This is a genomic window from Synechococcus sp. CCY9202 (genome assembly GCF_034931685.1).
Classification (GTDB): Bacteria; Cyanobacteriota; Cyanobacteriia; order PCC-6307; family Cyanobiaceae; genus CBW1002.
Map to the genome: position 1 here is coordinate 1 of NZ_JAYGID010000052.1, position 56,038 is coordinate 56,038.

The window sequence follows — 56,038 nt, forward strand, 5'->3', positions numbered from 1 at the left end:
ATGCCAGCAGGAGGAGCGCCCATCTCAAGCAGTCTCTGCCTGAGATGCAAACGGGAATCAGGGCGCCGTCAAGGGTTCAGCTGAGACGAAGTTCGCCGCGTGCTGTCCCGACCCCTGAACGGATACGATGGAAGTTATGAACCCATTGACGCCCTGCAGACCGCTCTCGATGCTCTGCACCAGCGCAGCGGTCTTGACATTCCGATCCATGTGGATGCGGCGTCCGGTGGTTTCGTGGCTCCGTTCAATTCGCCGGATTGGGCGTGGGACTTCCGCCTCTCGCGGGTGGTTTCGATCAGCTCCAGTGGCCACAAGTATGGGGGGGTGTTGCCCGGGGTGGGCTGGGTGCTGTGGCGCAGTGGTGACCATCTGCCGGAAGAGCTGCGCTTCAATGTGAATTACCTCGGCGGCGAGATGCCCACGATCGGGCTCAACTTCTCGCGCTCAGGCGCCCAGGTGGTGGGTCAATACTTCAACTTCCTGCATCTGGGGCGACAGGGGTACAGCCAGCGGATGGCCTCTCTCGAAGCGATTGCCTGTCACCTGGCCGATGGCCTGGCAGCGATGGAACCCCTGAGGCTGGTGAGCCATCCCCGCGGCCAGCTGCCCGTGTTCGCGGTGGAGTGTGATCCGAGCATCAAGAACTGGACGGTCTTTCACCTTTCAAAAATGATGCGCTCTCGTGGATGGCAGGTACCTGCTTATACACTTCCGGCCAACCTGCAAGACCGTGCCGTGCTGCGTTTCGTGATTCGAGCCGGCTTCAATCAAGACATGGCCGACCAGTTACTGGCAGACGTGCAACGGAACCTTGCCTGGCTGGCCACGGCTCAAACACCGCTGCCATCTTCCAGCGACGAACTTGGTTTCCGGCATTGATCAGGAGTGAGTCCCGATGAAGTTCAAGGATTATTACGAGATTCTCGGCGTCGAGCGTGGGGCCAGCGAGGACGAGATCAAACAGGCCTATCGCCGACTGGCCCGCAAATTTCACCCGGACATTTCCAAGGAAAAGGGAGCCGAAGAGCGGTTCAAGGAGATCAGTGAGGCCAACCAGACCCTCTCCGACCCGGAAAAGCGCCGGGCCTACGACGAACTGGGTCGCCATCGCCCCGGTGAAGACTTCCGACCATCACCAGACTGGGATACCCGCTTCTGGCAGGGCCAGGCCGGCGAGGAGGTGGATCTGGCCGATCTGTTCGAGCAGATGGGCTTCCGTTCGGCGCAGCGGCGACACCAGGGGGGGCCTGGCTTTCCGATCCGCGGTCAGGATGTGGAGGCTGTGGCCAACCTCAGCCTTGAAGAGGTGTGCCATGGCACCCAGGTGACCCTGGAGCGGAAGGAGCCTCGCCTGCGCCCCGACGGGACCATGGAGCGTGCCTCGACCACGGTGCGCATTCGGGTGCCGAAGGGAGTGATCGATGGAGAGCGGTTGCGGATTCCCGGGCGGGGCCTGGCAGGCAGTGGCGGCGGGCCGGCGGGAGACGTCTATCTCGACATCCACCTCCAGCCCCATCCACTTTTTCGCGCCGTGGGGCATGACCTCTACCTCGAGCTGCCGGTGACCCCATGGGAAGCGGCCCTGGGTGGAGAGATCGAGGTCCCAACCCTTGATGGCCAGGTGCGTGTCACGGTGAAGGAGGGCGCTCAGGCCGGCCAGAAGCTTCGCCTGACCGGCAAGGGGCTGCCAAAGCGCAAGGAGGGGGCGGGCGATCTCTATTGCGTGCTGCAGATCGTGATGCCGAAGCAGATCGACGACCGCGAACGGGAGCTCTATCGTGAGCTGGCTGCTGCCACCTCCTTCAACCCGCGCACCTCATTCCCTGGAGCTACGACCCATGGCTGATGACCTGTTGATTCCGGTGGAGAGCGAAAGCCGAGTCGAGCTGGAGGAGTTACTGGCGGCCTCAGGCCTGGAGCATGGGGAAGTGGTGGAGTTGGTGCAGTTCGGTGTGTTCGAAACCAGAGTGAGTGCGTCGGGCTGGAGCTTTCATTCCTGCACGATTCACAAGGCGCGTCGTGCCGCAGACCTGCGCAATACGTTTGGCCTCAACCCCCCCGGCATGGCCCTTGCCCTCACCTACCTGGAAAAGATCGAGGCCTTGGAACACCGCCTTCGGGAGCTGGAGTGTCTGCTTCCTCGCTGAGTCTGCTGAATGCGGCCTTCACGCGACTGAAAGGCTTGGCATTGGTTGCGAGAGCTGATCTAAATTAGGAAATCCTTCATGATGGCCATGAATTCGTCAGACCTCTCCCCGGTTCAATCCAGCTCGCGGCAGTTTGTTGGTAGCCACCTCAGCGTGCGGAATGTCAGTGATCTTTCGCTTTATGAGGATCACTCTGTCATCATTCAGAAGCTCTGCAAAGAGCTTGGTTTTGAGAAACCTGCCACGGCAATGGCCTGGGTGTTTGACCAGCTGGAGCAGTCGAAGGATCTGCAGAAAGCCATCTTTGACCTGCTGAATGATTAAGAATCTACCAGGCAAGCAGACGGCAAATTCAAGACTTTCGTTGGCAGGCCAGCGGTCTCAGAATCGTGATGTGACCGTACAGGAACCGCAAACAACTCTTTTCAGATCCTGGCGACCAAGCAGAACCTGCCGGCCCATCAGCGCATTTCAATGGCGTTGAGCCGATCACGGAAGGACTGCCCGGCATCTGAGGAGGTCAGGCTTGCGCCACCACTGTCCATACGGGCCTGGGGGCGACGGATTCGGCCCTGGCTCTGACCGCCCCGACGGACGGCCACCGTGCGGATCACGGCTTTGCCCCGTCCGGCTCCAGCGGCGGGATCGGTCTCCACCTGCCGCTCCAGGGGATGGGCCTGCAGTTCGCTGCGCAGCTGGTTCAGCAGCCGGAAATGACCGGTGGTGCTGAATTTACGGAGGATCAGGGGATCCCAGCCCATGGGGTCATCGCGTCTTGTAGCACCAGCCTATGGCGGCGCCGCTAGGCCCTGCTTCGCCGAGGCACGCGAGATCCGTGATAAATTGTTGAAGTCCAACTGGAAGCCGATACGACTTCGCATTGGGACAGGCCCGAGGTCGGGATTTTGGGACCGCGCTTCGAGTCTGTTCGCTTCTGCCAGCTGGACTTTCAATCCTTCTGATTCCCACTTCGCTTCCGCCATGTCCCGGCTCGTCGGTCTGCCCGCTCCTGATTTCACAGCCACCGCCGTGATCGACCAGGAGTTCCAGGAGGTCACCTTGTCCCAGTACCGCGGCAAGTACGTGGTGCTCTTCTTCTACCCGCTCGACTTCACCTTCGTGTGCCCCACGGAGATCACCGCCTTCTCTGACAGTTACGGCGAATTCTCCAGCCGCAACTGCGAAGTTCTGGGTGTTTCGGTCGACAGTCAGTTCAGCCACCTGGCCTGGATTCAGACCGAGCGCAAGAGCGGCGGCATCGGCGATATCGCCTACCCCCTGGTGGCCGACCTCAAAAAGGACATCGCCCGCGCCTACGAGGTGCTGGATGAAGAGGCCGGCGTGGCCCTGCGGGGTCTGTTCATCATCGATCCCGATGGTGTGATCATGCAAAGCACGATCAACAACCTGCCCGTGGGCCGCAGCGTCGATGAAACCCTGCGCCTGCTGCAGGCCTTCCAGCACATCCGCAACAATCCGGATGAAGTATGCCCCGCTAACTGGACCCCTGGCGATAAGACCATGAATCCGGATCCCGTCAAGAGCAAGGACTTCTTTGCGGCAGTGAACTGATCGCAACTCAGCCGATCAGATTGAAACGTTCAGGTTGGGCTGATCCCAACAGAGCAGGCAGCTTCTGTCCTGGAGGCAGCTGAACTTTTTCCCATTGCTGATTGCATCAGCTACTCGTCGTTTGTTTTCAAGGTTTTGGGCCCGAAAGGGCCCTTTTTCATGTCTGGCGTCCAGACCTGGCGCCGCAGCGCTGCTTCACAGCAGCGCCAGGGTTCCGGCGCCGCCGTCCAGTCGGGCCCGATGGCCCAGTGGCAGGGCCAGATTCGGCCTGCCATGCCCCACGGGCAATCGACCCACCAGGGGGATGCCCAGATCACCGAGGCGCTCCCGCAGCACCTCCTCCATCGAGAGATCGCCAGGCATCACGTCGTCTGGCGTCCACTGGAAGCGGCCCAGTCCGATGCCGGCCACCCCTGCCAGCAGCCCGGCGCTCCTCCATTGGGTGAGCATCCGATCCACCCGGTAGGGGGCCTCACCCACATCCTCAAAGACCACAATCCGCCCCCGCAGATCCGGCAACCAAGCGGTGCCGATCAGATGCGTCGCCACCGTGAGGTTGGTCACCACCAGGGGCCCTTCCGTGATGCCGCTGCGCCAGCCCTGTCCCTGGAGGGGGTCGACCGGCTGGCGCCGCAGCAGGTGCACCAGCCGCTGCCATTGGCCGGCGTCGCCGTGCAGGCCCCCATGGATTGCGCCGCCCAGACCAGCCGCGCACTGGGCCAGCAGCAAGGCGCTGGCATCGGAGAAGCCCATCAGCCAGATCGGCCGAGGCGGCGGTTGCCAGCCACTCTCGAGCAGCCGGGCACTGCCCCAGCCGGCTGTGACGGCCAGTACGCCCTCCGCCCGTTGGTCACCGATCGCCTGCTCCCAGGCCAGGCAGCGTTGGCGGTCTGTACCAGAGAACCAGTGCCAGCGCAGACGGGTCGCTGGCGGCACCAGCAGCTCCCAGCCGGCGCTCGCGATTCGCGCTTCCAGGCTGGTCTGTTCCGATTCGGGATCCTCCCACCAGGTGCCGGGTGCGATCGCCACCAGCCGGCTGCCGGCCGTCAGGGGCGGAGGCATGGGCAGGGCCGGAGCCTGCCCGGCGGGTCCTTGGGAAAGGGCATCTGCTGGGCCAACCCCTGCCGCTCGGACCGCCGCCGCCATCCCCACACCACCAGCTCCCGCCAGCGCAGCCAGAAAGGAACGGCGGTGCAACGTCATCTGCAGACGGGCTGGCTCAGGAGCCCACCGCCTCCAGCAGGCGCCGTCCATCCATGCCGCCGGTGACGGGATCGCAGGCCCGTTCCGGGTGGGGCATCAGACCAAGCACATTGCCACCGGCATTCGTAAGGCCGGCCACGTTGCCCACGGAGCCGTTGGGGTTGTCGGCATAGCGCAACACCACGCAGCCCTGATCCTCCAGCTGCTTCAACCGCTCGGGTTCCACCTGATAACGACCTTCACCGTGGGCAATCGGCAGGGTGATGCTCTCACCGGCTCCATAGCCGCCGAGCCAGCGGCAGTGACCCGGTTGCACCTCCAGGCGGCTGGGTTCACAGAGGAAGTGCAGCTTCTCGTTGCGGGTGAGCGCCCCAGGCAGCAGGCCCAGTTCCGTCAACACCTGAAAGCCATTGCAGATGCCCAGCACCGGTCCGCCCCGCTCCGCGAAGGCGAGCACCTCCTGCAGCACCGGCGCGAACCGGGCGATGGCGCCGCAGCGCAGGTAGTCGCCATAGCTGAAGCCTCCGGGCAGCACCACCGCCTCCAGCCCGGCGAGATCGCGCTCCTCATGCCAGAGGAAACGGGTGGAGCGACCCAGGCAGCCCTCCATGGCCCAGCGCACATCCCGGTCGCAGTTGGAACCGGGGAACACCACGATGCCGATGGTCATGAGGGGGAAGTGGGGTGCGGGTACTGCGAGGGGGTGAAGCCGAGCCTGGTCCGAAGCGCTTTGGAGCCGCCTGGATCAACCGAGCTCCTGCAGGTCGAGGGTCCAGTTCTCGATCACCGGGTTGGCCAGCAGCCGATCGCTGAGCAGTTCAGCCTGGGCCTGCGCCGTGGCGCGGTCCGGCGCCTCCAGCTCCAGTTCGATCGCCTTGCCGATCCGCAACCGCGTCACTCCATCGACCCCCAGGCGGGCAGCGGCGGCCCGGGTGGCTTCGCCGGCCGGATCGAGCACCGAGGGGCGCAGGGACACCTGAACGCGAGCGCTGTAGAGGGGCACCGGGGCTGTCGGAGATTTGTTAAATCTTGGCAGCCCATCGCCCCCTTGACAGCCGCGGTAGTCAGCTTGAAGGGGTACCAGCTGCCCCGCCGTGCTGCCCGTGTCTCCATCGCTGGATCTGTGGCAACCGGTGGTGATGCTGGCGCTGTTGCTTGGACCGATCGCTGCACTGCCGGCCCAGGCGGATCCTGGCGGCTCCGATCCGGAATCAAGCTCCAGCTCTCCGATCGTGAGTCTTGATTGCCGCCTGGCCGATGGGCCCTGGCAACCCTGCGCGATGACGGTGATGAGCATCGGTGAGCGCTGGCAGCTGCAGGTGGGTGAGCGCCGCTACGACTTCCAGCACGACGGATCCGGCAGCGTGCGCATGCGCCAGGACCAGGCCGCTGGAGGCTGGCGCGAGGTGGAGAGCACCTGGAGCGCGGATGCTTCCCTCTGCTGGGATGGACTCTGCGCCCGAGGTGATATCCCCCTCGACTGAATCACCGTCAAGGTGCAGGGGCAGAGTCGAGTGCATCGAGCAGGCAGACCTTGCAGGCCTCCGCGTCGAGACCCAGCCCCAGGGCCACCAGTTCAAGCCCAGGCTCGCCGGCCAGCTGGCTGGAGGGGGCGGTTTCGTACCAGCACTCCAGACGCGGACCCACGGCCTGAATCTGCAGGGGGCGTGGACGGCCCTGCTGCCACAACCAACCCTTGAGCCGGATCAGCCCCTGGCGCTGGATCAGCTCAGCGATGCCTGGCTCCACCTGCTGACGCGACCAGTCGCCGGCCAGGCGCAACACCGCCGAACCCATCGCCACGTGGGCGTGGTGTTGATCGTGGTCGTCGGGATGGTGGTCGTGGTCGTCGTCGAGGTGCTCGCCGTGCTGATGAGCGTCAGCCTCGTCTGGCCGGCGGAGCTGCAGCACCAGCTCCGGGCTGATGTCACCCCGCTGCATCGGCAGAACGGCCGTGGCGCTGCGCAGGCGTGGATGGAGCTGCTGGCGCAGGCGATCGAGATCGTCTGGGCTGATGCGATCGGCTCGGCTGATCAGCACCAGATCCGCCGCCTCGAGCTGGTCTTCGAACAGGTCCTCGATCGCCGTGGCGTGATCCAGGCTCGGATCCGCCAGGCGTTGCGCCTCCAGCACAGCCGGATCCGCCACCACATGGCCAGCCGCCAGCGCTTCACCATCCACCACGGTGACCACGGCATGGACCCGCGTGCGGGTGCGGATCTCAGGCCAGCGGAAGGCATCCACCAACGGAGCCGGCAGGGCGAGGCCACTGGTTTCGACGACGATGCCGTCGAGCTGGTCCGAGCGCTCCAGCAGCCGCGTCATGGTGGGCAGGAAGTCGTCCTGCACGGTGCAGCAGAGGCAGCCGTTGGTCAGTTCCACCAACCGGCCTTCGGCTTCCTCTTCCGGGCAGAAGCCGCAATCGCGCAGCAGCGATCCATCGATGCCCACATCACCGAATTCGTTAACGAGAACGGCGAGACGCTGACCGCTGTTCAGAAGCAGATGGCGCAGCAGGGTGGTCTTGCCGGCGCCAAGAAAGCCGGTCACCACCGTGACTGGAAGGCGGGAATTCAAGGGGGCCATGGTTGGGTTCAGCCCACCAGGCTCGACCAGGCCCAGGCGCCACCGCAGCCGATCAGCCCGGCCGCCATCAGGCGCTGGCGGGTCGGGGTGAGGCTGGCAGCGGCCCGGCGCATCGCCCAGAGCGACACCAGCAGCAGAGCCAACTGACTGAGCATCAGGCCGATCAGATAGCTGCCGGTCGGACCGGCCGTCCAACCCAGAACGGCATCACTCAGCACGTAGCCATGCAAGGCAAAGGCAGGCACCAGAACCCATCGGGGCAGCCTGTCGAGCAGAACCAGGCCCACCAGGGTGAGGGTGAACGCCACGGCTGCTTCGGCTCCGGGCAGGTTGGGCAAAGCCAGCCCCAGAGCACTGCCGCCCAGACCGGTGGCCAGCAGGGCCACCATCCAGGTGGCACGCTGCTGCAGCCCCACCAGCGACAGGGCCAGCAGGAAGAGCAGATGGTCGGGACCCAGAAGCGGATGGGCCAGGCCGCTGATCAGTCCATGGATCGGCGTGGGCTTCAGCCCCATCAGCTCCATGGCATGGTGCGCCTGTGCCGGCCCCGACAGCAACAGACCAGCCAGCAGAAGGATCGGCAGGCCACAGAGCGGCAGGAGACTGGAGTGAAGACGTCGGACTGGGGCAACAGATTCCGGGGACTGTGGCGTGCGAAGCCAGAGGGGGCCGGAGCCCTCCTGGGAGCCAGGGAAAGACATGCAGGGGTCCGGTCCGCGCCGGGATCGAGAGAGCAACCGGTGGGCGTTCTGGCTGGGCTCCAGGACTGGAGCCATCACAGCTGCGGGACAGCGCCGGATTTTCACCGGACTTTCCCCGTTACCTCCGGAGGCTGTTCCCCTCCGGAACCGGAGCTCGAATCTATGCGGTCAGACAAGCAGCGGGCTTTGCAGCGGTCGCCATGGCAATCCAACGCATCAAGGGATTGGTCTCACCTGGGCTTGGTCGGCTTCGGTCTGGTTGGCCATAGCTCGACTGGCCTCGGCTTGGTTTGCTCAGCGGCAACCCAGGCTTTCGGCTGTGCTGACGCCTGTGACTGGATTGGAGCCGCTGGCTCGCTTGCAGAGGGCCTTCTGTTCGGTCAGATCGAGCACCGCATCGCTGAAATCGGCGCCGCTGATCTCGGCATCGCGGAAGCGGCTCTGCATCAGCATGGCGTTGCGCAGCCGGGCGTCCCGCAGATCGGCACCATCAAATCGACTGGCGTAGGCCACCACATCGCCCAGGTCGGCCCCCTGCAGATTGGCGCCGCGCAGGTTGCTGGAATTGAACACGGCACCCCGCAGATCGGTGTCGCTGAGGTCGTAGCCCTGCAGCTCGGCCTTGAGAAATTCCTGCTGCTTCAGGTCGCGGCCGTGCATGTCCGGTTGCAGGTCCTGGACGGACCGTTGGCCGCGCAGCTCCGGCGCCGTGATCGCCCCAGCTGGAAGGGCTCCGCCGAGCCAGGCGGGCCCGGCGAGCAGCACGGACGTGCTCAGCAGCAGAGCGAGTGGGGCCTTCCTGCTGAGCATCCAGCCGCCACAACGGGCCAGGAACCGCAGACAACGGCGGAGCATCACGGCGCGGGTACGGTGGCCCTTCAAGTTATGCCAAGGGGTTCGCCAGCGCGAGCACCCCTGGCAACGGCCTCCTGTTCATGAGCATGTCCCTGCGGGTGGTGGTGCCACCCCATCCCCTGATCGGCCACTGGCTCACGTTGCTGCGCGATGCCCAGACCCCGCCCGCCCTCTTTGCCACCGGCATGGCCGAGCTGGGACGCTGGCTCACCTACGAAGCCCTGCGCGACTGGTTGCCCCATCAGCGGGTGACCGTCCAGACCGACCTGGCCTCGACCGAAGGCACGGTGGTGGATGCCTCGGTGCCGGTGCTGGTGGTGCCGATGCTGCGGGGCGGGCTGGGGCTCTGGCAGGGAGGCCAGACCGTGCTGCCCGTCGCCACGGTGGCCCATGTGGCGGTGCAACCCACCGGCTCCGGCGATCTGTTCTGGGCACTCGACGCCCTGCCCGCGGTGATCGCTTCCCGGGTGGGGGTGCTGGTCTACGCCCCGGAAATCGGCGATGGGCGCGACCTGATCGCCGTGCTGCAGCGCCTGCAGCAGCGGGGCGTGGAGGGCCAGCGGCTGCGGGTGATCTCAACCCTGGCGGCCCGTCCCGGTCTGAGTGCCATCGCTGAAGCTTTCCCGGATCTCACCGTCTATTGCGCCTGCATCGACGCTGAGCTGGATCCGGCCGGCAGGCTCTCACCGGGAATCGGCGACGTTGTCCTTCGCTTGTTCGGCAGTCTCGGGGCTGCTGCCTAGGCTCAGGTTCGTCGCTCCCGTACCGGAAGAGCCCATGTCCACCTCTCGCCGTTCCTCGGGTCCGGATGCAGGCGGCAACCCTGGCTATGGCAGAAGCAGTCTGGTGCTCAGCGCCTTCGCCGGTGCGGCACTGGGGGCGGCAGGACTGGGCTGGTGGCTGCTCAATCAAGCGGATCGCCGCCGCCAGCGACTGCGGCAGGAGCGACTGCTGCGCCTCTCACGCCTGCAGGGCGCTGGAGCCGGGGACAGCGGATCTTCGGATGAGGGCCTGACCTCCAGACCAGCCGATGGCAGCCCCAGCGAGGCCCAGTTGCACGACAAGGTGCAGCAGCTCAACCAGGCCATTGAAGATGTGCGGCGACAGCTCGAAAGCCTCACCACCAACGGTAATCGTGCTGTGAATCGGGCTTCCAACGGAGACAGCTGAGCCGGATCGGTAGGTTGCTCTCACAGCCAGTTCCGCTCGCCCGCCATGCTCCGCTCCGCTGCCATCACCCAGGGCATCCAGCGTTCACCCAACCGGGCCATGTTGCGGGCCGTTGGTTTTGGAGACGGCGACTTCAACAAACCGATCATCGGCATCGCCAACGGCTACAGCACGATCACGCCCTGCAATCTGGGGCTGAACGATCTCACCCGTTGCGCCGAGCAGGCTGCCCATGCCGCCGGGGCCATGCCCCAGACCTTCGGCACGATCACGGTGAGCGATGGCATCTCGATGGGTACCGAGGGGATGAAATATTCCCTGGTCAGCCGGGAGGTGATCGCCGATTCGATCGAAACCGCCTGCAACGCCCAGAGCATGGACGGGCTGCTGGCGATCGGTGGCTGCGACAAGAACATGCCAGGCGCCATGCTGGCCATGGCCCGCATGAACATTCCGGCCATCTTTGTGTATGGCGGCACCATCAAGCCCGGCAAGCTCGGCCCCTGCGATCTCACCGTGGTGAGTGCGTTTGAGGCGGTGGGTCAGTTCTCCGGCGGACGCATCGCCGAGGAGGAACTGGTGGCGATCGAGAAGAACGCCTGCCCGGGTGCTGGAAGCTGCGGCGGCATGTTCACCGCAAACACGATGAGCTCCGCCTTTGAGGCGATGGGGCTGAGCCTTCCCTACAGCTCCACCATGGCGGCCGAAGATCCGGAGAAAGCCGAGAGTGCGGCCCGATCAGCCGAGGTGCTGGTGGAGGCGATCGCCAACAACATCCGCCCGCGCGACCTGCTCACCCGCGAGGCCTTTGAGAATGCGATCAGTGTGATCATGGCGGTGGGCGGTTCCACCAATTCAGTGCTGCACCTGCTGGCGATCGCCCGCACAGCCGGCGTGGAACTCTCGATCGATGATTTCGAGCAGATCCGCCAGCGGGTGCCGGTGATCTGCGATCTCAAACCCAGCGGCCGCTACGTCACGGTGAATCTGCACCAGGCCGGAGGCATTCCCCAGGTGATGAAGCTGCTGCTGGATGCCGGCCTGCTGCATGGCGATTGCCGCACGATCGAAGGCAAGACCCTGCGGGAGGTGCTGGCCGACGTCCCCAGCCAGCCCCCCGCCGATCAGGACGTGATCCGTCCCCTCTCCAACCCTCTCTATGCGAAGGGACACCTGGCCATCCTCAAGGGAAACCTGGCTCAGGAGGGTGCGGTGGCCAAGATCTCAGGAGTGAAGACCCCGGTGATCACTGGCCCGGCCCGGGTCTACGAAAGTGAGGAAGCCGCCTTGGCCGCCATCCTCGATGGCCAGATTCAACCCGGCGATGTGGTGGTGGTCCGTTACGAGGGCCCCGTTGGCGGTCCCGGCATGCGCGAGATGCTCAGCCCCACCGCCGCGATCATCGGTCAGGGTCTGGGCGAATCGGTGGCCCTGATCACGGACGGCCGCTTCTCCGGTGGCTCCTACGGCCTCGTGGTGGGTCACGTCGCCCCAGAGGCCGCCGTGGGAGGCACGATCGCTCTGGTGGAGGAGGGCGACAGCATCACCGTGGATGCCAGGCAGCTGCTGCTGCAGCTCAACGTGGATGAGGCCGAACTGCAGCGGCGCCGTGCCGCCTGGGTCAGGCCTGAACCTCGTTACCGCACGGGTGTGCTGGGCAAGTACGCCCGGCTGGTCAGCAGCAGCAGCCTCGGGGCTGTGACCGATCCGGTCTGACCCTTGCGCTCAGCTCCGAGAGTTCAAGCCTGAGGGTCTGCCTTTGAGCCCAGCAGGGCTCGCAACCGCCGGGCCAGGGCCTCAAGCCCTGCGCCGTCGGCGGGCCTCTCACAACGCAGACCGGTGACCCCATCCATCCAGACCGGATGGTTGCCATGCCAGAGCATCGGTCGATCCGGGTCGTGGCGCCAGGCCAGAGTGAGGTTCAGGGTTCCACCACTGCGGTAGAGCTCCAGATCCAGGTCATCGTCTGGCCGACGTTCCCCATCGATCGCCCGTGCCTCCAGGCGCAGGCAGCAGTCGCCCAGGTCGTCGTGCGGCGGACCAGCTACCTGATCAGCCTCGCGATCGAGCAGCACGGCATGGCGCAGGGGCTTGCGGCAGAGGTCGGCGGCGGCAGCCACCAGTTGGGACAGATCGGTGGCCATCGCCTCAGGCCACGGCCCGGATCGCTTCAATCACCAGGTGGATCGGCCCGGCACGGAAGCCACTGTTGGAGCCGCCATCATCGGCGAATCGGGAATGGAGCAGCTGCAGGCGCGTGATCCGGCTGGGATCGAAGCGCAGGGGCAGCCCCAGGGGTCTGGCCCGTACCGATGGCCGCAGATCAGCAAAGGCAATCCTGATCCGGCTGAGCTCACCGGCGGGTTGGGTGGCGAACTCCGCGACCCAGCGCAGACCACCGGGGATCAGCTCCGTCATGCCACCCAGGCCATCGGCGCAGGCAACCGCCAGCTTGTAGCGGCGGCCATCGGCCCTGAGATCCAGTTCAAAGGCCGCGTAGGCCGACAGATCGAGCGGCGGGCCGAACACGGGGGAGCGGCAGCTGATGAAGCCACCGCCCGCTTCGATCACCTCGCCATCGAACACCAGCCCACCGCTGCCCGCCTGAGTGCTGCCGCGGCTCTGGCCCCCCATCACGGTGTCGTTGAGGGCATGCCAGCCGCTGAAGCCATCGCCGGCCACCAGGGTGAGCGACGCGGGCTTTTCGGTCGAGGGGCTGGAAGACGCCATGACGAAGGAACCAGAACTGGCTTCAGCCAATCCTGGCGCCTCTCAGGCAGTCGCCGTGCCGGCGGCAGCGGCATCGGCCAGGATCAGCACCTCAGTGGCCGGACTTACCAGCCGGGCTGGGGTGCGTTCCACGGATTCCTGGGGATCCAGCAAGCGCCGCAGGGCCTCCGCCTTAGTGACGCCGCTCACCAGAAAGATCACCTGCCGTGCCGCCGAGAGCACCGGGGCTGAAAGGCTGAGGCGCGGCAGCCCTTTGCCTTCGCCGATCGTGACCGGCTTGACCCGCTCCAGGCAGGCTGCCGTCCCAGGAAACAGGGAGGCGGTGTGGCCGTCATCGCCCAGGCCCAGCAGCACCACATCAAAGATGGGGATGGCACCAGGGCTGAGTTGAGCCAGCAGGGCGGTGTAGGCCTCAGCGCAGGCCTCAGCCGAGCCGACCTCGGTGGGAACCGGGTGGAAGCGGGCGCCGTGACCGGGTCCACTCTCCAACAAGGTTTCCCGCAGCATGCGCGCATTGCTGGCCGCAGCATCCGGGGGCACCATCCGCTCATCGCCGAGCAGCACATCCACCCGCTCCCAGGGCAGGTGTTCCTGTCCCAGCAGGGTGTAAGCCGCCCGAGGTGTTTCGCCACCCGCCAGGGCGATCAGGGCGCGGTCGCGTTCGGCCAGTGCCAGATCGAGGCGAGAGGCGATCGTCTCGGCAACACGACGGGCGAGGTCGTCAGCTGAGGAGGTAACGACAAGGCGGTAGGTGGTCATGGCAGGCAGCTCCAGCTCCGGTGCGTGGCGTTCCGTTGTGTTGCCGATGGCTGTGTTGCCGTCGGTTGGCTTGTCTTCAATCGAGCCACTCGGTGTGGAAACTCCCCGGGCGATCCGTGCGCTCGTAGGTATGGGAGCCGAAGCAGTCGCGCATGGCCTGCACCAGGTTCTGGGGCAGGCGGCCGGTGCGATAGCTGTCGATGTAGTCGAGGCTGCTGCTCAGGCAGGGCACCGGAATGCCCGCCAGGGCGGCGCCAGCCACCACCTGGCGCAGGCCCGGCAGGCGGCGGTTCACCTGGTCGGCGAACCAGGGATCGAGCATCAGGTTGGGCAGGTTTGGATCAGTGGCATAGGCATCCTGAATCCGCTGGAGCAGGCGGGCCCGAATAATGCAGCCTCCCTTCCAGATCTGGCCGATGGCCGAGAAATCGAGCTGGTAGTCGTGGATTGTTGAGGCCGCCTGCAGCAGAGCCATGCCCTGGCCGTAGCTCACGATGCAGGCCAGGATGCAGGCATCCCTGAGGGGCTCCATCCCCGAGGCCGGTTCGCCCAGATCAAAGCTGTGGGGTGCCGGTGCCGCCAGCACGGATTCGGCCGCCAGGCGCTCCGGCCTCAGGGAACTCAGCACACGGGCATTGAGAGCCGCGTAGATGGTGGGAACCGGCACCCCCATCTGCAGGGCGCTCTCCACCGTCCAGAGGCCGGTGCCCTTCTGGCCGGCCGCATCGACGATGAACTCCACCAGATCGGCTCCGCTCTCGGGATCCTTGGTGCGCAGGCAGACTTCGGTGATCTCGACCAGGAAGGAAGCGAGCTCCTCCATGCTGTTCCACAGGCCAAGCACGTCGGCCATGGCATCGCCATTGAGGCCGGCCACCCGCTTCATCAGGTCGTAGGCCTCGGCCAGAATCTGCTCGATCCCGTATTCAATGCCGTTGTGGACGGTCTTGACGAAGTGGCCGGCACCGCCGGGCCCGATGTAGGTCACACAGGGGCCGTCTTCAACCTTGGCGGCCATCTTGCGTACCAGGGACTCGATCGCGTCGTAGGCGGCGCGGGTGCCCCCCGGCATCATGCTGGGACCCTCAAGCGCGCCCTTGGCGCCACCGCTCACACCCATGCCGATGTAGCCGAAACTCTTGCTCTCGAGTTCCGCCACCCGGCGTTCTGTGTCGGTGTAGAGGGAATTCCCGCCATCAATCAGCAGGTCGCCTTCCTCAAGCAGCGGTGAAAGCTGGGCGATCATCGCGTCGATCGGTGCCCCCGCCTTGACCATCATCAGGATGCGGCGCGGCCGCTCCAGGGCCGCCACAAACTCTTCGAGGGTGGCGGCGCCCACGATGTCCTTGCCGGCACCGCGGCCGGCCAGAAATTCGTCGGTCTTGGCGGTGGTGCGGTTGTAGACGACGCTGGAGAAGCCATTGCGCTCGGCGTTGAGCACCAGGTTCTCTCCCATCACGCCGAGACCGATGAGGCCGAAATGCGCCTTACTCATGAATTCGAAATTGAGGATCCGGTCGAAAAACCGTAGACCTCAAGTGTGGCCAGGCTCAGGGCCAATGGTCAGGCTTGTCACAGGATTGGGCTGGGATGTCAGCGATTCCTGGCTTGGGCGACTGGTCGCCTGAGCCGCAGAGCGATACAGGCTGGACGGTGTTCAGATCACCATGCCATCGGGAATCGTGCCGTTCTTCACAACCACCACAATGCCATTGCGAATATAGAAATTGAGCTCAGGACGATCGGCTTCCTCCACTTGATCCTTATTCACGATCGCCACATTGGAGCCGATCCGCACATTCTTGTCGATGATTGCCCGCTTGATCGTGGTGCCCTTGCCGATACCGATCGGCAGCCCGCCACGTTCCCGAAGCACCAGCCGTTCTTCACTCGATTCAAAATAATCCGATCCCATCACCAGGGTGTCCTGAAGAACCACCTCGTTTTCCACCCGGGTACGAACCCCGAGGACGCAGTGGTGAATGCTGCAGGCTTTCAGCATCGACCCTTCCCCGATGATCGATTGCGTGACCTGAGCATCCCAGAGCTTGCTTGGGGGTAGATAGCGAGGGCGTGTATAGATGGGAAACTTTTCGTCGTAGAACGAAAAGGCAGGATTAGGTTGATCGGTCAGCGCAAGGTTGGCTTCGTAGAAGGCACCGATCGTTCCGATGTCTTCCCAGTAGTCATCAAATAGAAAACTCTGCAGATTGTCGCCCCGCTCCAGGGAAGCCGGAATGATCTCCTTGCCGAAATCCGTGGACTTAGGATGGGATGCCAGCAGATCAAACAGTGTGTCCCGGCTGAACACGTAGATGCCCATCGACGCCAGATGGGGCCGTTTCGCGGCTTCCTCTTCGGAGAGCCCAAGGCTGCGGGTGTCCACTCGCATCGCCTCAAGAGCCTCTCCCTTGGGCTTCTCGCGGAATTCCTGAATCTGCCCGGCTGAATTGGTGCGCATCAGGCCGAAACTTTCGGCGTCTGCCGGATTGACCGGCAGAGCCCCGACAGACAGATCGGCACCGGTATCAATGTGGTGCTGGACAAACTTGCTGTAATCCATCCGGTAGAGCTGGTCACCGGACAGAATCAGGTAGTGATCCACGTCCCATTCCTGGAACAGCCACTGGTATTTGCGCACCGCATCGGCCGTGCCCTCAAACCAGCTGGGGCTGTCTGGGGTCTGCTGAGCAGCCAACACCTCGACAAAACCCTGCCCGAAGCCAGCCGAGAGGTTGTAGCTCATCGTGAGGTGACGATTGAGCGAGGCACTGTTGAACTGGGTCAACACGTAGATCTTGTTGATCTCCGAGTTGATGCAGTTGCTGATCGGGATGTCGATCAGACGGTATTTACCAGCCAGAGGAACAGCAGGCTTGGCCCGCATCTTGGTGAGAGGGTACAGGCGAGTTCCGGCTCCTCCGCCGAGAATAATTGCCAGAACTCGCTTCATGAATCAGCGCCTCTCAATGTTCGTCGTCTTGGTCGACCGTACTTGAGTGACCTGCTGTCAGGCGAGTCTCCGCAGCACTTCGATGCCTGTCCCAGATCACCAGATCAGGTCTCGTTGCTGCCATCGACCAGCTCGAACAGATCCTGCAGCACCTTCATCGCCGTGTGGCGTTGTTGACGCGGCTGGGGGGCCCGCAGGTTGGTCACGGGAGTGTGGAGGATCTTGTTGATGATTCCCTTGCTGAGCGCCTCCACCACCTTGCGCTCCCTTGCCGAGAGATCCGGGCCCATGCGGCTCAGGGCTTTCTGAAGTTCCTGCTCGCGGATGTCCTCCAGCTGGATCCGCAGCCGGTTCACCACGGGCACGGCTTCGAGGCCATCCCACCATTCCAGAAACAGCCTTGCCTCCTCCTCCAGCAGGCCTTCGGCTTCGGCGGCGATCTCTCGACGGGCCTCCTGGTTGCGGGCCACCACTTCCTGGAGGTCGTCCACATCAAAAGCCTCGACACCAGCCAGGTCGCCGGCATCGGAGGCGATGTTGCGGGGGACACCGATGTCCACCAGCATCAGGCTGGATCGGCGGTTCAGCCGCTTCAGTCGCTCCGCATCGATGATCGGGTCATCAGCGGCGGTGCTGGTGAACACCAGTGAGCAGGTGCTGAGGCAGTGATCCAGGTCCACCAGGGGTCTGCACTGCACGGGCAGATCCGGGAAATCGGCCGCCAGGGTTTCGGCCCGACTCACGGTGCGGTTCAGCAGCACCACACCCCGACAGCCCTTGGCCGCCAAATGCTGCAGCAGCAGCCGGGACATGCGTCCAGCCCCCACCACGGCCACCTGCTCCTGGTCGAGCGGGACCAGGTCGTCCACTCCTCGGGCCTGGCCGACCTTCAGCTGAGCCAGCTCAACGGCCGCTGAGCTGATCGATACGGCCCCGGTGCCGAGATTGGTTTCGGTTCGCACCCGCTTGCCGGTACTCACCGCCTGGTTCAGCAGGCGGTTGAGAATCGGGCCGAGGGAGCGGTGCTCCTGGCCGAGCCGCACCATCTTCTTCACCTGGGAGAGGATCTGGCCCTCGCCCAGCACCAACGAGTCGAGGCCGGCAGCCACCCTCAGCAGGTGGGCAATGGCATCTTCATGATGAAAGGTGAAGAGATGCGGGCTGAGCTCATCGACGCTCAGGCCGGAATGCTGGCTGAGGAAGGAGCCCACAGCCGAGATGCCCTGGTCGGGATGCCGCAGCAGGGCATAGATCTCCAGCCGGTTGCAGGTGCTGAGGATGGAGGCCTCCAGCACCTGCTCATCGGAGCGCAGTTGCTGGAGAGAGGCCTCCATGGTCTGCTCCGGGATGCTCAGGCGCTCCCGGATCTCCACAGGAGCCGTGCGGTGGCTCAGGCCGACAACGGCAATGTGCATGGAGGCAGACCTCTTGGCGCGGACGATTTGTCGCGGACGGATTGACGCGGACAGTTGGGGTGATCAGCGCAGCGCGATGCTCTGGGCACCGGGCTTCATGTGGATGGTGTCGGTGAAGCGGGCGGTGCTGTCCAGGGTGCTGATCACCAGGGAGCTGGTGCGGGTGCAGTCCTTCTCGAATTTCACCCCGTTGAACAGCAGGCCATCGGTGATGCCACTGCCGGCGAAGACCACGTTCTCTCCGGAGGCGAGCTCCTCAGCTTCGTAGACCTTGTCCACGTCGGTGATACCCATCTCATTGAGGCGGGCGATGTTGCCCTCCTTGGTGTAATCGGCCCACTCGGAGGTCTGGGCGACGGCGGGGTCGTAGACCAGCTGCCCCTGGAAATGGCCACCCAGGGCCCGCATGGCGGCGGCGGAGATCACACCCTCGGGTGCCGCGCCGATGCCCATCAGGCAGTGGGTGCCGGTGCCGGCGAAACCACAGGCGATGGCAGCCTGCACATCCCCATCGGAGATGGGCTGTACACGGGCGCCGGTGGTGCGGATTTCGGCGATCAGGTCCTTGTGACGGGCACGGTCCATCACCACGATCACCAGCTCGCTGGTGGCGAGTCCCAGGCACTCGCTGAGGATGGCGATGTTCTCGGTGGCACTCTTGCGGATGTCCACCTTGCCCTTGGCGGCCGGGGGAGCGGCCAGCTTCTTCATGTAGAAGTCGGGGGCGTTGAACAGGCCACCGCGGTCGGAGGCAGCGAGCACGGCCATGGAGCCACGCTGGCTGTTGGCGCAGAGGTTGGTGCCTTCGCAGGGATCAACGGCAAAGTCGACGCCGGGACCGGTGCCACTGCCCACCTCTTCACCGATGTAAAGCATCGGCGCTTCATCGCGCTCGCCTTCGCCGATCACGATGCGGCCCTGCATCTGGATCTGGCCCATGCGTTTGCGCATGGCTTCAACGGCTGCTGCGTCGGCTTCGTCCTTCTTGCCCAGGCCGGTGAGCTCAGCGGAGGCGATGGCGGCCTGTTCGACGACCTCGAGAATTTCCTGGATAAGAGTGCGATCCACAGCAGTGCGGCAGGGGTGACTGCCTCAACGAGGGGACCGGCAGACCGGGCAGGCGGGAAGCGCCAGTGCTCGGATGCTGCTGTGCAAACGCTTCGGAGACCAGGGCCAGGTCCGGCGGATGGCCGGTCTCGGCGGAAGGTTCCAGCCGCTGCAGGGCCTCTCAGACTTGAAGCGGTCCAACTGTATCAGCGACCACCGCGGACCCCTCCCATTGCCCGCCGCCCAGGGTCGGGAAAGGCCGCTTCCTACAATCGGTGCACCCCTTCGTACGACAGGTCCCACCCATGAGCACCAAGCCCCTGGTGATCTCCCCATCGATCCTGTCGGCCGATTTCTCTCGCCTCGGCGATGACGTGCGCGCGGTCGACGAAGCCGGTGCCGACTGGATCCATGTGGATGTGATGGATGGGCGCTTCGTGCCGAACATCACCATCGGTCCGTTGATCGTTCAGGCCCTGCGGCCGGTCACCTCCAAGACTCTCGACGTGCACCTGATGATCGTGGAGCCGGAAAAGTATGTGGCTGACTTTGCCAAGGCCGGCGCCGATATCATCAGCGTTCAGGTCGAGGCCTGCCCCCATCTGCATCGCAATCTGGCCCAGATCAAGGATCTCGGCAAGATGGCTGGAGCCGTGTTGAACCCCAGCACACCGATCGACACCCTCGAGTACTGCCTCGAGCTCTGCGACCTGGTGCTGGTGATGAGCGTCAACCCCGGCTTTGGCGGTCAGAGCTTCATTGAGAGCCAGGTGCAGAAAATCCGGGACCTGCGACGCATGTGTGACGCGAAGGGCCTGGATCCCTGGATCGAAGTGGATGGCGGCATCAAGGCTGAGAATGCCTGGATGGTGATCGAGGCTGGAGCCAACGCCATCGTCAGTGGCTCCGGGGTGTTCAACCAGCCCAGCTATGCCGAAGCGATCACCGGAATCCGCAACAGCAAGCGGCCCCAGCCGGCCCTGGTCTGAATCGGACTGGTTGCTCAGCACCAACAGGCTGACAGTCTAAATTACGATTCAGCCCCCTGGTTCCAGGGGGCTTTCTTTTGGTTTGAGCCGTTGCGAGGACGCCTCTCTCTGATGGCATGTCAAGCCCCTAGGAACCAGCCATAGCTGTGCAGGCCGATGCCGAGAAGATTGACGCCGATATAACACACCACAATCACCACCAGTCCAGCAGAGGCCACGAGCGCAGGGCGACGACCCTGCCAGCCCCGGATCAAGCGGGTGTGGAGATAGGCCGCATAGACCAGCCAGCAGATCAAGGCCCAGGTTTCTTTGGGATCCCAGCTCCACCAGCTTCCCCAGGCCTCGTTGGCCCAGACGGCACCGCTCACCAGTCCCACTGACAGGAGCAGGAACCCCACGGTGATGGTGCGATAGCTGAGGCTGTCGAGCTGCTCACTGATCGCAAAACCTGTGCTGTGCAATTCCACAGCGTCGGGCGCTCCGGCACCGACCAGCTGGGATTTTCGGTAAGCACCCGTGCCGATCGAGCTGCTGCGCAGCACCAGATCATTGCCGCGATCCGTGAACAGCACGGCAATCGAGAGCAGTGAGCCCACAAGCAAGGCTGCATAGCTCACCATGATCACGCTCACGTGCATGATCAGCCAGCTGGAGCGAAGGGCCGGAACCAGGGGCGAAGCCTCCTGCATCGTGTCCGGCAGGGCGAAGCTGGCGAAGGCCACACAGCCGAGGGCAATCGGAGTGGATGCCGCCGGCACCAGGGGGGAGGGCCAGGAGCGTTCCACCAGCAGCTGGGTCAGCGTGCAACCCCAGGCCAGGAAACAGAGCGACTCGTAGAGGTTGCTGATCGGAAAGTGACCTGAATCCCACCAGCGCAGCACCAGCTGGGCGGTGAGGCAGAGGTTGGCGGCGGCCACCAGCACGGTCACCGCTGAACTTCTGCGGCCAGAGCTGAGGGACCAGAAGGACAGAGGCAGCACCAGCAGGAGCAGGCCGAAAGCCGTGAGCCCAAGTCCAAGAACCGGATCAATCACCAGAAACTGCAGCGACCGCGCCAGTCTGCCGCTTCAGCGGCTGGCCTGACGCAGCAGCACCAGTCCGCCGGCCAAACCGATGCCAACCGGCAGCCAGGCAGCCATCACGGGAGAGAGGGTACCGGTGATGCCCAGCGAGCTGAAGATGAACGACATCAGGTAATACACGAAGATCAACAGCACGCTGATTCCAAAGCCCTGGCTGCGGCTTGTGCGGGAATTCGGACGGACCCCCAGACTGCTGCCGATCAGGCCGAACACCAGACAGATGGCGGGGAAGGCAAATTTCTCCTGGATACGCACCCGCAACCGCCGGGCTTCCTTCTGATTGTTGGCCGCCAGCAGGAGCCTTTCAGCACGGCGAGCCTGGCCCACCGTCATCAGGTTGGCATCGGTGGGGAGCTTGGCCACCTCCTCGACATCCCGACTGAGTGGATAGAAGTAGCGGTCAAAATTGGCAGAGGTCGTGGTGTCGTTCGCCTCATCGACACTGACGATGCGGCCATTGCGGAACTCCCACATCGCTTTGGCCTCGTTCCAGCGGCCGGTATTGGCCATCAGCATCTGACGCTGGCCGGTCCGTGAGAAGTCAATCAGGGTGACATCCTTCATCTCCCCATTGCTGAACTCCTGGGCATAGAACAGCTGGGTCATGCCACGAACGCTTTCTCCATCGGGTCGTGAGATCCTTCCAAACCGCGAATAAAGAGTGTGACGTCCCCGTTCAGCCGCGATGGCCTTGCCGAGAGCCTGATCCAGCGTGATCGAGGCGGAGAGGTTGGCCCTCGGCACGATCACATCGTTGAACACGAAGGTGAGCAGACTCATGGCCACCGCAAGGGCAACGGCGGGTGCCACCATCCGCTTGGTGCTCACCCCCACGCTGCGAAGAGCGGTGAGTTCGCTGTTGCCGGACAGCCGGCTATAGGCCAGCAGGGTGGCCATCAGGGTGGCCATGGGGAAGGACAGCACCAGAAAGCCCGGCAGACGCAGGCCGAGCACCTGCATGGCCGCGGTGAGCGGCAGGCCGGCCTCCGCCACCTTGCGGACCAGCTCAAAGACAACGCCCACGGACAACGAGACGGCCGTGAAGGCGGCGATGCCGAACAGCAACGGACCAACCAGCTCAGCGATGAGCCAGCGATCCATCAGGGGCAGCCAGTGGAGGCTGAAGCGAATCGGGTGGCGTTGAAAGCGCTGCAGCATCGAGGCGGTGGTCACAGTTGGAAAGCCTCGCCGAGATAGTGGCGACGAACCAGCGGATCGTTGGCCATCGCGGTGGAGGTGCCCGAGGCGAGGATGCGCCCTTCGGTGAGGATGTAGGCCCGATCGGTGATTGAAAGGGTCTCGCGCACGTTGTGATCGGTGATCAGCACACCCATGCCGCGGCTGCGCAGATTGGCGATCAGCTCCTGCAGATCGGACACGGCCATGGGATCGACCCCGGCAAATGGCTCATCGAGCAACAGATAACGCGGGCCAGTCGCTCCTACGGCCAGGGCTCGCGCCACTTCCGTGCGGCGGCGCTCGCCTCCGGAGAGTTGAAACCCTTTGCGGTTCTGGAACGGACCCAGGTGAAACTCCTCGATCAGGGTCTCAAGCCGCTGCCGGCGCAGGCTGCGGGGTGTGCGGCTCTGCTCAAGGGCCAGCCGCAGGTTTTCGCGCACCGTGAGCGTGCGGAACACACTCGCTTCCTGGGGCAGATAGCCGATGCCGAGTCGGGCGCGGCGCGGCATCGGCAGTTTCTGAACAGGCATCCCATCCAGCAGCACCTGCCCCCGGTCTGGCCGCAGCAGGCCGGTGACGAGGTTGAAGGTGGTGGTCTTGCCGGCACCATTGGGGCCGAGCAGGCCCACCACCTCTCCAGGGGCAAGCTCAAGGCTCACGTCTTGCACCAACGGGCGGCCAGCGATGGTGAGCGCCGCCTCCTGAACCACCAGGCTCATGGATGGTTGGCGCCCGAGGTGGAGTCGGCCGGACCAGATGGCTCGGGTGCTGACACTGGGCTCCTGGCCGTGCCTTCCGCGCCCGGGGCAACAGGGGCAGGCTTCTGAAGGGCATCAACCTTCAGCTTGCTGAACACCTGCTGTTCGCCGAGGGGTTCGGCCTTGACGCGCTCGTTCTCCACCCAGTAGTACACGCGCTCGGCCTTGATCGAATGACCATCGCTCTGGATCACGTCCACATCGCCACTGAGGATCACCAGACCCTCCTGGCTGAAATATTGCGCCTGGCGGGCCGTCGCCACGACCCGTTCATCGGGATAGACGATGCGAACGTTGCCTGTGGCCGTGATCACCCCGGTGCGGTTGTCGGCCTGCTGCAGGTCGGATTCAATCGTCACCAGACCGGTGGTGGGCGTTTTGGCGGGTGGCCCAGCTGCTGCCGGGGCTGCTGCCGGGGGAGTTGCCGCAGCTGGGACTTGCGGTTCTGCCGATCCTGGTTGGGGTGTGCTGACAGGAGTCGTCAGCGCCGCTGGCGGAGCCTCGGGGACGCCAACCGCCCCCTCTTGAGCCTTGACCGGCACCCCGGTCAACGAGACATGTCCAAGCAGAAGGGCCAGCATCCAGCCCAGCTGCAGCCTTCGGTGCGTTGATGCAGGCGGTGTCGCCCTGACCCGGAACTCCGGGAATTCCCCGGTGGCAAGGTGAACCCCCGAAGCGTGGCCGTGGTCAACATCCAACCCCAAGAGAAGAGCTACGGCAGCACAGCACGACAATTTACAGAGGTCCCGGAGGGGCCTTCTGGCATGGGGGACGCAGCTGCACGAATGCCAGCTGATCCATGGCAAGGGGCAAGGGCTCGCCACCCAGCTGCAGGGTCTGCAGCTGGGCGAGAGCTGGCTGGCGCAACCGCTCGAGATCGAGGCCCAGGGCTGTGGGTCCGCAGGGCCCAAGGCGCCCCACGCCCTCTCCCAGCAGCACCATGGCCCCCCTGAGATTGCCGCGCCCCAGGTGAATCTGGGCCACGGCAATCTGCAGGATTCCCTGCAGCACCGGCCTGAGGGGGCCCTGAGTTTCATGCCAGAGCTCCTCGAAACCATCGTGGCAGTCGTACCACTCGCCGGCATTGAACAAGCGCACGGCTTGATCGAAGCGCGGATCCGCAATCAGCTGAGACTCGTGCGGATCAACATCATTCGGCTCGGCTGCGGAATCCGTCACACCGGAGTCAGCGCTTGGCGGGCTTCTTGGCGGGAAGCTTGCGCAGACGGATCGACTCGGGAGTCACTTCGAGCATCTCGTCGGGACCGATGTACTCGAGCGCACGCTCGAGGGTCATCTGGATCGGCGATTGCAGGGTATCGAGCACCTCGGCACCCGCGGAGCGGATGTTGGTGACCTGCTTGGCCTTGCAGACATTGAGCTCGAGATCCTGGGGGCGACTGTTCTCACCCACGATCATGCCCTTGTACACCTTGGTGCCTGGAGTGATGAAGAACTGGCCGCGATCTTCGGCGCCCTTGAGCGCATAGAAGGTGGCTGTACCTTCCTCAAAAGCGATCAGGACGCCACTGCGACGGGCATCCACGTCGCCCTGCATCGGGCGATAGTCGAGGAAGGAGTGGCTCATGATCCCCTCGCCACGGGTGGCGCGGATGAACTCGCCACGGAAGCCGATCAGGCCGCGGGAGGGCACCACGAACTCCAGCTGGGTGCGGCCATCACTGGTGGTTTCCATGTTCTGCATCTCGCCCTTGCGAATGCCCAGCTTTTCGATGCAGGCGCCCACCGACTCTTCAGGAACATCCATCACAAGCGCTTCGAACGGCTCATGGGGGGTGCCGTCGATGGTGCGGTAGATCACCTGGGGCTGGCTCACCTGGAATTCGTAGCCCTCCCGACGCATCGTTTCAATCAGGATGCCCAGATGGAGTTCACCCCGGCCGCTCACGGCCCAGCGGTCGGGTGAATCGGTGTCTTCGACACGCAGAGCCACGTTGGTGAGCAGTTCCTTCTGGAGGCGATCGCGGATCTGCCGGCTGGTGACGAACTTGCCTTCCTTGCCGGCGAAGGGCGAGTCGTTGACCACGAAGGTCATCTGCAGGGTGGGCTCATCCACCTTGATCAGGGGCAGAGCCTCGGGGTGATCCGGGCAGGCGATGGTTTCGCCGATGTTCACCTCATCGAAACCGGCCACCGCCACCAGATCACCGGCGCTGGCCTGCTGGATCTCCACCCGTTGCAGACCCTGGAAGCCCAGCAACTTGCTGATCCGCCCGCGCTTGATGCTGCCGTCGTCGCGGATCAGGGCAGCGGTCTGGCCCGACTGGATGGTGCCGTTGTGGATCCGGCCGATCATGATCCGGCCGAGGAAATCGCTGTAATCCAGCGTGGTGACCTGCATCTGCAGGGGCTTGGTGGCATCGCCCACCGGCGGTGGAACATGGCGCAGGATGGCATCGAAGAGCGGCTTCATGGTGTCGCTTTCGGTCGCCATGTCCGGCTTGGCGTAGCCCCCCATGCCACTGCCGAAGAGGTAGGGGAAATCGCACTGGTCGTCGTCGGCACCCAGCTCGAGGAAGAGATCGAGAACCTTGTCGACCGCCTGTTCGGGATCGACCCTGGCCCGGTCGATCTTGTTGACGAACACGATCGGCCGCAGACCCTTTTCCAGGGCCTTCTTGAGCACGAAGCGCGTCTGGGGCATGGGCCCTTCGTTGGCGTCGACGATCAGCAGACAGCCATCCACCATGCCGAGCACCCGCTCCACCTCTCCGCCGAAATCGGCGTGTCCGGGGGTGTCGACGATGTTGATGCGGATGCCGCTGTAATCCACCGCCGTGTTCTTGGAGAGGATCGTGATGCCCCGCTCCCGCTCCAGGTCGTTGGAGTCCATCACGCAGGTGGGCACCGCCTCGCCTTCGCGAAAGATGCCCGACTGGGTCAGCAGGGCATCGACCAGGGTGGTCTTGCCGTGGTCAACGTGGGCAATGATCGCAATATTGCGAATCGGGGCGCCTTTAATGTCGCCGCTCATGGGCAGATCTTCGTGATGGAGGGGTCTATGGGTTCGGTCCTATGGGTTCGGTCTTCCGAGTCGTTCAGAAATTCCGGGATGTCCGCGTTGCCGGAATGACCGGCCACACCACACATCGCAAGCGCGCAGATGCCCTGATCAGGGGGTCACACCCCTGAATCCTGAAATGCGGGCGCCTGGGCACTGAAGCATCCGTAGCTCAAGCGATGACCAATGGAGCGAACGTTCATCCTATCTCAGTCTCTGGACGGGTCTCAATCTCTGGATTGGCGTGAGACCCGATCCCGCAGGGTGCCGCGCGTCACGCCAAGACGACTGTCGAGATTCTCGTTGCGCCACAGATCACGGCCGCTGAGGCGGCCGTCCAGGGCCTGGCGATAGAGGTCGACGCGTCGCCGTGTCGCCTCGGCGTTCTCCTCCAGCAGCTCCAGGCGCAGGTGCCGCACCCCGGAATCCAGTAACGCGGGCAAGGCCTCGGCAGCGGTCTGGGCCTTGCCGTTGAAGAGCGTGTTGCGACAGCCCAGATCGGCCCGCAGTGGATGCTCCACGCCGCTGCGATCGCGCAGGCGTACCTCGTGCTGCTCACAGGGACGGCCGCAATCGGTGTGGTCGTGACCGTCGGAGAGAAAGGCACAGAAGAGGCAATGCTCCATGTGGAACAGGGGCATGTGCTGGTGGACCGTCACCTCAAGACGACCGGCCGGGCAGCCGCGGATCAGGTCCTGCAGCTTGCTCAGGGCAAGGTCGTAGCTGGCGGTGACCCGCTGCAGACCCCAGTGGTCGAGATACCAGTGCGCCGCCAGGGGGTTGGCCACGTTCAGGCTGAAATCACCGATGCAGGGAGCCAGGGGCGTCAGCCGCTCAAGTTGATCGGCGTTGCGCACCAGGAAACCATCGGGCCGGGCTCTCCACAGGGGCTCCAGGCTCCAGGCTTCATCGGGGCGGGTGATGCGGGCGCCGGCCAGCCAGATGCCTCCCGGCCAGCAGCCCCTGCCGAGGGCCACGGCCTCGCGCAGGTCGGCCGGTTGCTCCAGATCGGCGATCACCTGGGCCACAGGCAGTCCCTGTAAGGCCTGCAGCTGCTCGAGGCTGCGCACCAACACCACCAGCTCCGGCTCAGTGCTGGAGCTCTGCTGCAGCTCGGCGGCACTCCAGGCCTGAATGGCCTGGGCTGGCGTCCGTGCTGGAGCGGTGGACAAGGCTCCCAATGGCCACGGTTTCCCTGAGGTGCTCGAGCCACTGGCCAGCAGGGGGGTCAGCGCCGCGACCAGCCCCCGGCGCAGGCGATTGAGTTCGGTGACCGGCAGGAACAACCCGGCTGGCAGGTCCACATCCAAGGATCCAAGCCGCCATCCCGTCCCGCCCAGCCGACCCAGCTGTTGCTCCAGCCGCTGGCGATCCAGGCCTGGGCCCCTGGCGCTCTGCAGCGGTAAATCCGTGTACCACTGAAGTGGGGGCTCAGGCAGGGTCCCAGTGCCATCCACAGCCAGCAGTTCCAGCTGCAAGGGCTGATCGAGGGCCCCGCGCACACGCAGGTGCAGAGCACGGGCAAGCTCGGGTGTGTCCGCCGTTGCCAGGCGTCGCCAGCGCTTCTCCAGGGCGGGATCGCTGCTCAACCAGCAGGGGGAACCAGGTGGCAGCGTCTCCGCGCTGATCCTCCCCGGGCCGAGCCGCAGGGCCAGCCGGCCTTCACCGCGCGACTCCACTGCCATCACCCGGCCACCGATCTCCTCCGGTGGCACCAGGGGGGCGGAGCCCGCCAGTTCGAACACCAAGCCATCCCCAGGCTTGAGCGACGTGATGGTGTCCAACAGCCACCAGCCGCCGCGGGCCTCCTGGCCGCGATAGTGACCGATCTGGGGGCCCCGCTTCTTGCTCCAGCGACCATGCACCAGCTGGCGGTGGTCCACACCGTGCAGCCAGCCGCTGGAGAGCCCCCGCGAAAAGCTCAATTCCAGTTCATGGCGCCTGGAAGGCTCGGGGGGCTGATCGGCAGAGACCTCCGAGCGGGATTCCGAGACGAGCTGCGCAGGGCTCGTTGCCGTTGCCAGACGATCAAGGCTCTGGCGGTAGGCGGAGGTCACCGCCGCCACATAGGTGGGGTCCTTGAGGCGCCCCTCGATCTTGAGGCTGGCCACACCGGTATCGACCAGCTGGGGCAGCAACTCCCAGGCGGCCAGGTCCTGGGGCGACAGCAGATAACGCTGCGTTCCAAGATCCCGTTCCACCCCATCCACGATCAGCTGATAGGGCAGGCGGCAGGCCTGGGCGCATTCCCCCCGGTTGGCGCTGCGCTGGCCCAGGGCCTCACTGGTCAGGCACTGGCCCGAATAGGCCACGCAGAGGGCTCCATGCACGAACACTTCCAGGGGCATCGCCATACCGCGCTGGCGCTGTTGCCGATCGATCCGCCTGAGATCCCGCAGGCTGAGCTCGCGGGCCAGCACCACCCGATCGCACCCCAGCGCCTCGGCCTGGGCCACCCCTGCTGCACTGGTGATCGACATCTGGGTGGAGCCATGCAGGCTCAGCCTCGGCACGACCTGGCGCGCCAGCCGACACAGACCCACGTCCTGCACGATCACCGCATCCACACCCGCGGCGTCCGCCTCCAGCAGCAGATCGGCGGCCTGCTCGAGCTCATCGGGGAAGATCAGCACGTTGAGGGTCAGAAACCCCCGGATTCCGCGCCGGTGCAGCCAGTCCATCAGCTCCGGCAGATCCTGGCGGCTGAAGTTTTCGGCCCGCAGGCGGGCGTTGAAAGCCTCCACACCGAAGTAGACCGCGTCGGCGCCATTGGCAGCTGCAGCCTTGAGCGACGCCCAGCAGCCCGCCGGCGCAAGCAGTTCCGGCATGGTCAGCGGGACCTGGATGGCCGTGGCAGGGTTGTTGCTCATCGCGCCAGTCTCTGGGCGGGCTCAAACAGCTTCAGGGCGTCCGCTGATCCTTCGAACCGCCAGTGCCAGGGCTCATAGCTCACGCCCTGGGGATTGTTCTGCGGGAAGGAGAGCTGAAAGTGAAAGCGAGCGGCATTGGCCTGCAACCAGCGGAAGGCTTCGGTGCGATCGAAAGCCTCAGACAGATTGGTGGCGGGATCGCGCCCATCGCCCAGATCCACGGCATACCCGGTGCTGTGCTCGGAGAACCCCGGCGGCGCACTGACACGAGCCCGTTCCTGGGCGCTCTGGTTGCGTTCGGCCTTGATATCAAAAAAGATCGACTTCTGCAGCGCAATCGAGCGAAAGGCGCTCAGCACCACCAGATCCACCCCATCCGCAGCGGCGGCCCGTTGCATCGCACCCACGGCAGCGGCGGCTTCCGGCTTCAACTCCAGTCCTGGCGACAGCTCCAGCTCCACCAGCTGGTCGCGGGGGACCTCGGGGTAGGGGTGATGGCCGAGCAGGCGCCCATCGGCACTGAGCCGGGCATTGAGCCCCTCCACCGGCAGGGGCTCCAGCCAGCGACGCCATGGTCCTGGAACCAGCAGCAGCACGGCGGTGGCGCCGATCAGGCCCAGGACCAGTCCCACGAAGGCGGTGCGCTTGGAGGGCCGGCGCGCCAGGGTCGCGGGCGATCGCCGGGCCAGAGGAATGTCTTCACCGATCACGGGTGCCGGCACCCCTCCATCCACAGCGTTTCAACAATCGTACGGACAGCTCCTTTCAAGTCCTTTCAAGCCCCCGAACGGATCGGCAACAGTGTTAGCTTCCAGCCGAGGATCCTTCTGGCGGAGCAGGTTTCAAGATGTTGCGCGTTGCGGTAGTGGGCGGTGGCCCGAGCGGGTCCTGTGCTGCGGAAGTGCTCGCCAAGGCGGGAATCGAGACCTGGCTGTTCGAGCGGAAACTCGACAATGCCAAACCCTGCGGCGGAGCGATTCCGCTCTGCATGGTCGAAGAGTTTGATCTGCCCGAATCGATCATCGACCGCAAGGTGCGAAACATGCGGATGATCTCCCCCTCCAATCGGGAGGTGGACATTCATCTGGATAATCAGAATGAATACATCGGCATGTGCCGGCGCGAGGTGATGGATGCCTTCCTGCGCAACCGTGCCACTGATCTGGGCGCTCACCTGATCAACGGACTGGTCACGAAGATCGACACCGGTGTGGCCCGCCAGGGTCCATACACACTCACCTATTCCGATTACGCCTCCGGTGAGGCGACCGGCGAGGCCAAGACCCTGGAAGTGGACCTGATCATCGGCTCCGATGGCGCCAACAGCCGGGTGGCCAAGGCCATGGATGCCGGCGACTACAACGTGGCCATCGCCTTCCAGGAGCGGATCAAATTACCGCCCGAGGAGATGGCCTATTACGAAGATCTGGCAGAGATGTATGTGGGCACCGATGTGTCCCCCGATTTCTATGCCTGGGTCTTCCCCAAGTACGACCATGTGGCTGTCGGCACCGGCACCATGCAGGAGAACCAGGCTCTGATCAAGGGTCTGCAGGTCGGCATTCGCGAGCGGGCCAAGATGCGCCTGCTCAACGGTGAGGTGATCAAGGTGGAAGCCCACCCGATCCCAGAACATCCCCGTCCTCGCCGCGTTGTCGGACGTATGGCTCTGGTGGGGGATGCCGCCGGCTATGTGACCAAGAGCTCGGGTGAGGGCATCTACTTCGCTGCCAAGAGCGGGCGCATGTGCGCTGAGGAGATCGTGGCTGCCAGTGCTGGTGGAACCCGAATTCCCAGCGAAGCTGATCTGAAGAAATACCTGAAGAAGTGGGACCGAAAGTACGGTGCCACGTACAAAGTGCTCGAGATTCTGCAGAATATCTTCTACCGCAACGATGCCGCCCGCGAGGCCTTCGTCGAGATGTGCGACGACAAGGATGTGCAGAGACTCACCTTCGACAGCTATCTCTACAAACGCGTTGTGGCGATGAATCCCTGGCAGCAGCTCAAGCTGACCCTGCTCACTCTGGGCGCTGTGTTGCGCGGCAACGCCCTCGCGCCCGGCACCTACAAGCCGGTGCCCAGTGCCGTGCGATCCGAGGAGGAGGCCGGAGCGCTTCTGGCCGTGAGCGCGATCAAAGGAGGCATCAAGGTGGCCAATCAGAAGAAGCCATTGGCCCGTCCAGAAGCCAGCAGCAGACCCGAAGGCAGCAGTGAAGAGCGAGAACCGGCACTGGCGGGCAAGTGAAGCCCGGCCAGTACACAACACCACGGAAATCAATGGCCCCTGGAGCGGGCCATTTTTTTTTGGATCAAACGAGCATCAGATCCGATCTCAGCCGCTGATCCGGCTGAAATCGGCCAGCACGGTGGCCTGATTGCGCAGCACCCCCAGCAGATTGAGGCGATTGCGGCGCACGGCCGGATCGTCCACCATCACCAGGACGCTGTCGTCGCCATCAAAGAAGGCGGCCAGAACTTCGGCGCTGCCCACCAGGCCATCGGCCAGTGCCTGATAGCCGTCCTGCTTGCCGCTCAGGGAGCTGGCGACCGCCAGGGGTTCGAGCTGCTGCAGCACCTCCAGCATGGCCACTTCACTGCTCGTTTCGAACAGCTGCGCCTCCACCACCCCAGCCGGATTCAGTACCAAGGGGTCCAGATCTCCCTTCGCGGCGAGCCTGGCGGCTCGGGTCACCACCGCCTGCAGGGCCGAAAGGGTGCCGCAACCCCGAAGACTGCGCAGCAACTCGGCCCGCCGCCGGGCATCGGCCGGATCCCTGAGCACCCGCTCCAGGGCCATCGCATCCCCGGCGACCGCCTGCACCAGATCCGCATCGATGCCCTCCTCCTCCAGCAGGCTGATCAGACGTTGCCGCAGCAAGTCGCCCAGTTCGGCGGCCAGAGCCTGCGGATCCACCGCGAAGTGGGGCAGCAGCTCGGCCCAATGGCCTGCAGCCCGATGGAGCAGGGCATGCAGATCCAGAATCCAGTTGCGCTCCCAGAGGATCTGAAGAAGGCCGTTGCCGGCGCGGCGCAGGGCGTAGGGGTCGGAGGAACCGCTGGGGCGTTCTCCCTTGGCGTAGATGCTCAGCAGCAGTTCCAGCCGTTCAGCCAGGGCAACAATGGCGCCGGCATCGGAGCCGGGCAGAGCGTCGCCGGCTCCCCTGGGCAGGTAATGCTCCAACACCGCCAAAGCAACCGGCCGCGGTTCTCCCTCGGCCAGCAGATATTTGCCCCCGATCACCCCCTGAAGCTCGGGGAACTCGCCCACCATCTGGCTGACCAGATCGTGCTTGCAGAGATGGGCAGCACGGCGGGCGTGATCCGCGGTGACGGCCGGCAGATCGAGCTGCTCGAGCAGCACATCGGTGCACCACTCCAGCCGCTCGCAGCGATCCCGCAGGCTGCCCAGTCCCTTGGCGAAGGCCACCCGGTGCAGCTGATCGCGCCGATCGATGCTGGCCACGGCCCGGTCGGCCTCGAGGAAAAAGGCGGCGTCAGCGAGGCGGGCTTTGAGAACGCGCTCGTTGCCCCGGCGCACGGTGTCTGTGGCTTCGGGCAGGCCATTGCCGATGCAGAGGAACCGAGGCAGCAGGCTGGAGCGGGCCTCCAGGGCCAGGGGATCGCGCTCCGCCGTGAGCTGATAAAGCGGCACGTAGCGCTGATGGGCCCGCATCACGGTGCTGAGCACCTCGGGTGGCAGGTCCAGGGAGTGATCGCTGATGGCCCCTTCGATCAACAGCGGCGCCTCCACCAGGTCGGTGAGCTCCTCAAACAGCTCCTCCGGCAGATCGGCCTGGGCCGATAGGGCAGTGGCAGCCACTTCGATCATCCGGCGAATCTGATCGGCACGGATCTGGCGATCGACGACCACACCAGAGGCCGCGAGAGCGGCCTCATAGGACTCTGCTGACGCGATGGCCACATCGGCGCCGGAGAGGCGATGCCCGCGGCTGCGGTTTCCCGCTGTCACCTGGGGATCGCTGCCCGACAGCGTCACCGGCAGAACGTTCTCGCCCAGCAAGGCCACAAGCCAGCGAATCGGCCGGCTGAAGCGATCGTCGCCCTCGCCCCAGCGCATGAAACGACGGCCCTGAAGCCCGTTGATCCAGGCCGGCACCAGGTCGGTGAGCAGATCCGCAGCGGCACGGCCCGGGTCGAGGATGCGGGCGAAGACAAAGGGACCCTTGGGGGTGTCCCGGACCTCGAGCTGCTCGGCGGCCACGCCGCAACGGCGGGCGAAGCCGATGGCCGCCGCTGTTGGGGCACCATCCCGGAAGGCCTGGGCTTCAGGGGGCCCCTTGCGTTCCTCCTCCAGATCCTCCTGCCGTTCGGCAAGTCCATCGATCAGCACCACCAGCCGCCGCGGTGTGCCGAGGCAGCGCACACGCCCAAAGCTGAGGCGGCTCACCAGCAGATCGGCGCTCACCAGCTGTTCCAGCTGAGACAGGGCGGATTGAGCGAAGTCGGCGGGCAGTTCCTCGGTACCGATCTCCAGCAGGAAGGTGGACACGCTCCAGCCACAGCAATGGACGACTGTATTGAACGGTGTGGGGACGACCCCTCTGTTTGGCACACCATTCGCTAGTTTCGAGTCCTTCCCGTGCCCGCCGGATCCGCAATGCCCAAGACGACGGCCCCCGCCAGCGCGTCGGCGGTGTCGACCCCTGAGGCAGAGACGGGATCCGAGACCAGCCTGAATCCAGCCATTGCCGCCAAAGCCCCGTCCAAGCTGGAGGGTCTCAAACGCGAAAGCGGCTTTCTGCGAGAACCTCTGGCCACGGAACTGGTCAATGGTGTCTCACATTTCAGTGAGAACGCCGTTCAGATCCTCAAGTACCACGGCAGTTACCAGCAGGACAACCGCGACAACCGCGAGAAGGGCAAGGAGAAGGACTGGCAGTTGATGCTGCGCCTGCGCAACCCGGGTGGTCGTATCCCCACCGATCTCTATCTCGCCCTGGATACGTTGGCCGACCGGCTCGGCAACGGAACTCTGCGGATCACCACCCGCCAGGCCTTCCAGATGCATGGGATCCGCAAGGGGAACATCAAGGAGGTGATCGGCACGATCATCCGATCCTTGGGCTCCACCTTGTCGGCCTGCGGCGACATCAACCGCAATGTGATGGCCCCCGCCGCTCCCTTTGAGAAGGGTGGCTATCCAGCGGCCCGAGAGCTGGCCGATCAGATCGCCGACCTGCTTGCTCCCCAGGCTGCGGAGGGCACCTACCTGGACCTCTGGGTGGATGGCGACCTCAGCTACCGCATCAAAGCGGCGGCTCCGGTCCGCAAGGCGCGGCAGCGGCAGGTGGACGGCCACATCTACAGCGGCACGCCCGAAGAGCCTCTGTATGGAACCACCTATCTGCCGCGGAAGTTCAAGGTGGCGGTCACCGTTCCCGGTGACAACTCCGTTGACCTGCTCACCCAGGACGTGGGCCTGGTGCTGTTCACCGATCCTTCCGGCCGTCCCCAGGGCTGCAACGTGTATGTGGGAGGCGGCATGGGCCGCACCCACAACAAGGAGGAAACCTTTGCCCGCATCGCCGATCCGCTCGGCTATGTGGCGGCGGATGGGATCTTCGATCTTCTGCAGGCGATCGTGGCCCTGCAGCGCGATCACGGTGACCGCCACCAGCGGCGCCACTCGCGCATGAAATATCTGATCCACGACCGCGGCATCGCCTGGTTCCGCGACGAACTGCAGCAGCGTTACTTCTCCCATCCGATCAAGGGTCTGCGCCAGGAGCCCACCACCAAGCTCACCGACTACCTCGGCTGGCATCGTCAGAGCAGTGGCCTCTGGTTCGTGGGACTGCCCGTCCTCTGTGGCCGCCTCGAGGGAGATCTCAAGCTGGGCCTCCGCAAGCTTGTCGATACCTTCAAGCTGGAGGTGCGCCTCACTCCCAACCAGGACCTGCTGCTCTGCAACATCGGCACCAGCCAGCGGGCCAGCCTGCGCTTGGCCCTGGCTGATCTCGGTTTCGAAACGCCGGAGGCGCCGCCGCTGCTTGCCCGCCACGCGATCGCCTGCCCAGCCCTGCCCACCTGTGGACTGGCGATCACCGAATCGGAGCGCATCCTGCCGGCGGTACTGGATCGATTGGAGGCACTTCTGGGCCGGCTCGGCATTGATCGGCAGATTCTTGTGCGCATGACCGGCTGCCCGAACGGTTGCGCCCGGCCGTACATGGCGGAAATCGGTCTGGTGGGAAGTGGCGTCGATCAGTACCAGCTCTGGCTCGGCGGCTCGCCCAACCTCACCCGGCTGGCCCAGCCTTACCTGGAGCGCATGCCTCTTGAGAATCTTGAGGCCACCCTGGAGCCGCTTCTCAGGGCCTGGGCTGAACGGGGAGGGCGGCGCAGCTTCGGCGACTTCGTGGCCCGTGAAGGCGATGCAGCCGTGCGTGATCTGCTGACCGCTGCCAGCCTCTGAGACTGATCAGCTCAGCCCGTATCCGTTCCCATCTCCTCATCCCGCTCCGGGTCATGCAGCAGCACCGTTCCACCCAGCGTCGTCTGATGCCCAGGGCCCGGCAGCTGTATCTGCTGGCGGTTGTCTGTCTGTCGATCGGAACGGCCGCCCTGGCGGAACCGGCCAAACCGCCCCGTCCACCCGGCAAGCCCACCATTTACCAGCCCGATCAGCAGACCTGTCAGGTGAGCACGATCACCGCGGCGTACCAGCGGCATCTGGCGCCCTTCGCCGACCAGCCAGAGGCCGTGAAACAGAAGCTGCGCGGGATGCAGGCGGACATGACCAGCCGAACGATTGATGGCTGCCTCTCCCAGGGCCTGCTCAGTGCCGGCCAGGCTGCCCAGTTACGCCGCAAGCTCGGCCTGCATTCAGGCCCCACGGCCCCAGCCCGTTAGGCCTGCCGCAGCCCATCAATCCAGACAGCGCCCGTAACGGGCCTGTGCAGCTCCCTGCCGCCAGGCCCAGAGCTGGTCGCCGTGGCTGAAGTGCCACCACTCATTGGGGTGTTGCCGGAACCCGGCCGACTCCATCGCCTGCCGTAGCCCATGGCGTCGCCGCTGCCAGGTGCCCGCCTCACTCGAGGGGTCTTGCTCCGCGGCGGCCCGGTAGTGATCGGGTTCCGATACAGCATCGAGCGCATCGATGGCGCCCCCCATCGCCAGAGGAACTCCGGCGGAGTCCGCCAGGGTGAGATCCACGGCTGCTCCGGTGCTGTGGGGCGGTGGCGTGGCCGGATCGTCGCTGGGTGGAGCCCAGAAGCGACCCACCTGCTCCACCACCTGCCGCTGGGCAGGGGCGATGGCGTCGGCCTCTGCGTCGCCCTGTACCAGGGCGAGTGCCGGAGCTGGATCCAAGCCCAGTCGACCACACTCCTCGATCACGGTATGGCGCACCATGAAGCTCTGGACGGCCACCGGCCGCCAGGCATCAAAAATGGCAAGCCTCCAGCCCGGGTGGTGGCGCTGCAGCTGTTCCTGAGCCTGCAACAGCCGCTCGATCACACCGCGACGCAGGCGAAAGGGCCCTTCCGCCGTGCCATAGGGGGCGCCAAGCACCTGGTACGGATGGGGTTCCAGCCGCAGCAGCGCCATCGGCAGCGCCTCGAGCGGCTCGCCAGCGTCATCGATCGGGATGGCACTCCAGGGACGCAGCATCGGGGAATCAAGCAGGGGGTTGGCAGAATTGCCACCCGCTCAATTCAAGCGGGCCGCTTCCAGCTGCCGCTGCCGCTGCTTCGCCAGCGCTTCGGCCAGGCCACGATGGTGCTCCAGATTGGGATCCGCTGCGATCAACGCCTGGGCCACATCCCGGGCCAGCTCCAGCACGGAGCCATCGTCCGTGAGGCTGGCCAGGGCCAGATCCGGCAGACCGGACTGCCGGGTTCCGAGCACCGCACCGGGCCCACGCAACTGCAGGTCCATCTCGGCAATGGCAAAGCCATCGCTGCTGCCCACCAGCACCTCCAGCCGCTGCCGTGCCAGGGCGCTGTTGCCGTCATGGATCAGCAGACACTGGGAGGCGGCGCTGCCACGACCGACGCGGCCGCGCAGCTGGTGCAGCTGAGCCAGTCCGAAGCGCTCGGCATGCTCGATCACCATCACGCTCGCCTCCGGCACATCCACCCCCACTTCCACCACCGTGGTGCTGACCAGCACCTGGCAGTCGCCGTTGGCGAAGGCCGTGAGCACCCTCTGCTTGTCGTCGCTGCCGAGCCGGCCATGCAGCAGACCCACCTGCAGGTCGGGGAAGACCTCCTCCTGAAGCTGCCGGTGCACCGCCACCGCCGAGAGCAGGTCGATCTTCTCCGATTCCTCCACCAGGGGCAGCACCACGTAGGCGCGCTGCCCCGCGGCCACCTGCTCCCGGATCAAGGCATGAACCTCATGGCGCTGGCTGGCACGCAGGCAGCGGGTCCGGATCGGCTGGCGACCGGGGGGCAGCTCGTCGATCTGGCTCACGTCCAGATCGCCATGCAACGACAACGCCAGGGTGCGGGGAATCGGCGTGGCCGTCATCGTGAGCAGGTGGGGCTGCAGGCCCTTGGCCAGCAGACGGTTGCGCTGACGCACGCCGAACCGGTGCTGCTCGTCCACAACAACCAGACCCAGCCGCTGGAACTGCACCGGGTCTTCCAGGAGCGCGTGCGTTCCCACCAGCACCTGCAGCTGGCCGTTGATCAGGTCCTGGAGCAGCTCCCGCCGCCGCGCCGCCGGAGTGGATCCGGTGAGCAGGGCGCTGCTGACATGAAGCTGCGGCAGCCAGGCACCGATCTTGGCGACATGCTGCTCGGCCAGCACTTCCGTCGGGGCCATCAGCACCCCCTGGCAACCGGCCTCGACGGCGATCAGCAGGGCCGCCAGGGCGACCACGGTCTTGCCGCTGCCCACATCCCCCTGCACCAGGCGGGCCATGGGCTGGGGGCGGGCCAGGTCGCGGCGGATCTCGCTCAAGACCCGTTGCTGGGCATCGGTGAGGGGAAAGGGCAGCAGGTCCAGGAAGCGCTCCACCAACGTGGGAGTGGGAGTTGGACTGGCAGTGCCGGTCGTGCCATCAGTGGCGCCGCCGGCCGGAGATTGCAGCACCGGTGCGATCCGACTGCGGAACTCCTGCCGGCGGCGGCACAGCGCCAGTTGCAGCAACAGGAACTCATCGAAGACCAGACGCCGCCGGGCCGCCTGCAGCTGGGCTGCATCGGTAGGACGGTGGATCGCCACCAGGGCGCCGGACCGTTCCATCAGCGCGTGGTGCTGACGGATCGCCAGGGGCAATGGATCGGGCTGAGCCGACGCCAGGCCGAGCACCCCTGCCACGATCTGACGCAGCCGATCGGCACCCAGCCCTTCGGTGAGGCCATAGACCGGCACCATGCGGCCGATCTGCTCGGATCGCACCAGGGCACGGGGGTCCTCCAGCACCTCGATCAGCGGATCCTGGAAACAGGGGCCGTAGGGGCTGTCCTTGACCAGCCCGCTCACAGCCACATCAGCGCCCGGCGGATAGAGACGCTGCTGGCCCTTCAGCCAGCCCGGCGAGGCGAAGCGTTTTCCGGCAAAGAAACGGGAGACCCGCAGACGACCGGTGCAGTCCTGCAGATGCAGCTCGAGGATCGAGAGGTTGGGGTTGCGCGGGCTGTTGAAGGCATGGCAGCGCCGCACGCTGGCCACGATCGTGGCGGTTCGGCCCGGTTCCAGGGCGGAGATGCGCACCAGATGGGCGTAGTCGAGGTAGTCGCGTGGGTAGTAGTGCAGCAGGTCTCTGGCCAGCAGCAGTCCCAGGGCCGCCAGGCGAGCGGCGGTTTTCGGCCCGACGCCGGGCATCTGTGCCAGGGGGGTGTCGAGCTGCAGCCGCCCGGAGCCACGACGCGGGGCCTGGCAGGAATCGGGGGAGAGCCGCAGTCGGGGTGGAGCCACGGGGCTGCTGGGTTGCCGGCTCCGTTGCCAGTCGTGCAGCCACTGGCGGCAGCGGCGCACCAGGCTCTGACGGCGGGCCACACTCAACTGGCCATAGGTGGCGAAGGCCTCGGCAAAACTCCGGGCCTGGCTCCGTTCCTCCGTCCGGAGCGATAGCGGCACCGCCTGCCAGCACTCCGCCGCAAAGGCACTGAAGCGCTGCTGACGGCCCATCAGATCGACACAACCCCGCTCCACCTCAAGGCGCAGGGCCTGTTGCAGATCCCGGAGCCACCGCTCCGCGTTCAGCTCGCCGGTGGCTCCTGCGGGGAGCCTTCCCGCTGGGAGATCTCCTGTGGGGATGGCTCCTGAGTTGGATTCAGCCTGTTGTTGTCCTCCAGCCACAGAACCTCGGCTTCCAGCACCTGGATCCGCCGCTCCAGACGGCGAAACTGCTCAGCCATTCTGCGATCCTCCTGCAGCATCTGCTCCAGCCTTCGCCGGCAGGTTCGCAGGCTGGGCAGCTCCAGTTCGAGATCAGCCGAACGCAACAACAGCGCGATCGACTCGAGACCGCCCTGCCCACTTGGATCGGGGAAGGACAGAGCCAGTCGTACCAGGTTGGGTCCCGCTGGCAGGGTATCCACCTGGCCCTGCAGCACCGCATCAAGCAGGTTCACAGGCAGCAGGCTGCGGATCAGCCCCAGGCGCAGCAACTCCACATTGATCGCATGGGAGAGATTGCGCAGCCGGCGTGTCAGCGCCGCCTCCATGCCCTCGAACCACAGCGTCAGCCCCACAGGATCCGCAGGCAACGATCCCTGAGTCCAGAGAGACTCTTGTGTGGTGGAGTCCGGCGCAAGCTGACCTGGCTCATCCTGGGCAGTCTCAGGCTGATCAATCTCAGGCAGAGCTGATTCAGGAAGACCCGAGCGAAACTGATTAGACTGAGCTTGATCCTGTTGATCAACACGACCGGATCGAGTCTGGTCACTCAGGCCGGCGGGACCATCACGCAGGGAAGCCTCCAGCAACTGCCCGAAGGCCGCCATCAAGGCCGAATGGGAGCCCTCGGACTCTGGATCGGATGATCCGGGGGACTCCACCCCAGGGATCTCCAGATCCTCCTCTGCGAGGCCGTCATCCAGTCCGTCGTCGAGGCCGTCATCAAGCCCCTCGAGGTCAAACACATCGCTGTCTGGATCAGCAGGCCCCTCGGCGTCGCTGGGCTGATCGATGGAAACGGCTCCACGGGCCGCTGCTTCCGAAGCTGCCAGCGGTGATGGCAGCCCGGAGGTGAACAATTCCTGGCCGGCCAACAGATCAGTGGACAGGGGCAGATCGAGTCCCAGACGGATCGACCCCTGAGGCAGTGGTTCAAGCTGCTCTCGCTCAGGAGGTTGCACCGTCTCCTCGACGGAGTCACGCAGCGACTGCAGAAACCGGCGCTGCTGGCGCTGACTGCGAGCAATCTTTTGCTGGGCCTGTTGGTGAGCCAGAACCGCGAGCTGCTCGACCGTGAGCAGGGTGCTGCACCGTTCCACCAGCGCCTCAAGACGGCGATGCAGTTCCAGACGCTGGGGCGGCCGCAGAGCGGCATAGCGTTGGGGAAAAACCTGCGTGGCCAGATGAAAACAGGCCTGCTGAATCCGGTTCAGCAGGCCTTCGCGCAGCACCTGGAGATACAGGGCCAAGGCTCTGTATCGCTTGGCATTGCCACGTTTCACCTGGTCGATCAGGGCCAGACGGGTTCGTCTGGCTTCGAGCAGGGACATCGGTGAGTCGGGAGTGATCAGCGGCTCAGGCTGCCTTGCCGGACATGGCGGCCACTTCGGCGGCAAAGTCAGACTGCTCCACTTCAATCCCTTCGCCGAGGGTGTAGCGGGTGAAGCGACGCACCTGGATGTTTTCGCCCACTTTGCCGGCCACCTGCTTGACCAGTTCCGCCACGGTCAGGGTGTTGTCTTTGATGAAGGCCTGCTCCAGCAGGGCCATCTCCTTAAGACGCTTACCGATGCGGCCTTCGACGATCTTCACCTTCATCTGCTCTTTCTTGCCCGCCAGGTCATCGCGGCCCATCTCGATCGCCTTCTCGCGCTCGGCGATCTCGGCAGGAATGTCGTCGACGGCGACATATTCCACACCCGGGCAGGCGGCGATCTGCATGGCGACGTTGCGCAGCAGTTCCTGGAACACTTCGCCTCGAGCGACGAAGTCGGTCTCGCAGTTCACCTCCACGAGCACGCCAACACGGGCACCCGTGTGGATGTAGCTGCCGATGGCGCCCTCAGCGGCCGTGCGGCCAGCTTTCTTTTCGGCGCTGGCAATGCCCTTCTGGCGCAGCCACTCGCTGGCCTTGGTCATGTCCCCGGCGGATTCGGCCAGGGCCTTCTTGCAGTCCATCATCCCTGCGCCGGTCTTGTCGCGCAGTTCCTTGACAAGCTTCGCTGAAATCTCAGCCATGGGTGGGGTGGAAAGGAAGGAAAGGTGCCCAGTGTCTGAAGCCGCCTGGGCGTCGCGGCAGACCCGTGTGACCAGCCAGCGCCAATGCGGTGGACCGGCGAACTGGCGTGGCGTAGCGCCCGAGTCTCTCGAAAGAGGAAATGAGGAATGGAGGAGAGGCCGCCAGACTCTCCCCCTCTGGATCGCGTCCACCACCAGGGCGGACAGTTCAGACGACGATGGTGTAACCGGGTTTGTTCGAGACGACTCAGCTCTCGTCGTCGGCACCGCGCTGGTCCTGCGCACCGTGACGGCCTTCATTGATGGCATCGGCGAGGCGGCCGAGCACCAGCTGCACCGAACGCACGGCGTCGTCGTTGCAGGGAATCGGCACGTCGCAGAGGTCCGGATCGCAATTGGTGTCGAGCATCGACACCAGGGGGATGTCCAGCTTGCGGGCCTCGAGCACCGCGTTGGTCTCACGGCGCTGGTCCACCAGAACAACCACGTCCGGCAGGCGGCGCATGTTCTTCAGGCCACCCAGATACTTCTGCAGACGCTCCAGTTCACGTCGCAGGACAGCGCCTTCTTTCTTGGGGCGCATGGCGATGGCACCGGAGCTCTCCATGCGCTCCAGGTCCTTGAGGCGGTCGATGCGGGCCCGCATCGTGGTCCAGTTGGTGAGCATGCCGCCCAGCCAACGCTGGTTCACATAGGACGCGCCGCAGCGGGTGGCCTCAATGGCGATCACCTCGGAGGCCTGCTTCTTGGTGCCCACGAACAGGAAACGCTTGCCGCTGCGGGCGGCATTACGCACCCACTTGTAGGCATTGTTCATGCAGACGGCAGTCTGCACGAGATCGATGATATGGACCCCGTTGCGCGCGCAATAGATGTAGCGCGACATCTTGGGATTCCAGCGGCGGGTCTGGTGCCCAAAGTGGGCACCCGCCTCCATCATTTCGGAAAGGGTGACAACAGCCATGAATCGGGAAGTTTCGGGTTGGCCTCCACCTGCCTGGGATCCGTTGGCATGACTGAAAGACGCCAACTACCCTGGAAGGAGGGATTGGCAACGTCATGCCCGATCACCCGAAACGGACAGGTGTGCGGTGAATAGGACCCAGACACCGTATCAAATGGTGTTGCTGGCTCCACAGCCCCTCAGGCCTGGCGCGCTTCCCCATACAGCGCCCGCACGCCGATGCGGTTGAGCGGCAGCCGCAGCAGCTCCATCGCCAGCCCTGCCTTGCCATGGCGAATCAGCCAGGCCAGCAGAGGTCTGAGGCTGCGTTCATTGAGCAGACCACCCAGCGTGAGCAGCTCCCAGAGGGCGCGATGCAGCCAGGTGTACTGGATGATGAAGCGCACCCGCCGGGTGGGGTGCTTGCGGAAGAACACCAGCCCCATCTTGGCCCGCTCGCGTTCGACCCGGATCAGATCAGGGATCTGCTCAAGGCTCAGGGGCGGATGCCAGTGATAGCCGGCGGCTTCAGGACAACGGACCAGCACCACACCAAGCCTGCGCAGTCGTTCCCCCAGCTCCAGATCCTCCCAGCCGTAGAGGCGAAAGCTGGTGTCGAACAGGCCGGCGCGCTCCAGCAGCTCCCGATCGATCGCCACGTTGCCGGTGGCGAAGTAGGCCCAGGAGTGGTCGTTGAGCTTGTGCGGTTCGCTGGTGGGTTCCTCGAAGTTGGCGGTGTTGATCACGGCGCCATAGGTGAAGCAGAGCTTGTCGCCGCGGCTCTGCCAGCAGCGCTGCAGGGCGCGGGCATGGCAGCAGAGGAAGTCGGGCAGCACCACCAGATCGCTGTCGATGAACACGATCACATCGCCGTGGGCATGATCGACACCGCGGTTGCGCCCTTCGGCCGGGCCTCCGTGTTCCTGGCGGATCAGGCGCACATGGGGAAGCAGATCGGCCTGCTGCTCAAGCCAGGTGACGGTGTCGTCGGTGGAGCCGTCGTCGACCAGCACCACCTCGAAATCCTCAACCGGCGCTGCCAGCTGCTGAGCCTCCAGTGCCAGCAGGCACTTCCGCAGGATCGGCAGGCGGTTGTAGGTGGGGATGACGACGCTCAGAAACATGGCCGCACAGGAGGAGGGACGTGGCTCGGCTCTGCAGAACCAGAGGCAGCAGCGAGGCGCTGAACAAGAGGCGCGCCAGTGAGAAGGAAGCGAGCGGGCGGGCGCCGGGCAAACAGTCAGCCGGGCAAACAGTCGGGCGAAAAAAAAGGATCCCGCAGGATCCTCGATGCTCTGGGTCCAGCAGTCAGCCAGACTCAATCAGCGGCACCACCATTGTTGGCCGTGCCGGTCACGCCATTGCCGGCCCCTTCACCGCGGCCATCGTTGCGCAGCTTGCGCTTCTTGAACTTGCGCGCGTAAGCGCGATTGCGTTCCTGTTTTTCCTTCTTGAGATTCCTGCGCTTGGACATACGGCCTGCGGTAAGTGGAAATGACTGAACTTCAACCCTAGCCAATCGTCAGACACCGTCCGGCTGGGGATTCCCGAAACACCGCCCAGCCCAACACCCCGCTCCAGACCTGGCTCAGGCCGTGGCAATCACCAGCGGCCGTGGATCTGCCTGCTCCTGCAGGCAGCCATCCTCCATCCGCACCAGACGATCCGCCACATCGAGGATGCGGGGATCATGGGTCACCATCAGCACCGCGCAGCCCTGCTCCCGGGCCAGCCCCCGCAGCAGCTCCACCACTTCACGCCCACTGCGGCTGTCAAGGGCGGCGGTGGGCTCGTCGGCCAGCAGCAGGCGCGGATGGGAAGCCAGGGCACGCGCGATCGCCACGCGCTGCTTCTGGCCACCGGACAGATCGTGGGGCAGCTTGCCGAGGTGATCGCCCAGGCCCACGGCCCGCAGCCATTCACGGGCCTGGTCGCGGCGGGCGCGATAGCCGAGACCGGGGAGCAGGTCGGAGCCCATCTGCACGTTCTGCTCAGCGCTGAGGAAGCCCAGCAGGTTGTGCCCCTGGAAGATCATGCCGATCTGACGGCGAAGCCGCTGACGCTGGCGCCTGTTGGAGTCGAGCAGCTCCTGGCCGAGCACCCGCACCGATCCCTCCTGCACCTGGCGCAAGGCCCCCACCAGGGTGAGCAGGGTGGTCTTGCCGCAGCCGGATGGCCCCGTGAGCAGGACCACCTCGCCGGGATGAATCTCCAGATCGATCCCCTGCAGCACCTGCCGTTCCATGGCGCCGCTTCCGTACCAGTGGCTCAGGCCCCGCAGCGCCACGCTGGGGCCGCCCTGGTGGGGCGCATTCGCGGGGGCAAGAGGGTCGACGGACATGGCCGGGGAAGGGGAACGGAAGGGTCTTAAAGGAGGTCCTGAACAGAGATTCAGAACAGAGATTCAGAGAAGAGCATCAGAAGATTTCAGCTGGATCGGCATCGGCCAACCGGCGCATGGCCAGGGCCGCTGAGCCCATGCACATCACCAGGATCAGGCCGAAGACCAGCACCGCCCGAGGCGTGTCCATGCCCACCGGCAGGTTGGTGGCGTTGCGCACCAGCACGTAGAGGCCCTCGCCGGCGGCGTAGGCCGGCAGGTAGCCGAGGATCGCCAGAAAGAAACCTTCACGCGCCACCACGCCCAGCAGGGTGGAGAGGCGGTAGCCCATGGCCATCAAGGTGGCGTATTCGGGCAGGTGATCACTGACGTCGGAATAAAGGATCTGGTAAACGATCACACAGCCCACGATGAAGCCCATTGCCGCACCGAGGGTGAAGATGAAGCCGATCGAGGTGCTGTCGCGCCAGTAGTTCATCTCGAAGTTGATGAAGCCCTGCTTGGTGTAGACGCGCACGTCCTGCGGCAGGGCCGCCTCCAGGCGACGCTGCACAGCTGCGGGGTCGGCTCCCGGTCGCAGGCGGATCAGACCGACTTCGATGCTGCCGGGTGGCGTTTCGGGCAGAAGGCTGAGATAGGTCTCGCTGCTGGTCAGCAGATTGCCATCGGCGCCGAACGAGGTTCCCAGGGCCACCAGCCCCGCCACCCGCACCCGTTTGCCGGAGATTTCACTCTCGACCAGCCGGCCCTGGCGGAACCATTCGGCCACAGGGCCGAATTCCGGCCGGGACAGCTCATCGAACAGCACCCGACCCCGCTGGGTCAGCACCTGGCTCTTGGCAGCCAGGCTGGGATCGGTGAACAGGGGGTCGTCGGGCTCGAAGCCCAGGGTGAGGAGGGAGCGGGTGGCCCGGGTCTGGGGATTGCGCCAGAGCAGCAGGCTCCAGTGCACCGGGGTGATCCCGGCCACATCTGGATCGGCCAGGGTCTGAACCAACCGGCGCCGAGGGAAGCCCGCCATGCTCACCGAACTGCTGGAGCGGGGGCTCAGCAGCACCAGGTCGGTATCGAAGAGCTTGTGGATCGTGACACTGGCATCGAACAGTCCGTCGCTGAAGCCGAACTGCATGAACATCAGGATGCCGGCGAAGCAGATGCCCGCCAGGGCCACGGCCAACCGGGCCGGCTGACGGGTGAGCAGCAGCCAGGACATCGGAATGCGCCTGGACGACCACAGCGAAGCCAGTGCCGCCAGGGGTTGCATCCGATCCACCTCAGCTCTCGAAGCGGGTGACGATCTTGAGGCCGGCGAGGCGACGCACCCGTTCCATATCGGCTGGATCAATCGCCAGACGAACCTCCACCACCCGGGCATCGGCATCGCCGGTGGGGTCGGTGGAGAGCACATCCCGCTGGCGCACCTGCGGGCTGATCCGGATCACGCGGCCGGCCAGGCTGCCACTGAACCCGCCGTTTTCGCTGGTGATCCGCACCTTCTGCCCCAGCCTGATCCGGTCGATATCGCTCTCGTAGACCTCGGCAATGGCTTCCATGCCAGTGCCACCGCCAAGCTCGAGAATGCCGTTCGCCCCCGGACGCTCGCCCGCCCGGGTCCAGATGTGCAGCACGGTGCCATCGATCGGGGCCCTGAGTTCACTGTCCACCAGGTCGGTTTCGACCCGGCGCAGCTCCGATCGGGCCTCGTCGAGATTGCCTTTCAGTTCGAGCAGCTTGATCTCCCTCACCTCCAGATCACCAGTGGCGGTGGCTCCGGCGCTGGCGAGGCGGCGGTAGCGGCTGGTTTCCCGCTCCAGCAGCACCAGTTGATTCTGGAGACTGTTGATCCGGGTGATGAGCACATTCTTCTGAGCCAGCAGGCCAGGTCGGCTGTCGAAGGTGGCCAGAACCTGTTGGCGCCGCACCAAATCGCCTTCCTCGACCAGCAGGGTTTGGATGCGTGGGCTCCCCCCCATGCCGTTCATCGGTTCGGCCAGCTTGCGCACATCACCGTCCGGCTCAAGCCGGCCCAGGGCGGAGACCGCCTCCAGCGTCTGGGTCGTGGCAGTAGCAGGGGCCGGAGCAGGTCGGGCCGGAGGCGTGGACCGTTGTCGCAACAGGATCACTCCGCCGAGCACCAGCACCAGCAGGCCAAGACCCAGGACCAGGGGGCGGGAGTGGAGCCCTCCGAGACTCAAAGCGGCGCCGGGTCGTCGAACAGCAGCTCCTCGATGTAGCGGTCGGCCCATTCGGGGTTGAACGCTTTCTCCAGGACCCGCCTGGTCTTGTCGTTTTGTTTCTGCTGCTTGCAATAGTGGAGCTGACCAGCCCAGCGCTTGATCGTATTCGGATGTTGGCTGGATTGCGGTTCCGTGCCCCTGATCGCCTCGCCCAGGATCTGCAGGAAACAGGCCACCTCCTCGATGAACCACTCCTCTTCCTGGGGATGGGCCGGCCTCACGAAGCGCACGTGCCGGGAAAAGATCGAGCCCCACGGGGGTAGTTCCCGTTCGCCTTCATAGGTGTGGCGTTCTCGCCCCTCCAGGGCTGCATCGATTCCTTCAGGGAGATCCCCACGCACCGGAGAGAGATCCACGATGGCGGCCGACACTCCGCCGCGCCCCGCCACGATGTCGGCGCCGAAGACGGGCAGGTCGTAGCGAGGATCCGGAAAGAAGACGCAGTGGAGAATCTGCAGGCCGGCCCCTAACCGTGCCGTTTCCAGGTGCAGCTTGCGCAGCCCACGGCACTGACGCAGTTCGTTGCGGATGAACAGGTGCTCGCCATCGAGGCTGCCGGTGATGGCCTCCAGGGCTGGGTCCACCGCCAGCGGTGCCAGCTCCGGCAGGAGCGCCCATTGCTGGCGGATTCTCTCGGCCAGAGCATCCACCAGGGGATGGACACCCTCGGCGCGCTGGGCCTCAGTGCTGGGCATGGGCGGCAGGGACGGGCGCGTGCCGCCGGTGGCAGCAGCAGAATGCAGATCCTGCCATGCGTCTGCCACCGTGCCCGTTGCCGTGCCCCAGGGGGCGTCGCCGCTGCTGCTGCCGGAGCTGGCGCCCCCTCAGCTCGACCATCTCGCCAACGGGGCTCCGGTGGTCAGCCTGTCCCTGCCGGACGCGCCGCTCATCTGCCTCAACCTCTGGTGCCGGGCCGGCAGTGCCTGGGAGGCTCCGCAGGAGAGCGGTGTGGCCCACTTTCTCGAGCACATGGTGTTCAAGGGCAGTGCCCACCTCGAGGCCGGTGAGTTTGACCGGCGCATCGAGGCCCTGGGTGGCAGCAGCAATGCCGCCACCGGCTTCGATGACGTGCACTATCACGTGCTGATTCCACCCGACGCGGCCGATCAGGCCCTCGATCTGCTGCTGGATCTGGTGCTGCGCCCTCGCCTGGAGGAGGAGGCCTTCGCCATGGAGCGCCAGGTGGTGCTGGAGGAACTGGCCCAGAGCGAAGACCAGCCCGAGGAGATCGCCATGCAGCGCCTGCTCGCTCTGGCCTGCCCGGATCACCCCTATGGATTGCCGATCCTGGGCCGCCGCGACGCCCTGCTGCAGCACACGCCCGCTGTGATGGGCGAGTTCCAGCGGCGGCTCTATGGGGCAGACCGTTGCATCCTGGCCCTCAGCGGCTGCCTGGAGACGGGTCCCCTGGCCGCGGACCAGCGGTTCGATCAGCTGAGCGGCAGTGCCCTGGCCGAGCTCGACGCCAGCAGCGATCCACCCTCGCCGCCGGCCCTGCGTCTCCGCCCTGGAGTCCACCGTCTCGCCATCCCCAGGCTGGAAGCTGCCCGCCTGCTGATGGCCTGGGCCCTGCCCGCGGCCGTTGAGCAGGAGGCCGTGATGGGCGCCGACCTGCTCACCACCGCCCTGGCGGAGGGGCGTCGCAGCCGGCTGGTGGATCGGTTGCGGGAAGATCTGCGGATCGTTGAGAGCGTCGATCTCGACCTGCACGTGCTCGAGTGCGGCAGCCTGGCGCTGCTGGAAGCGGTTTGCGAGCCCGAGGATCTGCCGGAAGTGCGCCGGGTGATCGCCCAGGTGTGGCAGGAGCTCGGCGAGACGGCCCTGCCGGAGGCCGAGTGGCAGCGAAGTCGGCGCCTGGTGGCGCATGCCTATCGATTCGGGCTCGAAGCCGCTGGTGGGGTAGCCGGACTGATCGGCGCCAATGGGCTCTGGGGCCGCCATGCTCCTCTCGAGCAACCCCTGCAGCTGCTCGAGACCTGGAGCCCCGCTCGCCTGCAGCAGAGCATGCTGCCCCTGTTTGATCCAGCCCTGGCCTGCGTGCTGGAGGCCGTTCCCGCCTGATGCCCCTCCCGACGTTGTCTTTGTTCCGCACCACGCCGGAGACCATGCTGCTGCCGGGCGGCCTGCCCCTGGCGGTGGTCCATCGCCCCGGGCCGGCGATCCTGTCGGCACGGCTCTGGATCCGGGGAGGCAGCAGCCTCGATCCAGCGGGAGCCTGCGGTGCCCACCAGATTCTGGCTGGCCTGATGACCCGCGGCTGCGGCGACCTGGGTCCGGAGGCCCTCGCCGATCTGGTGGAGGGATGCGGCGCCGCGCTCCGCTGCGAGGCCTCCGAAGACAACCTGCTGCTGAGCCTCAAATGCGCCAGGGAGGATGCCGATCTGCTCCTGCCGCTGCTGCTGACCATGGTGCAGAGCCCCTGGCTGCGAGCCGATCAGTTTGAGCTGGAGCGGCAGCTCAATCTGCAGGCCCTGCAGCGCCAGAAGGAGGATCCGTTCCAGCTCTGCCACGACCGTCTACGCCAGCAGCTTTATGGGAACGGGCCCTACGGTCATGACCCCCTGGGGCTCGAGGCGGACCTGCAGGGCCTGGAGCTGGAGGCCCTGGATCCGCTGCGCCAGACCCTCGGGGCGCACGGCGCCGTGCTGGTGCTCTGCGGTGATGTGCCTCAGTCGTTGATCACGCTTCTGCAGCGCAGCCTGGAGGCGTCACCCTGGAGCAGCCAGGCGCCGTTGAAGGGGACTGGTCCCCTGGGGTGGCCGGGGGAGCGCCTGGCCCTCTGTTCCCAGGACACCGAACAGATGGTGCTGATGCTCGGTGCAGCCACCGTGCCCCTGGGCGAACAGGATGGTCTGGCCCTGCGGCTGCTGCACAGCCATCTGGGCATGGGGATGTCCAGCCGCCTGTTCGTCGTGATGCGCGAAGAGCAGGGGCTGGCCTACGACGTGGGTGTCCACCTGCCCGCCCGCCGCGGCGCCGCCCCGTTCGTGTTCCACCTCTCCACGTCGGCCGATCGCGCCGCCGATGCCTGCCGCTCGCTGCTGGACGAATGGCAGCGACTGCTGGAGCACCCGCTGGACGCTGAGGAACTGGAGCTGGCCCTGGCCAAGTTCCGTGGTCAGGACGCCATGGGCCGGCAGACCTGCGGCCAGATCGCCGACCGTCTGGCCCTGGTGTTGGGCCATGGACTTCCCACGGATTACGTGGACCAGGCCCTGGAGCGAGCCGGCCAGTTCGATGGTGCAGCCCTTCAGGCAGCGGCACAGCGTTGCCTGCGCCGTCCCCACCTCAGCCTCTGTGGACCGACCGCGGCGTTGGAAGGAGCCGCAGCCGTCTGGACAGCCCACCCGTTATCGACCTGACGGTGTCGCCTTGCCCTGACTCGGTCTGAGCTGGTCAGCGAGGTTACTCAGATGCTCAGCAGAGCTTCAGATCATCGCTGTTGATCAGGAAGCTGCCGCGACGGAATCGCACCGAGACCTGACCCATCATCCGGATGGCTGTGACCGTGCCGACCTCGCCCGGATCGACCAGATCGGGGGGGCGCAACATCGGCATCGGGTCAGAAGTCTTCAGATAGCGCAAGGGCCGGCATACCTCGACCCTCGCTCCAATCTGGAGAGCAACCGTCTCGGGTTCCTGGGGAATCGCGGTTGCCGCGTCTTCCTGTCCCGGATGGTCATGTCCACCAACGTCCTTCACGGCATCACCTGATGCCGCCTCACCCGAGGCTGCGGCCTCGATCGGAACGCCTTGGCCTGGCGGAGGTGCCTGTTCGGGCTGTCTGGGTGGCATGGGCCTGAACTCCGCCCCCGAACCTGTCTGGCCCGAGGGTGTCTGGTCAGGTGAACCTAGCTGCAGCAGGATGGCGCCAGCCCTTTGGTTGTGCCGTTGCGGGCCCTTGCCACCTGGAGCGGCGCCATCGCCGGACTCCTGCTCATCCTGGTTGGAGGCCTGATCCAGGCTGCCGTTCCCCTTCCCTCTGGAGGTCTGGACGATCTCACGGGTGCCTGGACGCTGGTCAGCCTGCCGATCACCCTGCAGGTCCCCGGCCTGTTGCTCACGGCGCTGGTCTGCGGCCCGCGCAGCAGCATGCTCGCGGCCGTTGCGTACCTCAGCGTGGGGCTGTTCCAGCTGCCGGTGTTCTATGGCGGTGGTGGCCCCTCCTATGTGCTGGATCCCGGCTTCGGCTATCTGGCCGGGTTTCTGCCGGCGGCCTGGCTGACGGGCCGTCTGGCCCGCCAGCCGGGCATGAACGACCCCCTCTCCCTGGCCGGTGCTGCCGCCATCGGCCTGCTGGTGATTCAGTTGTGCGGCATCGCCAACCTGCTGCTCGGGGCTCTGGCAGGCCGTTGGAGCGGCACCCTGGTGCCGTTGCTGATGAGCTATTCGATCGGGCCCCTCTTGCCCCAGCTGATGCTCTGCTGCGCCGTTGCCGTGGTGGCCCTGCTGCTGCGGCGCCTGCTGCTCCTGCCCTCATGATCCTTTCAACCCTCTGGCGCCGACCCAACCGCCGCCAGCTGCTCTGCCTGGGACTGGCGGCTCTGCTGGTGATCCTGGATCAGCTCAGCAAGCACTGGGCCTTGAAGCAACTGGCCGCCGGTCAGGTGGACACCCTGATTCCCGGGATCCTGCAACTGCGCCTGGTATTCAACACCGGAGCCGCCTTCAGCCTGTTCACCGGCTCCACCGTCGCCCTGGGTCTGGTGAGCCTGCTGGTGGCCCTGGGGTTGGTGCTGTGGCTTCTGGCCCAGCCCCGCATGGGGGTCTGGCAAGCATCCGGTTGCGCATGCTTGCTGGGGGGAGCCATCGGCAATGGTGTCGATCGCTGGCGCCTTGGAGCCGTGGTGGATTTCCTGGAGTTCGTGCCGGTGAGCTTTCCGGTGTTCAACCTGGCGGACGTGGCGATCAACGTGGCCGTGGCCTGTTTCCTGCTGGATCTGCTTGGCCGGCCCCGTTCGGTGGCATGACCGGTCTCCCTCTGGCAGCAGCGCAACTGGAGCTCTACGGCCTCGATGGCTCCCGGAGGGATCCCCTGCCGCGCCATGGCCATGGCACCGCATCTCCCGAGCGAGGTGGGCCTCCATCGGCCTCCGCTGCAGCAGCAGAGCATGCCGAAGCTGTAAGCACCACACTTGAGCAGATCAAGCCTGAGCGCACGCTCCGCCTGCATGGCGGTCTCTGGCGCATCGGCCGGGATCCCGACCTGGAGATCGTGATCGATCACCCGGCCGTGAGTCGTGAGCACGCACGCCTGGAATGGCGCGGTCAGCATTGGCTGCTTCAGGACGCCGGCTCCACCAACGGCCTCTGGTGGCAGGGGCGGCGCGTGCAGGAGCTGCTGCTGCGGGACGGCGACGCCGTGGCTTTCGGCCCGGAAGAACGCGGGCCGGTGCCGCTGCTGGTGTTCCGCCAGCCGATGCAGCGCCGCCTGGCCCCCCTGCTGCTGGGCACCTGCCTTGCCCTGGCCGGTCTGGCCGGTGGCGGGGCTCTGCTCCTGGGCCTGGCCCTGTGGCAGGCGCCGATCCGCGGCAGTCTGGCCAACGTGCGCGGACCCTTGGCGCTCTACGACCGCAACAACCGGCCGCTCAGCTCGGCGGAGGGCGTGGAGCATCGCGAGCTGGCCGCCTTGCGGGACTACCCGGGTGTGTTGATCGATGCACTGCTGGCCAGTGAGGACAGCCGCTTCTGGTGGCATCCGGGGGTGGATCCCATCGGGACAGGCCGGGCCCTGGTGACCAACCTGGTGGGCGGCCGCGTGCTGGAAGGTGGCAGCACCCTCACCCAGCAGCTGGCCCGCAGCCTGTATCCGGAGCAGGTGGGACAGGGGGAAACACTGGGTCGCAAGTGGCGGGAGCTGCTGGTGGCCCTTCAGCTGGAAGCCCGCTTCAGCAAGGCCGATCTGCTGCTGAGTTATCTCAACCGTGTCTACCTCGGGGTGGGCTGGGGCTTTGAGGATGCCGCCCGCCACTACTTCGACAAACCGGCCGCTCGCCTGGAGCTGGAGGAGGCCGCCCTGTTGGTGGGGCTGCTGCCCTCCCCTAACGGCAATGATCCCTGTGTGGCGCCCAAGGCCGCTCTGGACTCTCGCAACCGTGTGCTGGCCAAGATGGCGGACACCGGCCGGATCGGTCGCGATGCGGCCCGCCGGGCCCGCCGCCGTCCGGTGCAGCTCGCTCCACAGGCCTGCCGATCCAATGGACCTGGCCGCAATGCCCCGTTCTACAGCGATCAGGTGCGCCGTGATCTGGAGGCCCTGGTGGGGCAGGAGGTGGCACAGGAGGGCAACTTTCTGATCGATACCCACCTCGATCCAGCCCTGCAACAACGGGTGGAACGGCAGCTGCGCGACTCCCTGGCTCGGCCGGCCTTCAGCGGCGTCAGCCAGGGTGCCGTGGTGGTGCTCGACAGTCGCAGCGGCGGCATCCTGGCCATCGCCGGCGGCCGCGACTATCGCCAGAGCCAGTTCAACCGCGCCTCGATGGCCCTGCGCCAGCCGGGCAGCACCTTCAAGCTGGTGCCCTATCTAGTGGCCCTGGAGAAGGGGGCCAGGCCGGGAGATCGGATCGGCTGCGGCCCCCTGCAATGGCGTGGGCAGTTCTTCGCCAGCACTTGCGGCGGCAGCCTCAGCCTGCGGCAGGCCCTGGCGCGCAGCAGCAACACCGCTGCGCTGCGGCTCACCCAGCGGGTCGGCCTGGAGGCGGTGGTGAACAAGGCCCGCGTGCTCGGCATCAGCAGCCCCCTGGCGGCCGTGCCGGGGTTGGCCCTGGGACAGAGCGAAGTGACGCTGCTGGAACTCACCGGTGCCTACGCCGCCATCGCCAACAACGGCCTCTGGCATCAGCCCAGCACGATCCGCCGCCTCACCGATGCGGAACTCTGTGGCGGGGGTGCTCGGCTGGCCGATCCCGCCACCCTCCAGCGCTGCAAAGCCAGTGCGGCGGGCAGTGCCGCGGGCAGTAGCCGTGGCGAGAGCGATCCAGGCGGGCGTCAGCCCACCGCCACCGTTGCCCCTGGCAGGCGGGTGAGCAGCGAAGCCACGGCCCGCGCTCTCCAGGATCTGTTGCGCGCGGTGGTGCGCAGTGGCACCGGCAGCGCCGCCTACCTGGGGGGGCAGGAGGGTGGCAAGACCGGCACCACCAACGAGGGCAGGGATCTGCTCTTCGTGGGGTTCGAGCCCCGGCGCCACTGGGTGATTGGCGTCTGGCTCGGCAATGACGACAACCGCCCCACCCACGCCAGCAGTGCCCTGGCCGCGGGCCTCTGGGGCGATCTGGTCCGAGGCGCAGGCACCACGAGCCCAACACCATGAAGCTGCCCGCCAGGCCCTGGATCTGGCTCGTCGTCGCCCTGGCGGTGCTGGTGCTGGTGGGCATGGTGCTGCAGACCGTGAATCAGCTGCTCTGGCAGTTGAGCTACTGGCTCCCAGGCTGGCTGGTGGGCCCGATCGCCCTGCTGCTGCTGGCCGGGCTGCTGCTGGTCCTGGCCCGGTTGGTGTGGCCCTGGCTCCAGGGAGGACGGCGCCTCGGCCGTTCCAGCCGCAGCGGCTCTGCCGCTGGTGAGCTGCCGCCGCCACCGAACAATCGCCAGGAGGCGGCCCAGAGCCAGCTGGCCTCGATTGATGCCACCCTCGATCGCGTCCGGGATGCGGTGGCTCGCGAGGCCCTGCGGCAGGAGCGGGAGCGGGTGCAGGCGGAGCTGGAGCGCGGCGATCTGGTGATCGTGCTGTTCGGCAGTGGTTCGGCCGGCAAGACCTCCCTGATCCGCGCCCTGCTGGGCGAGCTGGTGGGAGAGGTGGGGGCCCCGATGGGATCCACCTTCGGCTCGAACCGCTACCGGCTGCGGCTGCGGGGATTGCGCCGGGCGGTGATCCTGGTGGACACACCCGGCATCCTGGAGGCCGGCGTCGATGGGCAGCGACGGGAGCAGGCCGCCCGCGATCAGGCGGCCCGGGCCGATCTGTTGCTGCTGGTGGTGGACGGAGATCTGCGGGCCAGCGAGCTGGAGGTGTTCGACACCCTGGCCGGGCTGGGCAAACGCCTGCTGCTGGTGCTGAACAAGTGCGACCTGCGCGGTGAACGGGAGGAACAGCGGCTGCTGGCTCTGCTGCGCCAACGTTGCCAGGGCCGCCTCACCGCCGCTGATGTGGTCAGTGCCAGTGCGTCTCCCCAGAGCGTGCCGATGCCAGGGGGCCGTCCGCTGCAGCCTCCGCCTGAAGTCGACGCCCTGCTGGGCCGGCTGGCGGCGGTGCTGCACAGCGACGGCGAAGAGCTGATCGCCGACAACATCCTTTTGCAGAGCCGCCGACTGAGTGAGGCCAGCCGCGCCCTGCTGGCCCGCCAGCGCCGCAGCGATGCGGACCGGATCGTGGATCGCTACATGTGGATCAGTGCCGGGGTGTTGGCGGTCACGCCCCTGCCAGGGGTGGATCTGCTCGGTGCCGCCGCCGTGAATGCCCAGATGGTGGTGGAGATCGGCCGGATCTACGGCATCACCCTCAGCCGCGCCTCAGCTCAGGATCTGGCCCTCTCGGTGGGTCGCACCCTGGCGGGGCTGGGGCTGATCAAGGGGGGCGTGAGCCTGTTGAGCGGGGCTCTCAGCCTGCAGCTGCCGACCCTGCTGGTGGGTCGCGCGATTCAGGCGGTCAGCGCCGCCTGGCTGACCCGGGTGGCAGGGCGGAGCTTCATCACCTACTTCGACCAGGACCAGGACTGGGGGGATGGCGGCCTGCAGGAGGTGGTGCAACGCCAGTTCGAGCTCAACCGGCGGGAAGGAGCCCTGCGCCGCTTTCTCGATCTGGCCCTGCGCCGCGTCGTGGAGCCCCTGCAGCGGCCGGAGCAGACCGCACTGCCGCCACGCCGAAGGCCTCCGGCGGAGGCGGCAGCAGGGGACCCTGACGATCCAGAACCGTGATCAACACCAGGTAGGCCACTCCGATCAGGATCGACAGGGCCCCGGTGACGACGGCCACCCACTGGCCACGCCGCCGATCCCGTTCGACACCGGCAGGGGGATCAGACGCTCCTGAGCCCCTGGCTGGGCTGGCGGCATCGTCGGAGCGAGACGGTGCGGAAGCGAGCTTGTCGGGCGTCTCCGGAGCGGATGGGTCCATAGGGGTTGGTGAGGGAGCGGGAAATGAAACGGGA

General features: G+C 65.7%; 54 protein-coding genes and 1 riboswitch. Of the genes, 19 read left to right on the plus strand and 35 right to left on the minus strand.

Going from position 1 to position 56,038, the window contains the following annotated elements; genetic code table 11:
- The first annotated feature begins 99 nt into the window (after positions 1 to 99).
- The 4 genes from VB777_RS07065 (at position 100) to VB777_RS07080 (ending at position 2,471) form a co-directional block, all read left to right on the plus strand.
- The gene (locus VB777_RS07065; protein WP_323247966.1) at positions 100 to 879 is read left to right on the plus strand and encodes a pyridoxal-dependent decarboxylase; all 780 of its coding nucleotides are present in this window, start codon (positions 100 to 102) and stop codon (positions 877 to 879) included.
- A 16-nt stretch (positions 880 to 895) separates the two neighbouring features.
- Positions 896 to 1,846 carry a DnaJ C-terminal domain-containing protein gene (locus tag VB777_RS07070; protein ID WP_197155503.1) on the plus strand — a complete coding sequence of 317 codons (951 nt, stop codon included), beginning with the start codon at positions 896 to 898 and terminating at the stop codon, positions 1,844 to 1,846.
- Positions 1,839 to 2,147, plus strand: coding sequence for a chaperone modulator CbpM (locus VB777_RS07075; protein WP_323247968.1), 309 nt, complete (start codon positions 1,839 to 1,841; stop codon positions 2,145 to 2,147). Before VB777_RS07070 ends, VB777_RS07075 begins: the two co-directional genes overlap by 8 nt.
- An 87-nt stretch (positions 2,148 to 2,234) precedes the next feature.
- Positions 2,235 to 2,471 carry a hypothetical protein gene (locus VB777_RS07080; protein ID WP_197155492.1) on the plus strand — a complete coding sequence of 79 codons (237 nt, stop codon included), beginning with the start codon at positions 2,235 to 2,237 and terminating at the stop codon, positions 2,469 to 2,471.
- Positions 2,472 to 2,608: 137 nt separating this feature from the next.
- Here VB777_RS07080 and VB777_RS07085 read toward each other — a convergent pair whose 3' ends face one another.
- Entirely contained in the window at positions 2,609 to 2,908 is a 300-nt protein-coding gene (locus VB777_RS07085; protein WP_197155490.1) for a hypothetical protein, read from the minus strand.
- A gap of 220 nt (positions 2,909 to 3,128) precedes the next feature.
- On the opposite strand from VB777_RS07085, the gene VB777_RS07090 reads away from it, so the two are divergent.
- A complete protein-coding gene (locus VB777_RS07090; protein WP_197155488.1) occupies positions 3,129 to 3,719 on the plus strand; it encodes a peroxiredoxin in 591 nt (196 codons plus the stop codon).
- A 195-nt stretch (positions 3,720 to 3,914) separates the two neighbouring features.
- On the opposite strand, the gene VB777_RS07095 is transcribed toward VB777_RS07090, so the two are convergent.
- From VB777_RS07095 to purS, 3 genes are all read right to left on the minus strand, one after another.
- A complete protein-coding gene (locus tag VB777_RS07095; protein ID WP_416238320.1) occupies positions 3,915 to 4,922 on the minus strand; it encodes a S66 peptidase family protein in 1,008 nt (335 codons plus the stop codon).
- Between the two features lie 16 nt (positions 4,923 to 4,938).
- Positions 4,939 to 5,592 carry a phosphoribosylformylglycinamidine synthase subunit PurQ gene (gene purQ / locus VB777_RS07100; protein ID WP_197155484.1) on the minus strand — a complete coding sequence of 218 codons (654 nt, stop codon included), beginning with the start codon at positions 5,590 to 5,592 and terminating at the stop codon, positions 4,939 to 4,941.
- Positions 5,593 to 5,667: 75 nt separating this feature from the next.
- Positions 5,668 to 5,925 carry a phosphoribosylformylglycinamidine synthase subunit PurS gene (purS, locus tag VB777_RS07105; protein ID WP_197155482.1) on the minus strand — a complete coding sequence of 86 codons (258 nt, stop codon included), beginning with the start codon at positions 5,923 to 5,925 and terminating at the stop codon, positions 5,668 to 5,670.
- Positions 5,926 to 6,025: 100 nt separating this feature from the next.
- Here purS and VB777_RS07110 point away from each other — a divergent pair, with 100 nt between their 5' ends.
- On the plus strand, positions 6,026 to 6,406 hold the full coding sequence (locus VB777_RS07110; protein ID WP_323247972.1) for a hypothetical protein: 381 nt from the start codon (positions 6,026 to 6,028) through the stop codon (positions 6,404 to 6,406).
- Positions 6,407 to 6,413: 7 nt separating this feature from the next.
- Here VB777_RS07110 and cobW read toward each other — a convergent pair whose 3' ends face one another.
- The 3 genes from cobW to VB777_RS07125 form a co-directional block, all read right to left on the minus strand.
- A complete protein-coding gene (gene cobW / locus VB777_RS07115) occupies positions 6,414 to 7,508 on the minus strand; it encodes a cobalamin biosynthesis protein CobW (RefSeq protein ID WP_323247974.1) in 1,095 nt (364 codons plus the stop codon).
- Positions 7,509 to 7,516: 8 nt separating this feature from the next.
- Complete coding sequence (locus VB777_RS07120) at positions 7,517 to 8,065, minus strand: HupE/UreJ family protein (protein ID WP_323248116.1); 549 nt, start codon at positions 8,063 to 8,065, stop codon at positions 7,517 to 7,519.
- A 164-nt stretch (positions 8,066 to 8,229) separates the two neighbouring features.
- Positions 8,230 to 8,376, minus strand: a riboswitch (cobalamin riboswitch).
- 127 nt (positions 8,377 to 8,503) lie between these two features.
- Positions 8,504 to 9,019, minus strand: a complete 516-nt coding sequence (locus VB777_RS07125; protein WP_197159267.1) for a pentapeptide repeat-containing protein — start codon at positions 9,017 to 9,019, stop codon at positions 8,504 to 8,506.
- Positions 9,020 to 9,144: 125 nt separating this feature from the next.
- Between VB777_RS07125 and upp the strand changes: the two genes are divergently transcribed.
- The 3 genes from upp to ilvD are packed head-to-tail and all read left to right on the plus strand — an operon-like array spanning position 9,145 to position 11,950.
- The gene (gene upp / locus VB777_RS07130; protein ID WP_197155467.1) at positions 9,145 to 9,807 is read left to right on the plus strand and encodes a uracil phosphoribosyltransferase; all 663 of its coding nucleotides are present in this window, start codon (positions 9,145 to 9,147) and stop codon (positions 9,805 to 9,807) included.
- A gap of 34 nt (positions 9,808 to 9,841) precedes the next feature.
- Complete coding sequence (locus VB777_RS07135; protein ID WP_231605263.1) at positions 9,842 to 10,234, plus strand: hypothetical protein; 393 nt, start codon at positions 9,842 to 9,844, stop codon at positions 10,232 to 10,234.
- Positions 10,235 to 10,279: 45 nt separating this feature from the next.
- Positions 10,280 to 11,950, plus strand: a complete 1,671-nt coding sequence (gene ilvD / locus VB777_RS07140; RefSeq protein WP_197155459.1) for a dihydroxy-acid dehydratase — start codon at positions 10,280 to 10,282, stop codon at positions 11,948 to 11,950.
- A gap of 23 nt (positions 11,951 to 11,973) precedes the next feature.
- On the opposite strand, the gene VB777_RS07145 is transcribed toward ilvD, so the two are convergent.
- The 7 genes from VB777_RS07145 to glpX all read right to left on the minus strand — a co-directional run bounded on the left by VB777_RS07145 (position 11,974) and on the right by glpX (position 19,159).
- Entirely contained in the window at positions 11,974 to 12,378 is a 405-nt protein-coding gene (locus VB777_RS07145) for a hypothetical protein (protein ID WP_197155457.1), read from the minus strand.
- A 4-nt stretch (positions 12,379 to 12,382) separates the two neighbouring features.
- Complete coding sequence (locus VB777_RS07150) at positions 12,383 to 12,964, minus strand: CIA30 family protein (protein ID WP_197155455.1); 582 nt, start codon at positions 12,962 to 12,964, stop codon at positions 12,383 to 12,385.
- Positions 12,965 to 13,006: 42 nt separating this feature from the next.
- Entirely contained in the window at positions 13,007 to 13,723 is a 717-nt protein-coding gene (pgl, locus tag VB777_RS07155; RefSeq protein WP_323247977.1) for a 6-phosphogluconolactonase, read from the minus strand.
- 76 nt (positions 13,724 to 13,799) lie between these two features.
- Positions 13,800 to 15,218, minus strand: a complete 1,419-nt coding sequence (gene gndA, locus VB777_RS07160) for an NADP-dependent phosphogluconate dehydrogenase (RefSeq protein ID WP_323247979.1) — start codon at positions 15,216 to 15,218, stop codon at positions 13,800 to 13,802.
- Positions 15,219 to 15,380: 162 nt separating this feature from the next.
- Positions 15,381 to 16,676, minus strand: coding sequence for a glucose-1-phosphate adenylyltransferase (locus tag VB777_RS07165; RefSeq protein WP_197155443.1), 1,296 nt, complete (start codon positions 16,674 to 16,676; stop codon positions 15,381 to 15,383).
- A gap of 104 nt (positions 16,677 to 16,780) precedes the next feature.
- On the minus strand, positions 16,781 to 18,091 hold the full coding sequence (locus VB777_RS07170) for a glutamyl-tRNA reductase (protein WP_322756957.1): 1,311 nt from the start codon (positions 18,089 to 18,091) through the stop codon (positions 16,781 to 16,783).
- 63 nt (positions 18,092 to 18,154) lie between these two features.
- Entirely contained in the window at positions 18,155 to 19,159 is a 1,005-nt protein-coding gene (gene glpX / locus VB777_RS07175) for a class II fructose-bisphosphatase (RefSeq protein ID WP_197170197.1), read from the minus strand.
- Between the two features lie 284 nt (positions 19,160 to 19,443).
- Between glpX and rpe the strand changes: the two genes are divergently transcribed.
- Complete coding sequence (gene rpe, locus VB777_RS07180) at positions 19,444 to 20,127, plus strand: ribulose-phosphate 3-epimerase (RefSeq protein WP_197155436.1); 684 nt, start codon at positions 19,444 to 19,446, stop codon at positions 20,125 to 20,127.
- 119 nt (positions 20,128 to 20,246) lie between these two features.
- On the opposite strand, the gene ccsB is transcribed toward rpe, so the two are convergent.
- From ccsB to VB777_RS07220, 8 genes are all read right to left on the minus strand, one after another.
- Positions 20,247 to 21,161 carry a c-type cytochrome biogenesis protein CcsB gene (gene ccsB / locus VB777_RS07185; RefSeq protein ID WP_197170196.1) on the minus strand — a complete coding sequence of 305 codons (915 nt, stop codon included), beginning with the start codon at positions 21,159 to 21,161 and terminating at the stop codon, positions 20,247 to 20,249.
- Positions 21,162 to 21,194: 33 nt separating this feature from the next.
- Entirely contained in the window at positions 21,195 to 22,367 is a 1,173-nt protein-coding gene (locus VB777_RS07190) for an LptF/LptG family permease (protein WP_197159265.1), read from the minus strand.
- Positions 22,368 to 22,378: 11 nt separating this feature from the next.
- Entirely contained in the window at positions 22,379 to 23,107 is a 729-nt protein-coding gene (gene lptB / locus VB777_RS07195; RefSeq protein ID WP_197155433.1) for an LPS export ABC transporter ATP-binding protein, read from the minus strand.
- Positions 23,104 to 23,505, minus strand: a complete 402-nt coding sequence (locus VB777_RS07200; protein WP_323247984.1) for a hypothetical protein — start codon at positions 23,503 to 23,505, stop codon at positions 23,104 to 23,106. Before VB777_RS07200 ends, lptB begins: the two co-directional genes overlap by 4 nt.
- 376 nt (positions 23,506 to 23,881) lie before the next feature.
- Positions 23,882 to 24,244, minus strand: coding sequence for a DUF309 domain-containing protein (locus tag VB777_RS07205; protein ID WP_323247986.1), 363 nt, complete (start codon positions 24,242 to 24,244; stop codon positions 23,882 to 23,884).
- Between the two features lie 88 nt (positions 24,245 to 24,332).
- Positions 24,333 to 26,141: a translational GTPase TypA gene (gene typA, locus VB777_RS07210; RefSeq protein WP_197155423.1), complete on the minus strand. Its 1,809-nt coding sequence runs from the start codon at positions 26,139 to 26,141 to the stop codon at positions 24,333 to 24,335.
- 254 nt (positions 26,142 to 26,395) lie between these two features.
- The gene (locus tag VB777_RS07215; protein ID WP_323247988.1) at positions 26,396 to 29,038 is read right to left on the minus strand and encodes a U32 family peptidase; all 2,643 of its coding nucleotides are present in this window, start codon (positions 29,036 to 29,038) and stop codon (positions 26,396 to 26,398) included.
- Entirely contained in the window at positions 29,035 to 29,760 is a 726-nt protein-coding gene (locus VB777_RS07220; protein ID WP_322756959.1) for a M15 family metallopeptidase, read from the minus strand. The genes VB777_RS07215 and VB777_RS07220 overlap by 4 nt, the downstream gene beginning before the upstream one ends.
- A 125-nt stretch (positions 29,761 to 29,885) precedes the next feature.
- Between VB777_RS07220 and chlP the strand changes: the two genes are divergently transcribed.
- Positions 29,886 to 31,286: a geranylgeranyl reductase gene (chlP, locus tag VB777_RS07225; RefSeq protein ID WP_323247990.1), complete on the plus strand. Its 1,401-nt coding sequence runs from the start codon at positions 29,886 to 29,888 to the stop codon at positions 31,284 to 31,286.
- Positions 31,287 to 31,373: 87 nt separating this feature from the next.
- On the opposite strand, the gene glyS is transcribed toward chlP, so the two are convergent.
- Positions 31,374 to 33,551, minus strand: coding sequence for a glycine--tRNA ligase subunit beta (gene glyS / locus VB777_RS07230; protein WP_323247992.1), 2,178 nt, complete (start codon positions 33,549 to 33,551; stop codon positions 31,374 to 31,376).
- Between the two features lie 108 nt (positions 33,552 to 33,659).
- Here glyS and sir point away from each other — a divergent pair, with 108 nt between their 5' ends.
- Both sir and VB777_RS07240 read left to right on the plus strand, forming a co-directional pair.
- A complete protein-coding gene (gene sir / locus VB777_RS07235; RefSeq protein WP_197155411.1) occupies positions 33,660 to 35,477 on the plus strand; it encodes a sulfite reductase, ferredoxin dependent in 1,818 nt (605 codons plus the stop codon).
- Between the two features lie 53 nt (positions 35,478 to 35,530).
- Positions 35,531 to 35,914, plus strand: coding sequence for a hypothetical protein (locus VB777_RS07240; protein WP_323247993.1), 384 nt, complete (start codon positions 35,531 to 35,533; stop codon positions 35,912 to 35,914).
- 15 nt (positions 35,915 to 35,929) lie between these two features.
- Here the strand turns inward: VB777_RS07240 and VB777_RS07245 are convergent, their stop codons facing one another.
- From VB777_RS07245 to VB777_RS07295, 11 genes are all read right to left on the minus strand, one after another.
- On the minus strand, positions 35,930 to 36,673 hold the full coding sequence (locus VB777_RS07245) for a M15 family metallopeptidase (RefSeq protein ID WP_323247995.1): 744 nt from the start codon (positions 36,671 to 36,673) through the stop codon (positions 35,930 to 35,932).
- Between the two features lie 39 nt (positions 36,674 to 36,712).
- Complete coding sequence (gene recG, locus VB777_RS07250) at positions 36,713 to 39,217, minus strand: ATP-dependent DNA helicase RecG (RefSeq protein ID WP_323248118.1); 2,505 nt, start codon at positions 39,215 to 39,217, stop codon at positions 36,713 to 36,715.
- Positions 39,214 to 40,683, minus strand: a complete 1,470-nt coding sequence (locus VB777_RS07255) for a hypothetical protein (protein ID WP_323247996.1) — start codon at positions 40,681 to 40,683, stop codon at positions 39,214 to 39,216. The genes recG and VB777_RS07255 overlap by 4 nt, the downstream gene beginning before the upstream one ends.
- Before the next feature lie 25 nt (positions 40,684 to 40,708).
- Entirely contained in the window at positions 40,709 to 41,371 is a 663-nt protein-coding gene (tsf, locus tag VB777_RS07260; RefSeq protein WP_197155396.1) for a translation elongation factor Ts, read from the minus strand.
- A 247-nt stretch (positions 41,372 to 41,618) separates the two neighbouring features.
- Complete coding sequence (gene rpsB, locus VB777_RS07265; protein WP_197155394.1) at positions 41,619 to 42,335, minus strand: 30S ribosomal protein S2; 717 nt, start codon at positions 42,333 to 42,335, stop codon at positions 41,619 to 41,621.
- 179 nt (positions 42,336 to 42,514) lie between these two features.
- Positions 42,515 to 43,438 carry a glycosyltransferase family A protein gene (locus VB777_RS07270; RefSeq protein WP_323247998.1) on the minus strand — a complete coding sequence of 308 codons (924 nt, stop codon included), beginning with the start codon at positions 43,436 to 43,438 and terminating at the stop codon, positions 42,515 to 42,517.
- Positions 43,439 to 43,632: 194 nt separating this feature from the next.
- On the minus strand, positions 43,633 to 43,788 hold the full coding sequence (locus tag VB777_RS07275) for a hypothetical protein (protein ID WP_011293689.1): 156 nt from the start codon (positions 43,786 to 43,788) through the stop codon (positions 43,633 to 43,635).
- 114 nt (positions 43,789 to 43,902) lie between these two features.
- A complete protein-coding gene (locus VB777_RS07280; protein ID WP_323248000.1) occupies positions 43,903 to 44,655 on the minus strand; it encodes a DevA family ABC transporter ATP-binding protein in 753 nt (250 codons plus the stop codon).
- A 76-nt stretch (positions 44,656 to 44,731) separates the two neighbouring features.
- Positions 44,732 to 45,919: an ABC transporter permease DevC gene (devC, locus tag VB777_RS07285; RefSeq protein WP_416238324.1), complete on the minus strand. Its 1,188-nt coding sequence runs from the start codon at positions 45,917 to 45,919 to the stop codon at positions 44,732 to 44,734.
- A 10-nt stretch (positions 45,920 to 45,929) separates the two neighbouring features.
- Positions 45,930 to 46,850: an HlyD family efflux transporter periplasmic adaptor subunit gene (locus tag VB777_RS07290; RefSeq protein WP_323248004.1), complete on the minus strand. Its 921-nt coding sequence runs from the start codon at positions 46,848 to 46,850 to the stop codon at positions 45,930 to 45,932.
- Entirely contained in the window at positions 46,847 to 47,587 is a 741-nt protein-coding gene (locus VB777_RS07295) for a phycocyanobilin:ferredoxin oxidoreductase (protein ID WP_323248006.1), read from the minus strand. Before VB777_RS07295 ends, VB777_RS07290 begins: the two co-directional genes overlap by 4 nt.
- A gap of 70 nt (positions 47,588 to 47,657) precedes the next feature.
- On the opposite strand from VB777_RS07295, the gene VB777_RS07300 reads away from it, so the two are divergent.
- Positions 47,658 to 48,953, plus strand: a complete 1,296-nt coding sequence (locus VB777_RS07300; RefSeq protein ID WP_323248008.1) for a pitrilysin family protein — start codon at positions 47,658 to 47,660, stop codon at positions 48,951 to 48,953.
- A complete protein-coding gene (locus VB777_RS07305) occupies positions 48,953 to 50,254 on the plus strand; it encodes a pitrilysin family protein (protein WP_323248010.1) in 1,302 nt (433 codons plus the stop codon). The genes VB777_RS07300 and VB777_RS07305 overlap by 1 nt, the downstream gene beginning before the upstream one ends.
- Positions 50,255 to 50,309: 55 nt before the next feature.
- Here VB777_RS07305 and VB777_RS07310 read toward each other — a convergent pair whose 3' ends face one another.
- Complete coding sequence (locus VB777_RS07310) at positions 50,310 to 50,687, minus strand: NAD(P)H dehydrogenase assembly family protein (RefSeq protein WP_197155380.1); 378 nt, start codon at positions 50,685 to 50,687, stop codon at positions 50,310 to 50,312.
- 96 nt (positions 50,688 to 50,783) lie between these two features.
- Here VB777_RS07310 and VB777_RS07315 point away from each other — a divergent pair, with 96 nt between their 5' ends.
- The 4 genes from VB777_RS07315 to VB777_RS07330 are packed head-to-tail and all read left to right on the plus strand — an operon-like array spanning position 50,784 to position 55,805.
- Complete coding sequence (locus VB777_RS07315; protein WP_197155379.1) at positions 50,784 to 51,374, plus strand: biotin transporter BioY; 591 nt, start codon at positions 50,784 to 50,786, stop codon at positions 51,372 to 51,374.
- Complete coding sequence (gene lspA / locus VB777_RS07320) at positions 51,371 to 51,862, plus strand: signal peptidase II (RefSeq protein WP_323248012.1); 492 nt, start codon at positions 51,371 to 51,373, stop codon at positions 51,860 to 51,862. Before VB777_RS07315 ends, lspA begins: the two co-directional genes overlap by 4 nt.
- Complete coding sequence (locus VB777_RS07325; protein WP_323248014.1) at positions 51,859 to 54,204, plus strand: transglycosylase domain-containing protein; 2,346 nt, start codon at positions 51,859 to 51,861, stop codon at positions 54,202 to 54,204. The genes lspA and VB777_RS07325 overlap by 4 nt, the downstream gene beginning before the upstream one ends.
- Positions 54,201 to 55,805, plus strand: coding sequence for a YcjF family protein (locus VB777_RS07330; RefSeq protein ID WP_323248016.1), 1,605 nt, complete (start codon positions 54,201 to 54,203; stop codon positions 55,803 to 55,805). The genes VB777_RS07325 and VB777_RS07330 overlap by 4 nt, the downstream gene beginning before the upstream one ends.
- Positions 55,806 to 56,038 lie beyond the last annotated feature (233 nt).

What these genes read in the sequence shown, in the direction of transcription:
- tsf (WP_197155396.1), bottom strand. Translation starts at nt 41,371, where the DNA reads ATGGCTGAGATTTCAGCGAAGCTTGTCAAGGAACTGCGCGACAAGACC.
- VB777_RS07095 (WP_416238320.1), bottom strand. Translation starts at nt 4,922, where the DNA reads ATGACGTTGCACCGCCGTTCCTTTCTGGCTGCGCTGGCGGGAGCTGGT.
- VB777_RS07275 (WP_011293689.1), bottom strand. Translation starts at nt 43,788, where the DNA reads ATGTCCAAGCGCAGGAATCTCAAGAAGGAAAAACAGGAACGCAATCGC.
- typA (WP_197155423.1), bottom strand. Translation starts at nt 26,141, where the DNA reads ATGAGCGGCGACATTAAAGGCGCCCCGATTCGCAATATTGCGATCATT.
- VB777_RS07270 (WP_323247998.1), bottom strand. Translation starts at nt 43,438, where the DNA reads ATGTTTCTGAGCGTCGTCATCCCCACCTACAACCGCCTGCCGATCCTG.
- VB777_RS07240 (WP_323247993.1), top strand. Translation starts at nt 35,531, where the DNA reads ATGCAGCAGCACCGTTCCACCCAGCGTCGTCTGATGCCCAGGGCCCGG.
- upp (WP_197155467.1), top strand. Translation starts at nt 9,145, where the DNA reads ATGAGCATGTCCCTGCGGGTGGTGGTGCCACCCCATCCCCTGATCGGC.
- VB777_RS07150 (WP_197155455.1), bottom strand. Translation starts at nt 12,964, where the DNA reads ATGGCGTCTTCCAGCCCCTCGACCGAAAAGCCCGCGTCGCTCACCCTG.
- VB777_RS07280 (WP_323248000.1), bottom strand. Translation starts at nt 44,655, where the DNA reads ATGTCCGTCGACCCTCTTGCCCCCGCGAATGCGCCCCACCAGGGCGGC.
- cobW (WP_323247974.1), bottom strand. Translation starts at nt 7,508, where the DNA reads ATGGCCCCCTTGAATTCCCGCCTTCCAGTCACGGTGGTGACCGGCTTT.
- VB777_RS07170 (WP_322756957.1), bottom strand. Translation starts at nt 18,091, where the DNA reads ATGCACATTGCCGTTGTCGGCCTGAGCCACCGCACGGCTCCTGTGGAG.
- VB777_RS07245 (WP_323247995.1), bottom strand. Translation starts at nt 36,673, where the DNA reads ATGCTGCGTCCCTGGAGTGCCATCCCGATCGATGACGCTGGCGAGCCG.
- lspA (WP_323248012.1), top strand. Translation starts at nt 51,371, where the DNA reads ATGATCCTTTCAACCCTCTGGCGCCGACCCAACCGCCGCCAGCTGCTC.
- pgl (WP_323247977.1), bottom strand. Translation starts at nt 13,723, where the DNA reads ATGACCACCTACCGCCTTGTCGTTACCTCCTCAGCTGACGACCTCGCC.
- rpe (WP_197155436.1), top strand. Translation starts at nt 19,444, where the DNA reads ATGAGCACCAAGCCCCTGGTGATCTCCCCATCGATCCTGTCGGCCGAT.
- VB777_RS07330 (WP_323248016.1), top strand. Translation starts at nt 54,201, where the DNA reads ATGAAGCTGCCCGCCAGGCCCTGGATCTGGCTCGTCGTCGCCCTGGCG.
- VB777_RS07165 (WP_197155443.1), bottom strand. Translation starts at nt 16,676, where the DNA reads ATGAAGCGAGTTCTGGCAATTATTCTCGGCGGAGGAGCCGGAACTCGC.
- lptB (WP_197155433.1), bottom strand. Translation starts at nt 23,107, where the DNA reads ATGAGCCTGGTGGTTCAGGAGGCGGCGCTCACCATCGCTGGCCGCCCG.
- chlP (WP_323247990.1), top strand. Translation starts at nt 29,886, where the DNA reads ATGTTGCGCGTTGCGGTAGTGGGCGGTGGCCCGAGCGGGTCCTGTGCT.
- VB777_RS07135 (WP_231605263.1), top strand. Translation starts at nt 9,842, where the DNA reads ATGTCCACCTCTCGCCGTTCCTCGGGTCCGGATGCAGGCGGCAACCCT.
- VB777_RS07190 (WP_197159265.1), bottom strand. Translation starts at nt 22,367, where the DNA reads ATGCTGCAGCGCTTTCAACGCCACCCGATTCGCTTCAGCCTCCACTGG.
- VB777_RS07295 (WP_323248006.1), bottom strand. Translation starts at nt 47,587, where the DNA reads ATGCCCAGCACTGAGGCCCAGCGCGCCGAGGGTGTCCATCCCCTGGTG.
- VB777_RS07305 (WP_323248010.1), top strand. Translation starts at nt 48,953, where the DNA reads ATGCCCCTCCCGACGTTGTCTTTGTTCCGCACCACGCCGGAGACCATG.
- sir (WP_197155411.1), top strand. Translation starts at nt 33,660, where the DNA reads ATGCCCAAGACGACGGCCCCCGCCAGCGCGTCGGCGGTGTCGACCCCT.
- ilvD (WP_197155459.1), top strand. Translation starts at nt 10,280, where the DNA reads ATGCTCCGCTCCGCTGCCATCACCCAGGGCATCCAGCGTTCACCCAAC.
- VB777_RS07075 (WP_323247968.1), top strand. Translation starts at nt 1,839, where the DNA reads ATGGCTGATGACCTGTTGATTCCGGTGGAGAGCGAAAGCCGAGTCGAG.
- VB777_RS07145 (WP_197155457.1), bottom strand. Translation starts at nt 12,378, where the DNA reads ATGGCCACCGATCTGTCCCAACTGGTGGCTGCCGCCGCCGACCTCTGC.
- purQ (WP_197155484.1), bottom strand. Translation starts at nt 5,592, where the DNA reads ATGACCATCGGCATCGTGGTGTTCCCCGGTTCCAACTGCGACCGGGAT.
- VB777_RS07325 (WP_323248014.1), top strand. Translation starts at nt 51,859, where the DNA reads ATGACCGGTCTCCCTCTGGCAGCAGCGCAACTGGAGCTCTACGGCCTC.
- VB777_RS07080 (WP_197155492.1), top strand. Translation starts at nt 2,235, where the DNA reads ATGAATTCGTCAGACCTCTCCCCGGTTCAATCCAGCTCGCGGCAGTTT.
- devC (WP_416238324.1), bottom strand. Translation starts at nt 45,919, where the DNA reads ATGCAACCCCTGGCGGCACTGGCTTCGCTGTGGTCGTCCAGGCGCATT.
- rpsB (WP_197155394.1), bottom strand. Translation starts at nt 42,335, where the DNA reads ATGGCTGTTGTCACCCTTTCCGAAATGATGGAGGCGGGTGCCCACTTT.
- VB777_RS07070 (WP_197155503.1), top strand. Translation starts at nt 896, where the DNA reads ATGAAGTTCAAGGATTATTACGAGATTCTCGGCGTCGAGCGTGGGGCC.
- VB777_RS07125 (WP_197159267.1), bottom strand. Translation starts at nt 9,019, where the DNA reads ATGCTCAGCAGGAAGGCCCCACTCGCTCTGCTGCTGAGCACGTCCGTG.
- gndA (WP_323247979.1), bottom strand. Translation starts at nt 15,218, where the DNA reads ATGAGTAAGGCGCATTTCGGCCTCATCGGTCTCGGCGTGATGGGAGAG.
- VB777_RS07085 (WP_197155490.1), bottom strand. Translation starts at nt 2,908, where the DNA reads ATGGGCTGGGATCCCCTGATCCTCCGTAAATTCAGCACCACCGGTCAT.
- VB777_RS07215 (WP_323247988.1), bottom strand. Translation starts at nt 29,038, where the DNA reads ATGAGCAACAACCCTGCCACGGCCATCCAGGTCCCGCTGACCATGCCG.
- VB777_RS07255 (WP_323247996.1), bottom strand. Translation starts at nt 40,683, where the DNA reads ATGTCCCTGCTCGAAGCCAGACGAACCCGTCTGGCCCTGATCGACCAG.
- VB777_RS07310 (WP_197155380.1), bottom strand. Translation starts at nt 50,687, where the DNA reads ATGCCACCCAGACAGCCCGAACAGGCACCTCCGCCAGGCCAAGGCGTT.
- VB777_RS07090 (WP_197155488.1), top strand. Translation starts at nt 3,129, where the DNA reads ATGTCCCGGCTCGTCGGTCTGCCCGCTCCTGATTTCACAGCCACCGCC.